Source organism: Diplocloster hominis (assembly GCF_032380655.1).
Lineage (GTDB): Bacteria > Bacillota > Clostridia > Lachnospirales > Lachnospiraceae > Diplocloster > Diplocloster hominis.
In genome coordinates, this window is the sequence record NZ_JAWDIY010000020.1 from 1 (window position 1) to 57671 (window position 57671).

The 57671-nt window shown below is 48.3% G+C and carries 52 protein-coding genes and 1 riboswitch (1 of these 53 running past the window's edge); of the genes, 12 read left to right on the top strand and 40 right to left on the bottom strand.

The annotated features are described in order from the left end of the window. The 5 genes from asrA to ABC831_RS17390 all read right to left on the bottom strand — a co-directional run. Positions 1–830, bottom strand: an 830-nt coding sequence (asrA, locus tag ABC831_RS17370; protein WP_343249355.1) for an anaerobic sulfite reductase subunit AsrA, incomplete at its 3' end; no start/stop codon positions are given. A 62-nt stretch (positions 831–892) separates the two neighbouring features. Next, positions 893–2758, bottom strand: coding sequence for an aryl-sulfate sulfotransferase (locus ABC831_RS17375; RefSeq protein WP_343249356.1), 1866 nt, complete (start codon positions 2756–2758; stop codon positions 893–895). A 51-nt stretch (positions 2759–2809) separates the two neighbouring features. Further along, complete coding sequence (locus ABC831_RS17380; protein WP_343249357.1) at positions 2810–3121, bottom strand: thioredoxin domain-containing protein; 312 nt, start codon at positions 3119–3121, stop codon at positions 2810–2812. Positions 3122–3214: 93 nt separating this feature from the next. Continuing rightward, positions 3215–4138 carry an NAD(P)/FAD-dependent oxidoreductase gene (locus ABC831_RS17385; protein WP_343249358.1) on the bottom strand — a complete coding sequence of 308 codons (924 nt, stop codon included), beginning with the start codon at positions 4136–4138 and terminating at the stop codon, positions 3215–3217. 124 nt (positions 4139–4262) lie between these two features. Beyond that, the gene (locus ABC831_RS17390; RefSeq protein ID WP_343249359.1) at positions 4263–5756 is read right to left on the bottom strand and encodes an SLC13 family permease; all 1494 of its coding nucleotides are present in this window, start codon (positions 5754–5756) and stop codon (positions 4263–4265) included. Positions 5757–6031: 275 nt separating this feature from the next. Here ABC831_RS17390 and ABC831_RS17395 point away from each other — a divergent pair, with 275 nt between their 5' ends. Then, positions 6032–6712, top strand: coding sequence for a Crp/Fnr family transcriptional regulator (locus ABC831_RS17395; protein WP_343249360.1), 681 nt, complete (start codon positions 6032–6034; stop codon positions 6710–6712). Positions 6713–6873: 161 nt separating this feature from the next. Here the strand turns inward: ABC831_RS17395 and ABC831_RS17400 are convergent, their stop codons facing one another. From ABC831_RS17400 to ABC831_RS17440, 9 genes are all read right to left on the bottom strand, one after another. Further along, on the bottom strand, positions 6874–8238 hold the full coding sequence (locus tag ABC831_RS17400) for an FGGY family carbohydrate kinase (RefSeq protein ID WP_343249361.1): 1365 nt from the start codon (positions 8236–8238) through the stop codon (positions 6874–6876). Continuing rightward, positions 8235–9173, bottom strand: coding sequence for a transketolase family protein (locus ABC831_RS17405; protein ID WP_343249362.1), 939 nt, complete (start codon positions 9171–9173; stop codon positions 8235–8237). The genes ABC831_RS17400 and ABC831_RS17405 overlap by 4 nt, the downstream gene beginning before the upstream one ends. Continuing rightward, positions 9170–10000, bottom strand: coding sequence for a transketolase (locus tag ABC831_RS17410; RefSeq protein ID WP_343249363.1), 831 nt, complete (start codon positions 9998–10000; stop codon positions 9170–9172). Before ABC831_RS17410 ends, ABC831_RS17405 begins: the two co-directional genes overlap by 4 nt. Positions 10001–10025: 25 nt before the next feature. Then, positions 10026–10856, bottom strand: a complete 831-nt coding sequence (locus ABC831_RS17415) for a carbohydrate ABC transporter permease (RefSeq protein WP_343249364.1) — start codon at positions 10854–10856, stop codon at positions 10026–10028. 1 nt (position 10857) lies between these two features. Beyond that, positions 10858–11715 (bottom strand): carbohydrate ABC transporter permease, encoded by an 858-nt coding sequence (locus ABC831_RS17420; protein WP_343249365.1) that lies wholly within the window; start codon positions 11713–11715, stop codon positions 10858–10860. Positions 11716–11833: 118 nt separating this feature from the next. Then, positions 11834–13201 carry an ABC transporter substrate-binding protein gene (locus tag ABC831_RS17425; RefSeq protein WP_343249366.1) on the bottom strand — a complete coding sequence of 456 codons (1368 nt, stop codon included), beginning with the start codon at positions 13199–13201 and terminating at the stop codon, positions 11834–11836. Positions 13202–13231: 30 nt separating this feature from the next. Further along, complete coding sequence (locus tag ABC831_RS17430) at positions 13232–15940, bottom strand: family 78 glycoside hydrolase catalytic domain (protein WP_343249367.1); 2709 nt, start codon at positions 15938–15940, stop codon at positions 13232–13234. A gap of 12 nt (positions 15941–15952) precedes the next feature. After that, on the bottom strand, positions 15953–16294 hold the full coding sequence (locus ABC831_RS17435; protein ID WP_343249368.1) for a phenylpyruvate tautomerase MIF-related protein: 342 nt from the start codon (positions 16292–16294) through the stop codon (positions 15953–15955). 103 nt (positions 16295–16397) lie between these two features. Then, complete coding sequence (locus ABC831_RS17440) at positions 16398–17072, bottom strand: hypothetical protein (RefSeq protein WP_343249369.1); 675 nt, start codon at positions 17070–17072, stop codon at positions 16398–16400. Positions 17073–17313: 241 nt separating this feature from the next. Here ABC831_RS17440 and ABC831_RS17445 point away from each other — a divergent pair, with 241 nt between their 5' ends. Then, a complete protein-coding gene (locus ABC831_RS17445) occupies positions 17314–18087 on the top strand; it encodes a DeoR/GlpR family DNA-binding transcription regulator (RefSeq protein WP_343249370.1) in 774 nt (257 codons plus the stop codon). A 277-nt stretch (positions 18088–18364) separates the two neighbouring features. Then, positions 18365–19027, top strand: a complete 663-nt coding sequence (locus ABC831_RS17450; RefSeq protein ID WP_343249371.1) for a cyclase family protein — start codon at positions 18365–18367, stop codon at positions 19025–19027. Positions 19028–19145: 118 nt separating this feature from the next. Here ABC831_RS17450 and ABC831_RS17455 read toward each other — a convergent pair whose 3' ends face one another. After that, entirely contained in the window at positions 19146–20015 is an 870-nt protein-coding gene (locus tag ABC831_RS17455) for a YitT family protein (protein ID WP_343249372.1), read from the bottom strand. 368 nt (positions 20016–20383) lie between these two features. Between ABC831_RS17455 and ABC831_RS17460 the strand changes: the two genes are divergently transcribed. From ABC831_RS17460 to ABC831_RS17470, 3 genes are all read left to right on the top strand, one after another. Further along, positions 20384–20551, top strand: a complete 168-nt coding sequence (locus ABC831_RS17460; protein WP_343249373.1) for a hypothetical protein — start codon at positions 20384–20386, stop codon at positions 20549–20551. Further along, positions 20548–21339, top strand: coding sequence for a protein-ADP-ribose hydrolase (locus ABC831_RS17465; protein WP_343249374.1), 792 nt, complete (start codon positions 20548–20550; stop codon positions 21337–21339). The genes ABC831_RS17460 and ABC831_RS17465 overlap by 4 nt, the downstream gene beginning before the upstream one ends. 153 nt (positions 21340–21492) lie before the next feature. After that, on the top strand, positions 21493–22377 hold the full coding sequence (locus tag ABC831_RS17470; protein WP_343249375.1) for an SIR2 family NAD-dependent protein deacylase: 885 nt from the start codon (positions 21493–21495) through the stop codon (positions 22375–22377). A 104-nt stretch (positions 22378–22481) separates the two neighbouring features. Here the strand turns inward: ABC831_RS17470 and ABC831_RS17475 are convergent, their stop codons facing one another. From ABC831_RS17475 to ABC831_RS17505, 7 genes are all read right to left on the bottom strand, one after another. After that, positions 22482–23198, bottom strand: a complete 717-nt coding sequence (locus ABC831_RS17475) for a type I phosphoribosyltransferase (RefSeq protein ID WP_343249376.1) — start codon at positions 23196–23198, stop codon at positions 22482–22484. A gap of 157 nt (positions 23199–23355) precedes the next feature. Then, entirely contained in the window at positions 23356–24525 is a 1170-nt protein-coding gene (locus tag ABC831_RS17480) for a hypothetical protein (protein ID WP_343249377.1), read from the bottom strand. After that, the gene (locus ABC831_RS17485; RefSeq protein WP_343249378.1) at positions 24522–24995 is read right to left on the bottom strand and encodes an RNA polymerase sigma factor; all 474 of its coding nucleotides are present in this window, start codon (positions 24993–24995) and stop codon (positions 24522–24524) included. Before ABC831_RS17485 ends, ABC831_RS17480 begins: the two co-directional genes overlap by 4 nt. A gap of 281 nt (positions 24996–25276) precedes the next feature. Then, positions 25277–26464 (bottom strand): methionine adenosyltransferase, encoded by a 1188-nt coding sequence (gene metK, locus ABC831_RS17490; RefSeq protein WP_343249379.1) that lies wholly within the window; start codon positions 26462–26464, stop codon positions 25277–25279. A gap of 104 nt (positions 26465–26568) precedes the next feature. Further along, positions 26569–26667, bottom strand: a riboswitch (SAM riboswitch). Positions 26668–26845: 178 nt separating this feature from the next. Then, a complete protein-coding gene (locus ABC831_RS17495; protein WP_343249380.1) occupies positions 26846–27721 on the bottom strand; it encodes a DUF2238 domain-containing protein in 876 nt (291 codons plus the stop codon). Between the two features lie 71 nt (positions 27722–27792). Continuing rightward, positions 27793–28809, bottom strand: coding sequence for a UDP-glucose 4-epimerase GalE (gene galE / locus ABC831_RS17500; protein ID WP_343249381.1), 1017 nt, complete (start codon positions 28807–28809; stop codon positions 27793–27795). A gap of 9 nt (positions 28810–28818) precedes the next feature. Continuing rightward, on the bottom strand, positions 28819–29811 hold the full coding sequence (locus tag ABC831_RS17505; RefSeq protein WP_343249382.1) for a nucleotidyltransferase family protein: 993 nt from the start codon (positions 29809–29811) through the stop codon (positions 28819–28821). 313 nt (positions 29812–30124) lie between these two features. Here ABC831_RS17505 and nagB point away from each other — a divergent pair, with 313 nt between their 5' ends. The 3 genes from nagB to ABC831_RS17520 all read left to right on the top strand — a co-directional run bounded on the left by nagB (position 30125) and on the right by ABC831_RS17520 (position 33385). Then, a complete protein-coding gene (nagB, locus tag ABC831_RS17510) occupies positions 30125–30856 on the top strand; it encodes a glucosamine-6-phosphate deaminase (RefSeq protein WP_343249383.1) in 732 nt (243 codons plus the stop codon). A gap of 130 nt (positions 30857–30986) precedes the next feature. After that, the gene (gene nagA, locus ABC831_RS17515; RefSeq protein ID WP_343249384.1) at positions 30987–32108 is read left to right on the top strand and encodes an N-acetylglucosamine-6-phosphate deacetylase; all 1122 of its coding nucleotides are present in this window, start codon (positions 30987–30989) and stop codon (positions 32106–32108) included. Positions 32109–32236: 128 nt separating this feature from the next. Continuing rightward, on the top strand, positions 32237–33385 hold the full coding sequence (locus tag ABC831_RS17520; RefSeq protein ID WP_343249385.1) for a M20 family metallopeptidase: 1149 nt from the start codon (positions 32237–32239) through the stop codon (positions 33383–33385). Here ABC831_RS17520 and ABC831_RS17525 read toward each other — a convergent pair. Further along, positions 33370–34668 carry a Na+/H+ antiporter NhaC family protein gene (locus tag ABC831_RS17525; RefSeq protein ID WP_343249386.1) on the bottom strand — a complete coding sequence of 433 codons (1299 nt, stop codon included), beginning with the start codon at positions 34666–34668 and terminating at the stop codon, positions 33370–33372. The two genes, ABC831_RS17520 and ABC831_RS17525, sit on opposite strands and share 16 nt — an antisense overlap. Positions 34669–35016: 348 nt before the next feature. On the opposite strand from ABC831_RS17525, the gene ABC831_RS17530 reads away from it, so the two are divergent. Then, positions 35017–35670 (top strand): trimeric intracellular cation channel family protein, encoded by a 654-nt coding sequence (locus ABC831_RS17530; protein WP_343249443.1) that lies wholly within the window; start codon positions 35017–35019, stop codon positions 35668–35670. A gap of 39 nt (positions 35671–35709) precedes the next feature. On the opposite strand, the gene ABC831_RS17535 is transcribed toward ABC831_RS17530, so the two are convergent. Beyond that, the gene (locus ABC831_RS17535; protein ID WP_343249387.1) at positions 35710–36558 is read right to left on the bottom strand and encodes an XAC2610-related protein; all 849 of its coding nucleotides are present in this window, start codon (positions 36556–36558) and stop codon (positions 35710–35712) included. Positions 36559–37149: 591 nt separating this feature from the next. On the opposite strand from ABC831_RS17535, the gene ABC831_RS17540 reads away from it, so the two are divergent. Further along, positions 37150–40554: an EAL domain-containing protein gene (locus tag ABC831_RS17540; RefSeq protein WP_343249388.1), complete on the top strand. Its 3405-nt coding sequence runs from the start codon at positions 37150–37152 to the stop codon at positions 40552–40554. A gap of 78 nt (positions 40555–40632) precedes the next feature. Here the strand turns inward: ABC831_RS17540 and ABC831_RS17545 are convergent, their stop codons facing one another. From ABC831_RS17545 to ABC831_RS17615, 15 genes are all read right to left on the bottom strand, one after another. Further along, positions 40633–41511 carry an effector binding domain-containing protein gene (locus ABC831_RS17545; protein ID WP_343249389.1) on the bottom strand — a complete coding sequence of 293 codons (879 nt, stop codon included), beginning with the start codon at positions 41509–41511 and terminating at the stop codon, positions 40633–40635. A gap of 76 nt (positions 41512–41587) precedes the next feature. Next, on the bottom strand, positions 41588–42946 hold the full coding sequence (locus ABC831_RS17550; RefSeq protein ID WP_343249390.1) for a sensor histidine kinase: 1359 nt from the start codon (positions 42944–42946) through the stop codon (positions 41588–41590). Next, positions 42922–43596, bottom strand: coding sequence for a response regulator transcription factor (locus ABC831_RS17555; protein WP_343249391.1), 675 nt, complete (start codon positions 43594–43596; stop codon positions 42922–42924). The genes ABC831_RS17550 and ABC831_RS17555 overlap by 25 nt, the downstream gene beginning before the upstream one ends. 70 nt (positions 43597–43666) lie before the next feature. Next, a complete protein-coding gene (locus tag ABC831_RS17560) occupies positions 43667–44440 on the bottom strand; it encodes a lantibiotic immunity ABC transporter MutG family permease subunit (protein WP_343249392.1) in 774 nt (257 codons plus the stop codon). After that, a complete protein-coding gene (locus ABC831_RS17565; protein ID WP_343249393.1) occupies positions 44437–45198 on the bottom strand; it encodes a lantibiotic immunity ABC transporter MutE/EpiE family permease subunit in 762 nt (253 codons plus the stop codon). The genes ABC831_RS17560 and ABC831_RS17565 overlap by 4 nt, the downstream gene beginning before the upstream one ends. Beyond that, positions 45198–45899: a lantibiotic protection ABC transporter ATP-binding protein gene (locus tag ABC831_RS17570; RefSeq protein WP_343249444.1), complete on the bottom strand. Its 702-nt coding sequence runs from the start codon at positions 45897–45899 to the stop codon at positions 45198–45200. The genes ABC831_RS17565 and ABC831_RS17570 overlap by 1 nt, the downstream gene beginning before the upstream one ends. 191 nt (positions 45900–46090) lie before the next feature. Further along, a complete protein-coding gene (locus ABC831_RS17575) occupies positions 46091–46549 on the bottom strand; it encodes a hypothetical protein (RefSeq protein WP_343249394.1) in 459 nt (152 codons plus the stop codon). 118 nt (positions 46550–46667) lie between these two features. Further along, complete coding sequence (locus tag ABC831_RS17580) at positions 46668–47390, bottom strand: DUF5131 family protein (protein ID WP_343249395.1); 723 nt, start codon at positions 47388–47390, stop codon at positions 46668–46670. Positions 47391–47464: 74 nt separating this feature from the next. Continuing rightward, entirely contained in the window at positions 47465–47923 is a 459-nt protein-coding gene (locus ABC831_RS17585; protein WP_343249396.1) for a VOC family protein, read from the bottom strand. 4 nt (positions 47924–47927) lie between these two features. Beyond that, the gene (locus ABC831_RS17590) at positions 47928–48749 is read right to left on the bottom strand and encodes a helix-turn-helix transcriptional regulator (protein WP_343249397.1); all 822 of its coding nucleotides are present in this window, start codon (positions 48747–48749) and stop codon (positions 47928–47930) included. A 301-nt stretch (positions 48750–49050) separates the two neighbouring features. Then, positions 49051–49560: a helix-turn-helix domain-containing protein gene (locus ABC831_RS17595; RefSeq protein ID WP_343249398.1), complete on the bottom strand. Its 510-nt coding sequence runs from the start codon at positions 49558–49560 to the stop codon at positions 49051–49053. 405 nt (positions 49561–49965) lie between these two features. Continuing rightward, a complete protein-coding gene (locus tag ABC831_RS17600; RefSeq protein ID WP_343249399.1) occupies positions 49966–50958 on the bottom strand; it encodes a virulence RhuM family protein in 993 nt (330 codons plus the stop codon). Positions 50959–51112: 154 nt separating this feature from the next. Continuing rightward, positions 51113–52405: a glutamine-hydrolyzing GMP synthase gene (guaA, locus tag ABC831_RS17605; protein ID WP_343249400.1), complete on the bottom strand. Its 1293-nt coding sequence runs from the start codon at positions 52403–52405 to the stop codon at positions 51113–51115. Between the two features lie 112 nt (positions 52406–52517). Further along, on the bottom strand, positions 52518–53708 hold the full coding sequence (locus ABC831_RS17610; RefSeq protein WP_343249401.1) for a coenzyme F420-0:L-glutamate ligase: 1191 nt from the start codon (positions 53706–53708) through the stop codon (positions 52518–52520). Between the two features lie 326 nt (positions 53709–54034). Then, complete coding sequence (locus ABC831_RS17615; RefSeq protein WP_343249402.1) at positions 54035–54925, bottom strand: AraC family transcriptional regulator; 891 nt, start codon at positions 54923–54925, stop codon at positions 54035–54037. A 390-nt stretch (positions 54926–55315) separates the two neighbouring features. Here ABC831_RS17615 and ABC831_RS17620 point away from each other — a divergent pair, with 390 nt between their 5' ends. Further along, positions 55316–56734 carry an MATE family efflux transporter gene (locus ABC831_RS17620; RefSeq protein WP_343249403.1) on the top strand — a complete coding sequence of 473 codons (1419 nt, stop codon included), beginning with the start codon at positions 55316–55318 and terminating at the stop codon, positions 56732–56734. A 201-nt stretch (positions 56735–56935) separates the two neighbouring features. Here ABC831_RS17620 and ABC831_RS17625 read toward each other — a convergent pair whose 3' ends face one another. After that, positions 56936–57671, bottom strand: the end of a protein-coding gene (locus ABC831_RS17625) for a hypothetical protein (RefSeq protein ID WP_343249404.1). 815 nt of this gene lie beyond the right edge of the window; only the last 736 of its 1551 coding nucleotides appear in the window; its start codon lies off the right edge, out of view; its stop codon occupies positions 56936–56938.

A 57671-nucleotide genomic window follows, 5' to 3' on the forward strand; every position in this document is an offset into this window, starting at 1 on the left:
TGGCCTCCGGCCATGTCCGCAAAGCCCTTGATCTGACAGGATGCGGTCGTTCTCTTGCGCTCTCCGGCCTCACCGTTCTCATGATATATAAGATCCGTAGTGGTAAAGCAGGTGCAGGTACTGCAGGCCACGGTACAGGAACCGCAGGAAATACAGCGTTTGTTGTACTCTTCCCACATAGGATGATTTTTTAATTTTGCAAGAACTTCTCTGTTCGGAATCTCCGGAATCTGAAGTTCGATTTCATTCTTCTCAATATAATCCGGCTTAAAGTCCGCCGCCGGCGCTTCCGCAAAGTAAGCATCCAGATCTGCATCCTTGATGTCTACCAGCAGGTTCCCATTTTCACAGCGGACAGCCACGGCGTAATCTTCCGCTTTGTTCGCTCCCATGCTGACACAGAAACAGGTATCCCAGCCCTCGGTACACTCCATCATGACGATCTTCACTCTCTCGTTCATTCTCTCATAGTACAGATCGGTATAACCGCCGTTGCCCAGGTAGATCTTCTCCTGATGATGCATAGCGTTGATGTCACAGGGACGCATAAAGATCAGGATCGGCCGGGTACTGCATTTGCTCTCCCGGTATTCGTCCTCGGTAAAATAAAACAGCGTCTGACTGATCGGCGCCAATACTTCCTTGGCCGGATAATCGGATTTCTCATCAAATACGATCTCCTCCACCGTGTTGACTTTGTCGTACCGGACGATGTCCGTATCGGAATAACGTCCTCTGCCTTCGAATCTCTTTGGCGCATAGATATCATACTTATCCCAGAGTTTGTCGAAGATCTTGTTTGCCTGTTCAAAGCTTACTTTGTAGCCCATTCTTACATCCTCCTAATTTCTTCGGTTTCGCAATCATACGATCGCCTCCGGGTACCGGATCACTAGGCAGTGATCCGAATACCGGTTTCGTATTTCTTATCGTCGATGATGACTCTCACATCGTAGGTTCCGGACAAGCCGGCCTTGTTTATCATAGTTCTGGTATTTCTCTCATCGGAGTCCAGGAAGGTTCCGCAGCACATAGCCAGATGGGGAACTGCTGTGGTGGAGATGAAGTATCTTCTGGTCTCATTTTCCCCTTCCAGCAGAAGCATAACCAACTGGCCCTTTTCAAAACGGGATTTGAAGGTGAAGCGGTCAAATTCCTCATTCACACTGGCATTGCAGGATTCGGGAAGCAGCTCTCCTGTCTCATTTGCCGGTACTTCCGTGTCAAATGTAGGGGTGACGCCCATTTCGCCCAGAATCCGGCCTTTGCCCAGCTCCAGATTAATTCCGTCCGAATACAGCTTTAACTTCTCCGCCCGGTAATAGTTGCCGGGTACCTGTAATTCCAGTTCCTTCTTACCATTGCACATTTCTACGGTGATGGTCCGAAGGTCTCCTCCCTGCTGTTTCGCGAATGCGCCCAATGCCTCGGAAGGCTCCCCGTTCATGTACGCAATTCCACCGGAATGAATCATATAGTGGCCTTCGTTGTAGTATTCCACATTACAAATATAAGGGGAAAAGAATTCCGCACCTCTTTCCTTCCCATACTGCCATACCTGCTCAATTGTTCTTTCTTTTACATTGATTTTATATCTGACCCCTCTGGAATAACTGTCCTTGGCGGCCAGATATTCGTCCTTGTTCTTTGAACCGTAATGATGGTTGTCAAAACACATCACATCGCCGTCCGGAGTGATCACACAGGCATGCTGCTCATACTGCCATTCAAAGTCATCGCCAACCGGCTTGAAGAAATATTTGTCCACCCATTCCTTAGGCCAGCCGGTGGGATCACTGATGATCCAGTTTAGCTCTCCGCTGTCATAATCAATATTCACCATAGAATCCATATGTCTTCCTGAGAAGGTCAGGGAGTTGGTATTTTTGTCATACCATACGGCGTTGTTGTGGAACCAGTCCTCATCGGACCAGCTGCCTGATTTTCCGAGTCCCGGCTGTAAAAACTTCTTATAATCCCAGGTCTTCAGGATCTCACCGGTATTGCGGTCAACCAGCACACACATGTCTTCCACGGTATCACGCTGGAAGTCATCGGTCAGCACCAGAAGGTTGCCGTCTTCCATCTCGAATTCATCGTGGTGATAGCCGCCGGGGAGACGGAATTCTTTGTAAATTTTTCCGCAGGGACTGATTTCATAGAGTCCGGACATGTAGTAAGGCATTTTGATCAGCCGATGGGAACCCATAATCAGATTGCCGTTTTTTAATCTCTTAACGTCAAATACGCAGGCGACGTTCATATGCCAGCGGGCATCCCCGGCATAGTCAAAACCGGATGCCAGATCTTCACCGGCCGGAGACACGAGAATAATGTTGTCCTGAAGATATTCGGGTGTGGTCTCCATGGAAAAAACCGGGTTAACTCCATTATATACATCGGGCGTCTGAATTTCAACCACTGTAGTTTTGCCCTGGTAAGCACTGATTTCCACTTTATTCGTGTAATCCGAGTACAGGCCTACGATTGGCAGCACGTGGGTCTTTGCTCTGGGGAAAGTATGGTAAATATTGGCCTGCGGTGTTTTACCCAGGACTGTGACTTTAATCGCTGTTTCTTCGTCGGTTTTGAACAGAACAACCGCGGAAAGCGGGTTCACAAGGTATGCATTATACTTGACCAGCGGATTGTCCAAGGTATAATGGCCCGCTTCCAGCTCAGCCAGCATTGCCTGCTCGGCTGCATATTGCTGTTCAATAAGGTGTTCTGTAAACTTATAGGTAATCTGTTCAGACATAGGTAATATCCTCCTTAAAATGGTTACACCCGGCTGCTCGCCGCATTTGTTTTATTTATGTTCCTGAATCATCTTGATAATGGCGGGTTTCTGCTGAAGGCCCTGCATTCTGGCAACCTCCGCTCCATCCTTTAACAAAATCAGGGTCGGGTATCCGGTCACTTCGTATTCCGCGGTCAGATCCTTGTTCTGATCAAAATCCACCTTCAGAATTTTCAGATCTTCTCCGAATTCCTTTTCCACATCATTTAATACAAAGGATAACATTTTACAGGGACCGCAGGTGGTGGAGAAGAAATCCGCCAATACAAGCCCATCGTTTACGGTTTCTTTGAATTCTGCACTGCTTACTTCTTTTAACATAATTATTCATCCTTTCCTTATTATTGTCTTGTTCCGTGTTTTCTTGCAGAAGGCAGTACATACCGTCTCCGGCTGTGCTGCCTTATGAAAATCTTATCTGCTTAATCTTTCCACATAATGAGAAGCTTCCTGTGCCGCGATCGCTCCGTCGGAGCAAGCGGTGATCACCTGTCTTAAGTTCTTCGTGATACAGTCTCCTGCGCCGTAGATACCGGGAACGTTCGACTCCATCTTTTCATTTACCGTTACATAACCAAAATCATTCAACAGCCCGGTATCTTTTAAGAACTCCGTCGTAGGCGTCAGGCCTATGTATTCGAATACGCCGTCACAGGCTACCGTATTTTCTTCTCCGGTCTTAGTGGATTTGAAGTAAACTCCCTCCAGTTTACCCTCACCTTTGAATTCCAGAATGTCCTGATACGGATAAATCTTTACATTCTCCATTGCCCGGAGTTTATCACAGGCCATGGGATCAGCGGTCAGATCAAACATAGTAACGATGGTCAGCGATTTTACGATGCCCGCCAGGAAGATGGACTCTTCCACCGCTGAATTTCCTCCCCCGATCACTACCACATCTTTATCCCGATACTGGGCGCCGTCGCAGATCGCACACCAGCTGATGCCGTTTCCGCGGAATTTATCTTCTCCCGGTATGTTCAGGCATCTGGGCCTGGTTCCCGTAGCGATTATCACTGAGCTGGCCGTGTAGACCGTATCATCCTCCACGCAGCAGATCCTCTTTTCATCGCCGTCGTTTTGGATCTCCTTAACCGTCTTATAGTCGAACTCCACCTGGAAATCCTGCGTATGCTGGAACATCTTATAAGCCAGCTCCGCACCGTTGACAGAACCTACACCCGTATAATTCTGGATCTCATTAGTGTTAATAATCTGTCCGCCCGGCGCAAGTTTATCCAGCATTAACACCTTCATGTCCGCTCTGGCCGCATAGATCGCTGCCGTCATCCCCGCCGGACCTGCCCCTACTATTACCACATCATACTGTGCCATTTGAATAACCCCTTTCTTTCACGCTTTGTCCTTCTTTATTGCTTTTACCATATTCTATTATATTATAGTCGGGGGTAATTACTATAACCTGTGTTAAATGTCGAAAAATATTTTTCAAGCGCGGCTATTTCATCACAGCCGCCAGAAAATTAGTGACAGGAATCCCAATAACCAGTACCAGAAACAGTTCCAGCCCCACATAGGTCAGTGTATATTTATATACATCTCCGGATGGAACCCACTCCTTATTCCCGTGCAGTATCGCTGCGAACGGTGATGCCGCAGGGGTGATGGCCGCCGATAACAGTACAAAGAATATCATGATCATGACGATCGGCACCGCATTGGCTCCCGTAGCCATACAGTATGTGAGGATTACCGGCTGCAGGATCATACCGATCACCAGGCTGTTGCAGAGATTCGTCAGCAGCACCGCCACGATCAGGATAACGACCGTAAATACCATGGGACTCATACCGTTAAAGAGCGGGGATAATGTCAGGTTTAAAAACGCCGTAATACCGGTAGACTCATTGGTCATAACACTTCCAATCAGGATGGCGGCTGAACATAGGAAAAAGGTCGACCAGCTGAAATCTTTGGCAAATACGCCGGTGATATTCAAAGCCGGTTTGCCGTCAATCTGGATTGCCGCCAGCGCTGCTGCCACCAGCACCCCCAGTCCCGGTGTATTTTCCGCCAGAAACGCCATTCCGGGAATCGTCTTGGGTAAAACGCTGGGCAGGAGCATCGCTATAATCAGGATAATGAAGCCCCATGATACAACCTTCTGCTGGGCATTCAGCGGCGGAAGCGGATTCTTCTTCAGCATCTCCACATTCAGAGACTTAAGCTTTCCCACATCCGGCCGGAATACAAACTTGGACAGAAGGATCACCGCTATAATCAGCAGGATACCCATGAACAATGTGGTAAACAGATACGCACCGTCATTGATTACAATCGCAGTGCCGGTAGCAGCTTCCGAGATCGTCTTAAAGTTTCCGATCAGAGCCAGTCCGTTGTTCATATACGGAGCCACGGGGAAGCCGATCAGCGTGGCTATCACCACCAGGATCAGCGCGATTTTCGGGTATTTCTCCCCCTTCTTATATCCAACTTCCTCGAAAATATCATACAAAACCGGCCAGAACAGGAAGATAGGTGCGAACGGGGATACGAAAGCCGCCATCAGGAAACAACCGATGCAGATCATCATGGTAAACATCCAGGGTCTGCCATTGGTAATTTTTCGTGTCAGGAAAAAGCGCCCTATGTACATCGTAATTTTGTTGGTAACCAGCGCTCCAGCCAGAAGCATCAGAAACAGCATCTGGATAATCGTGACATTCCCCATGAATTCTACCAGCAGCGCCGACATCGGCTTATAACTGGACAGCCCGATCATGGCTACGGACATCAGGCTGCTCCAGAGCGGGTCTACTGTGGTCCACAGATATAACGTACCAATGAATATTCCGATAATTTCCATCCCGACCGGCGTAACTTCTGGAAGGGAAATTGGCAAAAACCGAAACAGAATCATGATTGCGACACCGATCACAGAATGGATTACCGTCATATTGATCGATTTTTTTGGGGGAACTTGATTAGACATACCGTTAATCTCCTTTATCACACATTTTGGATCGTTAATTTTGTAACAAACAGGAGTAAAAAAAATAGGTTGACGGAAACTTGCCGATTTTCCTTCCCCTGATGATACAATTTTAACAAAAATTTACGATAAAACCTCTAAAGATTAAGTCGATATTAACATATTAATTGCATCAAAAAAATAACATAGGTTATAATTCTGTAGTATTTTTTCGGGATTAAATATGGTAAAATAAAAAAAGCAACGTTCGAACGGTTGAACATCTGGAGGAAATTATGTTTGAGAAAACTAATATTGAAAAACTATATAAATATGGTATGAAAGTCCAGGTAAAAAAAGACACTTATCTGTATAATTCAAACAGCGGTACCAATGAGCACAGCGCTTTTCTTCTGGAAGAAGGACTTTGTGCCCTGCAGAGCCTGACCCGGGATGGGGAAGAGAAGATCTATCTCTATTTTGATTCGAAACGAATCATTGGTTTTGCCCAGATTATGAAGCGTGTGCTGTTTCTGCCCGAAGAAGGCGCCCAGTATAAAACTTTTTCCATCGTGGCGAAAACAGACTGTACGCTGTACCGCATCAACGATACCGATTTTTTCCGTCTTGTAAAAGAAGATCAGGAGTTTAACCTGTTTTTACTGCGTATCCTGACCAAAAACTATCTGGACATTCTGGACCGCTACCACCAGATCCAGGAGGAATCCGCCGCCGTCAGACTTTGCCGCCTGATCCTGGAATTTTCCGTGGACAAACAGGGCAGGAAGACCCTGCCGAAATATTTTAATTATATTGAGCTGTCTAAATATCTGGGTATCCACCCGGTGACGGTTTCCCGCATCATGGGCAAGTTAAAACAGTACGGGTTTATCTCTAAAGACGGTCACAGCGTTGTGCTGGAGGACGAAGAAAAGCTCCGGGAATTTATCGAATCGGGGCAGGATGTGGAGTACTGATTTGGGGCCGGGGATTGATATATGGGGGCGCGGAAGGCCTTCTGGGAATCCAGGTCCGGTCTCCGTAGCGGGGTAATAATCTCATGGTTGAAAAAGCAACCTCAAGAACAGATCCGAGAGCCTCTGAAAACAGGAAAAATGTCGGCGTGTGGGCCGACATTTTACTTTGAGTCTACCTCCTCTATTCGATCATGCTTATTAGCTGCACGTTTGGTTATAGTTCTCCATTCCGCCATGTATTTGCCCCGTATATGTTCCGGCATTTGGGGCGTATAGAGTTGTGTATCCTGAGCCGCTGCCAGTATCTGTTCCTGAGTCCACATGCGCGTGTGGACTGCAGCTATGCAGGCGGCTCCGTAGGCCGATATCTCAGGATGGTGGTTGCAGAGGACCTGCTGGCGGAACAGATCAGACTGGAACTGCATCAGAAAATTGTTTCTGCTGACTCCTCCGTCCGTTTGGATGCGGTTTGTCTGAATGCCAAAGGTTATTTCCGCATCTTCCTTCAGATCCATTACCTGATAGGCGATGCTTTCCAGAACGGCCCTGGCCAGCAGAGCTGGAGGGAGTTGAGGGAATGTGTCGTTTGCTGATTCGGGGGAGAGATATAGACCCTCGTTGTCCAAGAGGGATACCGCCAGTTCTGCGGTCTCTTCCGGGGTTTTTACGATGCCTTCCCGGATCAGCTTCTGGATCCAGGCCCCTGCAAATGGTACGGTCCCTTCCCAGATATACATCCGGCCGTTTTTTGTATCCCAGGCCGTGGCAGTGTGGGGATACTTTTGCGGGCCCAGGTTGTATACGACGGACACACCCGTACCGTAGGTGATCTTCAGGTCCCCCTTGTTCCAGCAGCCTTCCCCGAAGAGTGCAGCGCTGCTGTCACCAATCACACCGCATATAGGGATGCCAGCGGCAGGGCCTTCTTCCACAATTCCGTAATCGGCATCGTTTTTCCATACCGGCGGCAGTATCTGCGGAGGAATGTGATAGCGGTCCAATAGGGCCAGATTCCAATTGCCCTGGTCGGCTTCATACATACCTGAGATATCTGCATTTGTTATATCTGTGGCATGGCATTTTTTGTTGGTCAAGTTATAGATGAGCCAGGTTTCCATGGTTCCGAACAGGACTTCATGATTCCGTGCGCGGGCGTCAAGAAATGGGTCGGCTTCCAGGATGACGGAGAGTCTGTCCGGGATTTCTTCGCCCCTTTGGTCCTGCCATCCGATTACAGGGGTGAGTGGGGTCCCGGTCTTTTTTTCCCAGAGCAGGAACGCTCCTGTCTGCACAGATATTCCCATGGCCGAGATGTTTTCCCTGTAACCAGGGCTTTGGTTCAGCACACCGGTTATGGCCTGATACATTGCGCTGACCAACTGCACTGGATCTTGTTCAACGCGTCCGTCCTTCCAGTATCGGATCTCATTGTCCACGGCTGTCCGGCCCAGGATTTTTCCGTTTTCTCCGAACAGGACCGCTTTTGTCGAGGATGTCCCTTGATCTAATGCCAGTACTATTTTCATAAGGCACTCCAGAATTCTTTTGCGTTTTTTGCGATGGATTCTTCATCAAGTCCGTAGTAAGGGAACAGATCGCAGGTCTCTCCGGCTACCACATGGCCCTCCGGGATTCCCATTATTTTCATGGGAACGGGACAGTTCTGAACCGTATACTCAGCTACCGCGCCGCCGAGGCCGCCGTGGATACTGTGCTCTTCCAGGGTTATGATCGCTTTCGTCTCCAGGGCCGCTGATTGGACGGCTTCTTCGTCCAGCGGCTTTATGGTGTGCATGTCCAGAACACGGACCGATATGCCCCAGGTTTCCAGCTTATTGGCCGCTTTCAGCGCAGGCCATACCAGCTCTCCTGCCGCGATCATGGTCAGATCCCGTCCTTCTCTCAGACAGATCGCTTTTCCCAGCTGGAATTTTTCCCGGTCCTCTTCCCTATAGATGTCTTCCACTTCGTTTCTGCCCATCCTCATGTAGACCGGACCTTCTGACTGTGCGATGGCCTGGGTCATCCATCTGGTTTCTCTGGCATCGGCCGGGACTAATACCGTGATGTTTTCCATGGGGCGTATGGCTGCCAGATCATGGATCGCGTGGTGGGACCCCCCTAATGCTCCGTAGCTTAAGCCGCCGCTAACCCCACAGATTTTGACGTTGGTGTTGGAGTATGCCGCGTCTACTTTGATCTGTTCCAGACTTCTTGCGCTTAAGAACGGAGCAGGTGCGCACACGAAGGGGATCAGTCCGCAGGTGGAAGCCCCCGCAGCTACACCTACTTCATTTTGCTCCGCGATCCCAACCTCAATGAACTGTTCCGGCAGCTCATCTACGAACTTATTTAAAGCAGCCGATCCCCGCGCGTCCGAAGTCAGAGCCACGATCCTGGAATCCTTTTTCGCAAGCTCCAGCAGTGTGTCCGTAAATGCTTTTCTGCAGGTATGTTTCATGCCTCTCCCCCCTTGTCCGGTTGTCCCAGTTCCCTTATCGCCTGTTCGTATTCCGCCTGATTTAATGTTCCATGATGCCATGCTGCATTATTTTCCATAAAGGAGATTCCCTTCCCCTTTACTGTGTCCGCCAGCAGAAGTTTGGGCTTTCCGCTTACTTTCTGAAGCCTGCCGAAGGCTTTTAACACCTGGTCTATGTCGTTTCCATCTACCTGCTCCACCTCGAAGCCGAATGCCTGCCACTTATCCTGCAGAGGTTCCAGCTTCATAACCTGCTCCGTAGGGCCGCTGATCTGAAGCGTGTTCCGGTCCAGGATGGCGTACAGGTTGTCCAACCCGTAGTTGGATGCGAACATCGCGGCTTCCCAGATAGAGCCCTCCGCCTGCTCACCGTCGCCCATCAGGCAGAATACCCGATATTCTTTCTTCCGCATTTTGGCGGCCTTGGCCATTCCGCAGGCCGAACTTAATCCATGGCCCAGCGCCCCTGTGTTCATCTCCACTCCGGGGATCTCCCGGTTGGGATGCCCGATCAGCCGTGTCTGAAACTGGGAAAATGTCTTTAACTCTTCTTTCCTGATATATCCTTTGTCCGCCAGAATATTATAATACCCTTCCACACAGTGTCCTTTGCTTAACACGAACCGGTCTCTGTCCGGGTCTTCCGGCTTAGCGGGATCTGTGTTCATGATCTGATAAAAAAGGGCTGTCAGTATGTCGCAGCAGGATAACGCGCCGCCCACGTGGCCCGCTTCACTTTCATAGATCATAGTGAGAATCCCTCTGCGTATCTCATTTGCCTTTTTTTCTAATTCCTTCACCGTCATCTGTCTTCCCTCCTATTCAAATGTCCTAGCCTTTCACCGCTCCCGCCACCATTCCATTGACGATCCGCTTGTTAAATATGATAAATAAAATCAGCATTGGAATGATAATAATAATCACATCCGCGAACAGCAGGTTATAAGAACTCTGAAACTGGCCGATAAAATTATATAATGTCAATACAATCGTCACATTATCTGTCCCGGGATAGAAATATAACGGAGTTGTAAAATCGTTAAAAATATAAATCGCATTTAAAATAATAACCGTGGCATTGATTGGTTTCAGCAGCGGAAACACAATCCTTGAAAATATTTCAAACCGGTTGCAGCCGTCTATGTAACCGGCCTCCTCAAGCTCCTGGGGAATTGTACTTATATATCCCCGATAGAGCATAATCGTGAAGGGCAGATTAATCACCGCTTCCAGCATAACGATGGAGAAAAAGGATTTATATATGTGCAGATTCTGTAACAGCCAGATCGTCGGCAGCACCGCCGGAGGCAGCATCAGGCCAACCATGAACAGGTTGTTCACAAATTTGACCTTCCTGTCCCTTCTTCTCTGGATCACATAACCGGCCATAGCACCTGTGAATACCAGCAGCGCCACTGAGAAGAAGGTAATCAGCGCGCTGTTCCGGAATGCGGTCAGCACCTGGAAATCCCGCACCTTAATAACCTCCAGAAAATTTTCCCAGTGAAAGGTATCCGGCAGGGACAGGCTCAGTTTGTTAGCCCCCTTCCGATCCTTTAACGCGTTGAATAAGATGAAGAGGAACGGTATGATATAAACGATAAACATCCCGGTACATCCCAGAATATCCCCGATCAGGAGTTTCGTCTTTTTCTTTTTCATCCTAATTCTCCTCCCTCTTAAGCAGCCAGGTCTGCAGCGGATAGGCCAGACACGAGATCAGGATCAGCATGATCACATTGCCTGCCGTGGACAATCCGTAATAGCCCGCCGCGTACTGCTTGTACACGATGGACGACAGCACGTCCGTGGCGAATCCGGGCCCGCCGCCGGTCATGGACCAGATCAGTTCAAAGCTTCGGATACCGTCGATAAATGCCAGTATGATGATGGAGTTTCTGGCGGATATGGTCTGCGGCATGGTTACATACCGCAGCTTCTGCCACCAGTTGGCGCCATCAATTTCAGCCGCTTCATAATAGTTCTGATCGATAGCCTGAATACTGGCGATGAACATCATGGTCGCAATACATAAGCCCTCCCAGATCGCAACCCCGATTACCGAGAACATGGCGATCTTCGTATTGCCCAGCCAGTCGATCCCTGTGATCCCGAACACGGCCAGCACTTTATTGATTACTCCTTTCGACGGATGCATCATCGCCTTGAACATAATACCGATGGCTATCAGGCTTAGCAGGCTCGGAAAAAATAACACCGAACGCAATATATTTTTAGTCCTGATCCTGCTGGTCAGGAATACTGCCAGGAAAAAGGCGGGCACCAGTTTCAAAACACTGGTCAGCACTGCATAAAGAAGTGTGTTCCGGATTCCTACGTTCAACGAATCCTCCTGAAAAAACATCTTAAAGTTGTCCAGTCCGCAGAACTTTGCTCCGTCTATATTCCAGACCGTCATACTGAAGTACAGCGAAGTCACGGTAGGAATCAGAAAAAATATGGTGAACATCAACAGCGCAGGGATCAAAAACCAGAAAGAATATAATTTCTTTTTGTCCATCGTTTCCTCCAGTGTCGCAGCACTGCGACTTAGTTCAGGTATGGATGTAATCCATTTCCTCCAGAGCCGCAGTTACTGCGGCATTTATTCACTCTTGTCTCTCAGGCTCTCTTGCCGGTTACTCTTTCCAGTCCAGATTCAGCTGTACGGCAGCCTTGTAGCAGTCTGCGTCATATTTCTTTGCCGCGGCCTCACCGTCGATCTGGCCGGTCGCCACCTCCACGCAGATGGCCGGAAGGTCACTGCCCACGACCTGAACCTGGGACTGCATATCCACTTCGGTCCTTCCCGCATCAAAATATGCCTGCATATCTTCTTCCACCGCCCGGTAGCCGTCGCCTGCCGATTCATATCCTTTTACCAGGAAGGGTCCGTCTGCCATCTGCACGGAACAATAGGCATCCAACCCTTGTTCGGAAATATAAAATTCCATGAAACGCAGGATATCGTCTTTCTTGTCTGAGTTCTTATTTCCAAAGATGGTGGAAGGAGTCCAGACGGTGATTCCCTGATCGTTAGGATCATCATCGGGAATACCGAACACCCCTATTTTATCCACGGTTTCTTTGTCATACAGAGAATAAATATTGGAAAGAGCCTGAGTCAGCATGATCCAGTGTGCCGCATTTCCTTCTGCCAGGATCTCACATCCGTCGTCATAGATGGTGGCCATATAATCACTGTTGTAGTAATCTTTCAGGTCCTCAAACTTCTGGAAACTCCTCATGGCAGCCGGGGTGTTGGCATATTTGGCAGTGCCGGCTTCAAAGTTTTTGTAGAATTCCGGATCTTTTGCGCTGACATTATAGTAATCCCCCAGGAACAGGACCTGTGCTGTCCAGCTGTCTGCGAAAGTGCCCAGTACCGCTGTGTCCCCGCCATCTTTTATCACTTGGCAGTTTTTCAGGAACTCGTCCCAGGTTTTGGGAACTTCCAGATTGTATTTCTCATACACATCCCGGTTGTACAGGATAGCGCCGCACATGGAAGTGCCGATCGGAATACCGTATACACCGTCATTATAAGTAACCGCTTCGCGGTACGTGTCATCCAGTTTATCCGGAATATCCGTTCCGCTTAAATCCATAAAGTATTTTTCCGGACCGACAGATTTGAATTTGCTGTCGGACCATACACACATATCTGCCATATCTCCGCTGGCCAGTCTGGTTTTCATGATATTATCCCCGTCCGTACCAGCCGTGTAGATGTCCAGCTCCACTGTAATTCCCAGAACTTCCTTAGCTTTGTCGCAGACTGCCTGCAGTCCGTCCAGTGTCTCATCGGAGTCTACGGATAAGGTCAGTGTCACTTCCCCGTTACTCTCCTTCGTCTCATCAGTTTGTGCCGTATCTGCCGCCGGCTGCGATTCCTGCTGCCTGGTTTCTTGTGCGTCACCGGCTCCCTGTAATCCGCTGCTGCATCCATTTAACCCCATGACCATTGTCACTGCCAGTAAAGCCGCCAATACTTTTTTTGCCTTCATAAAATGACCCTCCTGTTTTTGTTTTCTTTGTTATCGTTGTTGCAGCCTATATATCATCCGATGGACTCCGGACCCTACTTCAAAAACTCTGCATTCTTCCTTCTCCTCGCTGCCGCCAGGCTCAGGTTTTGCGCGATTCGCCGGTTTTAAATAGGTACCCAGCTCGTTACAGACTTTTGCTTCCACCAGTTGTTTCACTCTGCCCAGCCGGATCTGCGCTGTCGTATTGTGCGGAATCTGAACTTCCAGTGTCACCTGATCCCCTTTACACTCCCACTTTACTCCTATGTCTCCGTAAGGAGAGGAGCAGGAAGCTTCCACATTTCCCAGTTCTTCACAGATATCCGGGCAGATCAGGACCCGTCGAAAGCCCGGATTCTCCTCACAGATCCGGATACCGGCAGCCGTATCGAACAGCCACTCCCCGACCGCTCCGTATGCGTAGTGGTTAAAGGAATTCATATCTGCGCTCCACATGCTCCCGTCAGGCTTCTTCCCGTCCAGATGTTCCCATATGGTAGTCGCTCCCTGGTCTACCTGATAGAGCCAGGATGGATAATCCGTACGAAGCAGCAGCCTGTAAGCTTCCTTTGTCCGCGCGTTAGTACCGAGAGCCGGACACAGGCATGGCGTGCCCATGAACCCGGTCGTCATATGTCCGCCGTTTTGTTTCAATAACTCTGTCAAGCGGTCTGCCGCACAGGTTTTCCAATGGTCCGGCACCAGGTCAAAGCAGAGGGCGAGTGCGTATGCTGTCTGGGTATCGGCAGTCATCTTCCCATCTGTACCAAAGAACTTCATCTTAAAAACGCTGCTGATTTCCTCGTAGAGCGTTTGATATTTTACCGCGTCATCCCTATGCTCCAGGACATCCGCCGCCCTTGCAAATATCCCTGTGGAATACGCATAGTAAGCAGTACATGTCAGTTCATTTGGCGTGGCCCCGAAATAACTGCCTTCTTCAGCGTCCAGCGCCAGCCAGTCTCCAAACTGAAGCTGATAATTCCATATACCGTGCTCCGCATGGGCTGTCATAAAATCAATCCAGGCCTTCATACTGGGATACTGTCTGTCCAGTATCCGCCGGTCCCCGTAATGCAGATACAGCCTCCAGGGTATGAGCACCGCCGCATCCGCCCAGGCCGCCGCTGAGTGAATCCCCTTACTCAGCAGCCAGTCATCGGACTGATCCCTGCCGCATAAAATATCGGGGATCAGATGCGGTACCCCGCCTTCTGCGTTCTGCTCCAGAGTCAGATCCCTGAGCCACTTTTCGAAGAAATTATATACATTTCCAAGGTAAGCGGACGTTCCGCAGAAAATCTGTGCGTCCCCCGTCCACCCAAGCCTCTCATCCCTCTGCGGACAGTCTGTGGGGATATCCACAAAATTACTTTTCATGCTCCATCTGATATTCCGGACCAGACGGTTCAGCAATGGAATTCCGCACCGGAAGGTTCCGGTATATTCGACCGAGGAGTACATGGCGATAGCCCAAAACTGCTCCGGAACGATCTCCCCCGGCCAGCGCAGTACAGCCATATACCGGAATCCCTGGTAGGTAAACCGCGGTTCATGTTCTTCCATCCCCCCGCCTCTGCAGAAGTAACGGATCGTCTGCTTCGCGCTTCTCAGATTATCAGTATAAATATTGCCCTCCCTGTCCAGCTCTTCAAAACACTGCAGTTCCACCAATTCCCCTGGTTCACCCTGAACTCGGAAAGCGGGAATTCCCGCCATGTTCTGGCCAAAGTCCAGACAGGTGATCCCATTCGGTGTCCTGAATATTTTTTTTACCGGGAAGACCTCCTGTTTCCTGACGAGTGCGGCTTTCTGCGGGTAAAGATTCGAAACCGGATAAGCCACTTCCTGAACCGGGTACCACCCTTCTTCCGATAATCCCGGCCGGTGAAAGCCTGATACTTCCATCCGGGCGTCATAGGTTTCTCCATCGTACAGTTCCGCCATCTGTACGGGAGAAAGGCGTCCCTTCCAGGATGCATCCGTGCACCATATGTCTTCGGCCCCATTTTCATAATGAATATAAAGCTCCATGAAAAATGCGGTCTGTTCTCCGTACAGGCACCGCCCGCTCTCCCCGATCCGCCCTTTATACCAGCCCGGTCCGACTATGGCTGCGGCCGCATTCTTCCCTGGCTTTAGCAGCTTTGTGACATCCCAGGTCTGATAGAGAAGCTGTTTTTCATAAGCGGTCCAGCCCGGTGTCAATTCAGCGTCTCCCACCTTACGGCCGTTCAGGTAGAACTCATAGAGCCCCAGTGCGGTCACCATGACGCAGGCACGGTGCACCTTGTCTTTTAAGGTAAATTCTTTCCTTATATATGTACCCGCGGAGCTATCCGCCTGTGTACCCGATTCAGCCGACACAAACTTAGCTTTCCATGCGTACCCCGCCGGTAAAGCAAAAAGAAAATCCGCCGGTTCGCTCCATTCACTTATTCGTCCATAATTATCCCATATACGGACCCGGACATAATACCGGATCAAAGGCTGATACCCTCTGACCGCGGGGATTACATGAGCGGAATCCCCGGCAGTTTTCTGCCCGCTGTCATATACCATCTCCTGGAAATCCACTGTCCTGGCTATCTGAAGCTGATACGCCTTCTGGAGAGTAGTCGGCCGGTCACTTTCGATCACCCAGCTAAACTGAGGTATCTGTGTCACGGCCATCAGCTTTTTCTCATAATCCATTCGGACTTCTTTTATTCTCAGCAATGGCCTCTCCTTTTAAAAGTTCTCTTTGTCCCAGCCCCAGTATTGTGTTTCCGCATATTTGACATAGATCCGGCTGGCAGGAATCCCCAGAACCCTTTCGATATCCCCGCTTAAGGCCCGGGTCAGATTCCCATATGCCCCGCTGCCCGCACTGCCATAAACCGCTATATCCAGCAGTACACAGGGTTGGTCACTTCCTTGGAAAAACAGCCCGCATTCTCCTTCGAACTGGATCATGAGCCACTGTTCCGTCTTGCCGGGCAGAAGTTCGATCTTCCTCCCGAAATCCGTTTTTAATTCCTGTTTCTGCTTTTCCGAAATTTTCCCGGAAGTCCTGACATGTATGAACGGCATTTTCATCGCTCCTCTTATTTTTGCAACCTATTTATGTAACTTCTTCTTCGGTAAGTTCCTTTTTATTTCAGATACGGTTCCTCTTCGCAGGTCCTTTTAAATACTACCTGTATTTCATATATTTCTGCACGGTTTCGATCTGCTCGCTGAAGGTCTCCCCGAATTTCTTTTCAAAAAATGCTCCGCCTATCGTATAGGTCCGGGGATTGAATTTTTTGATCATATCAAGCCTTTCATAACTGTTGATGCTGCCCACGATACTCAATGGTTTCTTTACTTTATCTACGGTGTCCGCTATCGCTGTCAGCAATTCTTCCACATTTCCGTCATATCGGTAAGCCGCCACATTGATTCCGGTTACTCCGTCTTTTTCCGCCAGGAACAACGCCTCCTCTTTCAATTCATCGATCGTCCCCCGGATACTCTCGGTATAGCGCTCCCCGATAAATGGGAAATAGGTGATATGATGTTCTTTCACCATTTCCAAAATGCTGTCATAATAAACAGTTCCCAAAATGGCGTCAAATCCGCTTTCGATCCCCAGCTTCACCGCCTTCGAACAGTCCTCCTCGGTTTTCGCCACAATCTCCATGAATGTGGTTTTACCGGCATCTTTCATACATCGGACCAGATCCTTCATCTCTTCCGGTGGCAGGCCCACCTCCTTAAATCCCCAATAGCCGCACGGCGCGTCTTTTGCCTCCAAAAAAATTTCTTTCGAATTTTTCACTGTAACGTCATTATGCGTCAGCATAACAACCAGTTCAGGACAACTCATTTCACTATCTCCTTTCGTTTTGAAAGATATTTTTTTCTTTTTCTTTCTATTTTTTCTCATTATAACAAACGTTTTTTCTTTTTTCAACATATTTTTTAACTTTTTTACTATTATTTTGCGTTTTTATGTAAAATAGAAAAATAAAAAAAGTTATCTGTCATCTTCAACTTGCTTTTTAATAAAATTTGGATTATACTATACTGGAAAATAATACATAAGAAAGAGAAAGTGAAACCCAAATATGTTTAAAGCAGAGCGGCTTCAAAAAATACAAGAGCTCATAACCAAACAAAATCATATGGATATTAATACGTTAAGTAAGCTGCTGAATGTCTCCAACGTGACCGTTAGAAACGACCTGAAAGAGCTGGAGGAAAAGGGCATTCTTTACCGCACCCATGGCGGAGCCACACTCAGATCCCAAAGTCCGCTGCAGAGCATCCCTTTGCTGCAGGATCTGAATCCTTCCGCCGAAGCTTTCGCCGCAATCGAACGTATTGCTGAGAAAGCAGCCAACTATGTAGAAGATAAAGAATGGATCTTCCTGGGGAGCGGTACGACTACCTGCGCCATTGCCAAGGCATTGGCCGGCCGCGACGTACAGGTTGTGACCAATAATGTCCTGGCCTCCTATATCCTATCCCAGCAGCCCAGCGCCAACGTGATCCTGTGCGGGGGGAAGGTATATACCGAACGGATCCCGTTTCTCTCCGGTGATCTGACGCTTAATAATCTATCCTCCATGTTTTTTAACAAAGCATTTATAGGAGTCTCCGCTGTCGACTTTAAATGCGGATATTCGGTTTCCAATGATGTGGAATGCAATATCTTCAAATTTTTGCAGGATTACTCCAAAGAAATCATCGTGGTGACAGACTCGTCAAAATTCGAAAAAGCAGCCTTCATGAGTATCGGAAACCTGGATATTGCCAACACCATAATTTCTGATACAGGAATGCCGGAGTGCTACCAGGAATACTACAAAGAAAATAATATTAATATGTTCCTGGTTTAATTTTTTTACTGATTTGAATCTTTATCTGATTGGTTTAACTCTTTTTGCGAAACAAATTTTCCTACAAATATCCCAATAACTCAGGAGATGTTCCTTTCATTTGGAAAGAACATCTCTATTTTCTTACCTTTATCTTTCCTCAATTATCTTTTACTCTTTCCTTTTTCTTCTAGTCTCCAATATTTACTTTCTATTTTTTTCTTTTTTTAATTTTTCACTGGACTTTTATTTCATTTTCGATATAATAAGAGATAATACAACATAGGAGGTATTTCCAATGAAATTTCAAAAAGAACAATTAATTGAACTCAGCCATCCCCTGCTGGCAGATCAGGAATGTTTTCCTTACCATCCTTATCCCACCGGCTATACCTCAGCCAGCCATTGGTACATAGAAACACTCCTCATGATGGACTCCCACATCGGGACCCACATCGAGATTCCCTATCACAGAAACGAACACGGACTGGACTGCAAAGACTGGCCCCTTGAAAAACTGATCGGCGAGGCCACGGTCATCAATGTCCTGGGGAAAAAACCCAACGAGCCTGTCACTTTAGCCGATGTCCAAAAATATGAAGGAATCATCCAGGAAGAGGATATGATTTTCCTCTACACTGGATACGATCAATATTTCCACACTCCAGACTGGCAGCCCTACCCTTATATCGCGGAAGACGCGCTGGCCTGGCTGCTCTCTTTCCATCCCAAGGCACTGGGAACGGACGCCTCCGGGATCGAGCTGCCCGGCATCGATACCCAGGAACTCCCAGGGGAGCCCAACCACGTAAACTGCTTTAAAAACGGAACCGCTATCATCGAATCCCTGACGAATCTGGGGGCCATCGAGAACTGCCGGCCTACGGTCTTTGTACTGATTCCGATGGCTGAAGGGATGGATGCTTTTCCGGCTCGGATTGTGGCTATTAAAGGTGTGTGATGGCGGGTATGACTTAGGGATCGGAGGGCCGGGTTTGCAGGGAAGCCGGCTATTTGGGAGGGGCCGGGAACGGATTCCACAGTCGCCGCTCCCCTCTTCCTTCCAGCATATTTCCCAACTAAATCTTCTCACTGTAAATATTCTTATACCCTTCCCCATAGATCTCGTTGGCGCTGCTTATGATTAAGAAGGCACAGGGGTCGGTCTGTTTGACGATCTCCTCCAGTCTGGGATAGTAGTGCTTTTTCAGGACACAGAGGATTACCTGCTTTTCTGTGTTGGTGTAGGCTCCCTGGCCCTGCAGATAGGTTACGCCTACTTCCAGTTCCTGGAGGACTCTGTCTGCGATATGCCGGGCGCTGTCACTTATGATGTAGACTAGTTTGGCTTCGTCTTTTCCGTATAATACCATGTCGAGAATGATGGAGTTTATCAGAACCGCGATTCCGGCATATAGGGCTTTGTCCAGATCCTGGAATATGATACCGGATAGGGCGACAATGAATGCGTCGGTTATCAGGAATATTTTTCCTGTTTTCATGTAGGGGAAATGGATACGGAGCAGTTTTACTATGATGTCTGTTCCTCCGGTGGTGGCCCCTGCTTTGAATATAATTCCCATTCCGATTGCAACCAGGATGGCGCCGGTTATGGAAGCCAGCAGGGGATTGACAGTTACCGCGCCGATCTGGCTGAATAAGTTGGTACACACGGAGATGGCCGCTACGGCATAGAACGTGGACAAGATGAATTTTATACCGAATTTCCAGATTCCCAGGGCGACTACTGGTATATTAAACAGGAAAAACCAGGTTCCTGTCCTCCATCCTGTGATGTGGCTTAGTATGATGGCTAGTCCCGACATGCCTCCCGGCGCCAGTCCGTTGGGATCCAGGAAAAGGCTGATACCCGCAGAATAGATGAGTGCGGCTGCTGTTATGTATAGATAGCTTTGTATTGATTTGTTTATGTACTTTCTGTGGCCCATGAATCTTTCGCTCCTTTTTCTTTATTTTTCTCTTTTTTATGATTATAGCATTATTTCTTTCTATTTTACAATATATATTTTCTATTATTTTCTTTTTACTTTCTTTTATTTTCGTTTTTAGTTTATGATTTTAAAATGTTCCATAGTTTTGAATGTTCCATAGTTTTGAATGTTCTATAGTTTTGAATGTTCTATAGTATGGTTTTTGTCTTTGTATTTGGTCTGGTACTTAATTGACTCTGATGGTAACCGGTTGGAAACTATGGTACCGGAAGGTGCGTACTTCACATTGGAACTGTATATGTTTATAATAAGTTGTAAGAAGATTATCTGAATATTTTGGACAGATTAGTACAGGAAACTGTTATATGATCTATGACGAACAAAGACTTTATTTGATCCAGGAGCTGTTACCGGAGGAGGCCTGCTTTCAAGATATTGTGGTACCGGAAAATGAACAGCGAAGCTACAAACCAGCTCCCCAGGCCTTTAATAAAATAAAGGTGTCTGCCGCAGAGAAAGGAGTAGAATTATGACACACGAGGAACAAAGAATATGGTTGATTCGATATCTGCTGTCGGAAAATGCGGAATACTCAACTGTGCATATACCTGACAATGTTCAAAGTCAAAAAGACCTGCTGCGCAGTCTGATGAATGTTCGGACACCTGCGCCTGTCAGCCCGGAGTTTATCACTGTTCAGGATGATTATTTAACTGCGGAGAATATAGCAGCGGGTATTACAGATGTGGATGACTTGTTACCGCTGAAAATGGATGACAGGCTTTATCTCTGGCAGGGGGATATGACGAGTCTGCGGATTGACGCCATAGTGAATCCGGCAAACACTGCGCTTTTGGGCTGCTTCTGCCCCCTTCACAGCTGTGCGGATAATATGATACATTCAAAGAGTGGTATAGAATTGCGCTTAGAGTGTGATAAAATGATGAAAGCTCAGGGTCATGACGAACCTGCCGGGCAGGCCAAAATCACACCGGCTTACAATCTGCCCGGCCGGTATATTCTGCACACGGTAGGCCCCATCATTTACGGCAGGGTTACGCGGGAAGACAAAGAGCTGCTGGCCTCCTGTTATCTCTCCTGTCTGAAGCTGGCTGCTGCAAATGGGCTGAAAAGCATCGCCTTCTGCTGTATTTCTACCGGTGAATTCCATTTTCCTAACGAGGAAGCCGCCAAAATCGCTGTCGAAACAGTAATAGATTTTTTAAAGACCAACCATCAGATCCAGCAGGTTGTTTTCAATGTGTATAAGGATATCGATCTGCAGATCTACCGGAGGCTGTTGGGAGAAGATCGATGCTGACCAGGAAAACCACCGCAGGACAAAAAGCCTTCAGAAGAATATGTTCTGTCCTTAGCGCACCAGTAAGCAATTGACGAAAACATTGAGAAAACAGCGTATTTCAGAACATTTGCAACTCTTGACAACAAACTAGAAGGAAAGGCGGGGTGCGTGATGTTTGGGTTTCACAGCCTTGGAAGAACCAATACATTAAACGGTGTGGAGAAATTACGCAGTGCTTTGGAACAGGCAGAAACCGTTATCATCGGTGCAGGAGCCGGACTTTCCACATCAGCCGGTTTTGTTTATACCGGAGAACGCTTTCAAGAAAACTTCGATGACTTTGCAAAAAAATATCACTTTAACGATATGTATTCGGGCGGCTTTTATCCTTACGATACTTTGGAGGAATACTGGGCATATTGGAGCCGCTATATTTGGCTTAATAGATACACGGCAGCACGAAAGCCTGTGTATAATGAACTGTTTAATCTGATAAAGGACAAAGATTATTTTGTTTTGACTACCAATGTTGACCATCAGTTTCAGAAAGCAGGTTTTGATAAAATGCGGCTGTTTTACACACAGGGCGATTATGGCCTATGGCAGTGCAGTGAGCCGTGCCACCAGAATACATATGACAATGAGGAGCTTGTTCGCCAGATGGTAGCCCGACAGAAGGATATGCGTGTGCCGAGTGAGCTGGTGCCGCACTGCCCGGTCTGCGGAAAGCCAATGAGCATGAATCTGCGGGCAGACAATACCTTTGTCGAGGACGAAGGCTGGCATATGGCGGCCGAACGATATGCTGAATTTCTGCGGCGGCACGAAAATACAAAGGTGCTGTTTCTGGAATTAGGTACAGGAATGAACACGCCTTCGATCGTAAAATTTTCTTTCTGGCGCATGGTATATCAGTGGTCGTTTACCACCTATGCCTGCATCAACATGGGCGAAGCCTATGCGCCAAAGGAAATAGAAGCAAAGTCAATCTGCATCAATGAGGACATCGGAAGTGTCTTAAATCAAATGAATACTCCCCTTTCAGGCGGTTTCTGAAAGGGGAGTATTATAAAATTAGGAAAAAGGATGTAATCAATGATCCGATAAAGTCTATTCATTTGGGTTTATCTTTTATATCAATAATTTAATCATTGATATGGTTATAGTTCGCTGTACCCATAACTGTTCACGATGGCATCCATCGGCAGGCCTGCCTTGCACATCTCGCATTCATCCGGCTCGGACAGCTTAAAGTCCGGCAGATCTGATACATTGAATACTGAATTTACCGGATATCCCTCTATATTATCAATCACGCTGAATATAACGGAAATCCCCTCCACGATGCCGCCGTAGGATGTAATACACCGGATACTCTTATAAATCGTCCGGCCCGACATGGCGGTAGCCAGTACGACCAGCACATGCTTGTTCCGGATCATCCTTCGTATATTATCTCTCACAACCATCTGGCCGCTGGAATCAAATTCAGGGCTTACCACATAAAAGGATTTGTGTTCGTTCTGGGAGCTTACCCCCAGCTTACTCAGCTCCTGCGCGACATAAGCCCCTATTACTTCACAGCCATCCATGCAGATAATGGTGTCGATCGGAGTCTTAGACGCAAACGACCTGGCCATCTCCGAGAAAAAAGCACAGTCGCTTCCTCCCATATTGGTCTGAGTCAAATTCACGCGGCTGACATATCGCTGAGACATGGTCTTGGCCACCATCTCAGACTCTTTCTGACGCATTTTCAGATTGGACATATCTATATAATAGTTGACATGAAAGCGGTCGGATGAAAAATGACCGGGAGTTACGGTAAGGTGAAGCTCCGGGTTCTCCTTCGATGGAATCTTGATCCTTTCCTGCATAATTACCTCCTCCTGACACTCAAAATACTTATTTATATAAATAGTATCATTTTTCCCCGGCTGCTGTAAATAACTTAGGCTATGTTCTTACCCGCCATTTCCGATTTTTATGGTGTTGGATTCTGTTATATGTCCTGCGAAAAGAGTCCGTGAATGCTCAGTCACCAATAGGTACTGAAAATACGTATTCATCCAGGATCTCTCTTGGGGAGTCCGGATTTTCCCGGAAACGGATCGGTACGATCTCGAGGGATGTGAGCTGCTCTGCTCCGTCGGATATATCATAGCAGATATCTACTCTCCAGTCCTTGTTTTCGGCCTGCTCTACATTGACCAGTGTGGAGTTACCGCCCTCTCCATTTTTAAATTCGTATTCGTTTCCATGGTCGTCCCGGAAGAAGAATTCCGTGCCGGAAGCAAAATCTCTTGCTTTTTGTTCCGCTCCTTCACCGGAGAACTGATAGGAAAAATCGATTTTCATGGAAAGGGGAGTGATGACGCAGCTGTTCAAAGAAGCACTGCAGTCTTTTAACTGTATCAGCTGACCCTGCTGCCGTTTTGCGGGCTGGTCAGAAGCCACCCGGAAGATTAGGTCCTGGTTCTGGTACCTTACCATCCCCTCCGGATTCCGGGTATCTGAGGCTGTATCTGAGTCTGTATCCGATGCCGATTTACCATATACAGATACCGGGATCCGTACCTCGAAATCATCTGGAAGCTCCTGCCCGGACAAGTCTACCCGGAATGTATATTCACCGTTTTCTTCCACCGTATCCACCGGTCCGCATTCTTTTCCGTCCGCGAACAGGCGGTCCGCGTTCAGATCATATTTTCTTCCGTTTTCGGTGACGTTGGCATAGACATATAGTTTCATTCCGTCGTATATGGTTTCCCTGATCTGCAATAGGGGAGACTGGTCATCCAAAGGCAGCCAATTTTCAGCCCCCTCCACTGCCGCTCCTGAAGCCGTCGGGTTCTCATTTTTTTCTGTTTGCTGGGTAATGTCCGTTTGAAGCAGCTCTTCCGCTTTTTCCCTGCGTTCCTCCCGTTCCATATCGAACCGTTCCAGCAAAAGATGTCTCGCCGCCGCCAACGCGGTGGTTCCCAGAATCAAAGTGGCCGCTAACACCAGCAGAGCCTTTCTGCCGATCTGTTTTTTCCTACGGCGGTTCTTGCCCCGTACCTGCCGGTCTATTTCCTGTACCACTGTCCTGTGAAAACATTCCGGGACTTCCGGGAATGTCTGATCCCATAATTGTTCTTTTCCTTCTGAGTTGTATTTACTGCGACCCACTTCAGGTATGGGGGAACCGTTTCCTTGTCTCATATTTGTACCTCCTGTTCTTCCAACAACTGTTTTAACTTTTCCCGTCCACGGGAGAGACGGCTTTTCACCGTTCCTTCCGAAATCTTCTGTATCAATGCGGTCTCTTTCACAGAAAATCCTTCGATATAGTATAGGACCACGGTTATGCGCAGATCGGGATTGAGCTGTCCTAACGCCAGATACAGATCACTGTATTCTTTCGTCTCGGCCGGACTGTCCGCCTCCTGCTCCATCGGCAGGTACCGTTTCCGGTCTTTGAGCAGATGATAGCATTCATTGATCAGAATCCGCGTAAACCATGTCTTTGCATAACAGTCCTGCTTAAGCCCCGCTAACTTGGAAAAAGCGATCGCTATTGCTTCCTGTACCGCATCCGCACAGTCTTCATCATTTTTCAGGATGGATTTGGAAATGTGGTAAAAGCTTCTCTCATTATCCATAATCACATTTGCAAAAGCTTCTTTTGTCATACTGCGAAGTTCCTTTCTTTCATCGGCCGTTGAAATCTTATTTACACTAATTAGAGGAAGAGGAAGGTGATTTGGTTCCATGCCGCGAAAATAATATAGCCGCCGGAAGCAAGAAAAAACTGCCCGGCAGTTTTTAACAGCTGCCGGACAGATTCCCAGACCCAGACGGATATTCCATCCTATCCGCATAATCTTATGTTTTCTCATTATCATCTTATGTTTTCACATCTTATATTTTTTCATACATGCATTCCAGCTTAACAGGAAACAGCCGGAACTTTTTACAGATATTTCTTCAGCAGGTCTGTTTTATCCAGTTTCTCCCACGGCAGATCCAGATCATTTCTTCCAAAATGTCCGTAGGCAGCTGTCTGCTTGTAAATCGGACGTCTCAGATCCAGCATCTTGATAATCCCGGCGGGACGAAGGTCAAAGTTCTCACGGATGATATCCACCAGCTTCTCATCGGATAATTTTCCTGTTCCGAAGGTATCCACCATAATGGATGTGGGCTGTGCCACCCCGATGGCGTAAGACAGCTGAATCTCGCACTTCCTCGCCAGACCTGCGGCCACGATATTCTTAGCCACATAGCGGGCTGCGTAAGCCGCGGAACGGTCAACCTTCGTGCAGTCTTTTCCGGAGAATGCGCCGCCGCCGTGACGGGCATATCCGCCGTAGGTGTCTACTATAATTTTCCGTCCGGTCAGTCCGCTGTCCCCGTGAGGCCCGCCGATCACAAAGCGTCCGGTGGGATTGATATAGAACTTCGTATTCTCATCCACCATCTCCTGGGGCAGAATCACGTCAAAGACGTATTTTTTAATATCCTCGTGTATCTGTTCCTGGGATACCTTCTCATCATGCTGGGTGGACAGAACCACAGCATCCAGACGAATCGGTTTTCCAGCCTCGTCATATTCCACCGTAACCTGAGTCTTACCATCGGGTCTTAGGTACGTAAGGGTTCCGTCTTTTCTGACCTTCGTCAGCTGAAGCGCCAGTTTATGAGCCAGAGCGATGGGATAAGGCATCAGTTCCTCCGTCTCATCGGTAGCATATCCGAACATCATCCCCTGATCCCCGGCACCGATGGCTTCGATCTGCGCGTCGCTCATCTTATGTTCCTTGGCTTCCAATGCCTTGTCCACGCCCAGGGCAATATCGCTGGACTGTTCATCCAGAGCGACCACAACCGCACAGTTGTCCGCGTCAAATCCATATTTCCCACGGGTATATCCGATCTCCCGTACCGTATCTCTCACGATTTTCTGAATATCCACATAAGCCTCAGTCGTGATTTCACCCATCACCAGTACAAGCCCTGTCGTCGTGGCTGTCTCGCAGGCCACACGGCTCATGGGGTCTTTTGCCATCAGCGCATCCAGGATCGCATCAGAGATCTGGTCGCAGATCTTGTCTGGATGCCCTTCCGTCACAGATTCGGACGTAAATAGTCTTTTTTCCATCTTGTTTCCTCCTTTGGATGGTCCGGCCTCAGCCGGTTTACAAATATAATTTCTGTAAAAAAAAGAATCCGCAAAAGCGGACTCGACAAATTGATAATCAAATCCCCTTATCGTTCGATTACTCGCTCAGGTTGGCACCTTCCTATCGCTAGGGGTTGCCGGGTTTCACAGGCCCTATGTACCTCCACCACTCTGAATAAGAGAAATATACTCTATATGAAATTATTCTGCTTCCAGTTCCTTAAAGTATATCCATATACCTGAAGGGCAAATGTTATCATCGCAAATACAATACAACATTTTGACCGGAACTGTCAAGTGCTAATTTCTGGCTGAAGAACAGGTGGCCCGCCCATTAGAAGGGGACTGGAAACTGAGGGGTTATTCCGATTTTTCCCTTTGCTCCACTTCTTCCGCTGCCAGTTCCTCAGCCTCTGCGATGTGAAGGAAATCCGCTTCCGTCTTTTTGAGACTGGGTACGAAGCGCCCGACAAACTTGCCCTTTCCGCGGTTTTTCACATAGAAAAAGCCGAAAACGGAGAATACAACAGCTCCAATGAAGTTTACGAACAGGTCTTTCATGGTATCCAGAAGGCCGATGTCCAAGTAACCGCCAAGGCCCAGAGGCTGGCCGTTAATCATGACCTCCTGTATGCCGGTTATAGCTGTGGGATGGTTTCCCCCGGCCGGGTCTAACATCACGGAATTAATCGTATGTAAAATCGTATCTTTCTGCATATCCATACCAAAGAACAGATCCATGCCGCACTCGAAGAATTCCCAGATCACCCCGATCGTCATGGAAAAGCTGAAAGCCACGATAGCCATGAAGGCCGGTGACAGCTGAAAAGAAAAGCGTTCATTCCGGTTCAGGATATCCACCATGGAAAACCCTATGGCGGCGGCAAGGAAACCATTTAAGGTGTGGAGGACCGTATCCCAGAAAGGATATTTGATGTAATATGCCCCGATTTCACCCAGTATCTCAGCAGAAAATATAAAGAGCAGGATGATAATCTCGAGAGTGGTCGGCAGCTCTATCTTAAGGTTAATCTGGACAAAGCTGGGCACCATGAGCAAAAGCAGCGTCAGGACACACAAAAACACATTTTCATAATTCCGGTTAAACAATTGCAGGATCATCATGAGAATGACGACTGCTCTTAGTATTACAAACACGATAAATGAGCTTTTATGTTCCCGCAGCTCCATCTTCATCGCTTTCCAAAAAGCTTTACATTTCCTGGATACTTTCATAATTTCCTCCAGAGTTGCATTTACTGCAACTCTATTCAGGTATGGTGTAACCATTTCCTCAAGAGTTGCATTTACTGCTGCGTATATCCATCGGGGTTTTGGGATTGCCATCTCCAGGAATCCCCGCACATTTCTTCCAGCCCGTATTGGGCTTCCCAGTCCAGCTCAGCTTTTGCCTTGGCCGGGTCCGCATAACAGGTGGCGATATCCCCCGCCCGTCTGGGTTTTATCTCGTAAGGGATCTCCCTGCCCGAGGCTTTCTCAAAAGCCTTCACCATATCCAGAACGCTATAGCCGTTACCGGTACCCAGATTATAGATAGACACACCCTCTTTGCTTTTCAGCTTCCCGATCGCTTTCACATGGCCTCTGGCCAGATCAACCACATGGATATAGTCCCGGACCCCCGTACCGTCCGGTGTATCATAATCGTTTCCGAAAACGCCGAGACGGGACAATTTTCCGATTGCCACCTGGGTAATATAAGGCATCAGATTATTGGGAATCCCTTTCGGATTCTCCCCGATCCGGCCGCTCTTATGGGCACCGATCGGATTAAAGTAGCGGAGCAGGATAACGTTCCACTCCGGGTCTGCCACATGAAGATCCTGCAGGATCTCTTCCAGCATAAGTTTCGTCCGTCCATAGGGGTTCGTGACACTCAGCGGGAAATCCTCCCGGATCGGGACCGTGTGCGGATTCCCATAGACCGTAGCCGATGAGCTGAACACGATATCTTTTACGCCGTGATTTCTCATCACATCACATAAAACCAGTGTTCCTGTGACATTGTTATAATAATACTCCAGCGGTTTTTCCACAGATTCTCCCACCGCTTTCAGCCCTGCGAAATGGATGACTGAATCGATCTGTTCCTTTTCAAAAATCTCTTCCATAGCCGCCCGGTCCAATAGATCCGCCCGGTAAAACTTAAGTGACTTACCGGTAATCTCTTCCACCCGCTTCAAAGACTCTTCACTTGAATTGCATAGATTATCCGCGACTACCACTTCATAACCCGCATTTAAAAGTTCCACACATGTGTGGCTGCCAATATATCCGGCGCCGCCTGTAACCAAAATCGACATCCTCTCACCTTATCTTTCCGTCCACAGGTTCCGGGGATATCTCCCCTGATCTTTAAAGGACTGAATCGCCTGTTCCACCATTTCCTTGTCTTCCTTATAAGTCACTCCGTACCATTTGTCATCCGAACGAAGCACCGTAACCAGCGCCTTCTCCTCCTGAAGCAGTCTCGTCACGACTGCCGGAAGAAAATATTCACATTTCAGCGGATTATCCGAAAGCCCTTCCCGCAGAAAATCCTCAAACCCGTTTCGGATCTCATCCAAAAAGCTTTCGGTAAAGCCCCACAGGTTCATGGAAACCGTACTGTCCGCAGGCAGCGGCCTCCAGGTGGCTCCGTTATCCTCCGAATACGCGGTCTGTCCATCTATCTTCTGAATCTTCGTCCGCTCCGTCACGCTCACCAGATGGCCTTCCCCGCTGACTTCACATACCCCCCGGGCCACGGAACCATTCTCCGTGAGAGTATTCTCCAGCACATAGCCCACCATGGCATAATTGTACTTTACAGCATCCCTTAGTGCATGCCCTTCGGGCGGGGTCGCAGCAAAGCTGCTCCTTAAGGTATCCTTCTGACCATCCTGATGGCTGACCAGAAAATCATAGACCATCTGAAACGCCTTGGGTCCATAATAATCATCGGCATTGATCACCGCAAAAGGCCCCTGAATCAGATCCCGGCAGCTAAATACCGCATGAGCGGTTCCCCAGGGCTTCACCCTCCCTTCCGGCACCTGATATCCGGCAGGCAGATCCGCAAGCTCCTGAAACGCATACTCCACTTCCACATATTCTTCCAGCCGGTTACCGATCACTTCCCGGAATACTTCTTCGTTCTCCCGCTTAATAATAAATATAACCTTTTTAAAACCGGCCCGGACCGCATCATAAACGGAAAAATCCATAATAATATGGCCTTCCCGGTCCACCGGATCGATCTGTTTTAAACCGCCATACCGGCTGCCCATACCCGCCGCCATGATCACTAATACAGGTTTATCCATTCACCTATCCTCCGTCATTTCGCGCTTACTCAAATTCATAAGATACATTCCTGAATTCATCATTACCAGTATAGTCAGCTTTCCCTCAAATGGCAATAAAAAATTTAATGAGTCATGGGTCCGCCCTTGAACCGGCCGGCGTCCTCCCTCCAGAATCAAATTCCGCGCATCTCTTAGCCAATCTTCTCTTTTTTTTGCAGGATTCAGTATTTCTCATCCTTTGCGATTGCTTTTTTTCCTGTGGTTTGATACATTTATAAGGAATATAAATAGAGTATATGTACAACAATTATCCTAAAGGGGGATTTCCATTATGCGAATTCTGAAAGCAAAAGATTATCTGGAAATGAGCCGTAAAGCGGCTAATCTCATCGCCGCCCAGGTTATTTTAAAACCGGACTGTGTCCTGGGGCTGGCCACCGGCTCGACACCGATTGGGCTGTACCAGCAGTTGATTCAGGGCTATCAGCAGGGAGATCTGGATTTTTCACAGGTAAAAACTGCCAATCTGGATGAATACAAGGGGCTGACCAGAGAAAATGACCAGAGCTATTACTATTTCATGCACCAGAATTTATTCAAGTCCATTAATGTAAAAGAAGAAAATACCAATATCCCGGACGGGACTGTTGCCGACAGCGCAAATGAATGCGCCCGTTACGATGATGTAATACGGACGCTTGGCGGCGTGGACCTGCAGCTGCTGGGACTGGGACACAACGGACATATCGGTTTCAACGAGCCCGCGGATTCCTTCGCAAAAGGGACTCACTGTGTGGACCTGACCGAGAGTACGATCGAAGCGAACAAACGTTTCTTCGCGTCTGCTGACGACGTTCCCCGCCAGGCTTATACCATGGGGATTCAGACGATCATGAACGCCCGCAAAATTCTGGTGGTCGTAAACGGGGAAGCCAAGGCAGATATCGTGCAGAAGGCATTCTTCGGTCCGGTTACTCCTCAGGTACCCGCTTCCATCCTGCAGTTCCACCCGGATGTCACTCTGGTAGGTGACGAAGCCGCACTGTCGAAAATCAATCTATAGAAGATCGGCCTGAAAAGCGCACGCACGGAGGAACGGTTGAACAAAAAAGCGCACGCACGGAGGAACGGTTGAACAAAAAAATGTTCACCCATACCTATATGTGCTGAAAAGCGCACGTACGGAGGAAACTATGAAAATTATAAATGCGAAAGTATTTACAGAAGACTGCACCTTTGAAGAAAAGGATATTTGTATCAGCAAAGAATACATCTCCCATTCGTCCGGCGATGATGTGTGTATCGATGCCGCAGGCTGCATCGCAATTCCGGGCCTGACCGATATCCATTTTCACGGCTGCATGGGGCAGGATTTCTGCAATGGCACACAGGAAGCCATCCAAACGATCGCGGATTACCAGCTGGCCAACGGTATCACTGCCATCTGCCCTGCCACCATGACTTATGACGAGGAAACCCTGACCGGTATCTGCCGGGCTGCGGCCGCACATGTCAATGGGCAAAAGGGTGCGGATCTGGTGGGGATCAATATGGAGGGGCCGTTCATCTCCCTGGCCAAAAAAGGGGCACAGAATCCGAAATATATTCATAAACCGGATATCGAAATGTTCCGCCGGCTTCAAAAGGAAGCCAACGGCCTGATCAAACTGGTAGACCTGGCTCCCGAGGAAGAGGGCGCCATGGATTTCATCACTGCTCTTAATGGGGAAGTGGTCTTGTCCATCGCCCATACCACAGCTGATTTTGATACGGCCAGTGAAGCGATCCGGCGGGGTGTCAGCCATATCACTCATCTGTATAATGCCATGCCGGCTTTTACCCACCGGGCCCCCGGCGTAATCGGCGCCGCAGTGGATGATCCCCACTGCGAGGCGGAGCTGATCTGTGACGGCATCCATATCCACCCGGCGGTCGTGCGGACTACTTTTAAAATGTTCGGGGACGACCGGGTCATCCTGATCAGCGACAGCATGGAAGCCACCGGATTAAAAGACGGGGAATATTCCCTGGGCGGGCAGGCCGTACATGTGGAGGGAAACCGGGCTACCCTGACCTGCGACGGAACCATCGCCGGTTCTGCCACGAATCTGATGGACTGCATGCGTACCGCGGTACAGAAGATGGGGATTCCTCTTGCTTCTGCAGTAAAATGCGCTGCGGTGAATCCTTCCAAATCCATCGGGATATATGACCAATACGGCAGTATCACAGTTGGAAAGTATGCCAATCTTGTACTGCTGGATGAAAACACTTTAGAAACCAGGAAAATTATTTTCCGCGGGAAAGAGATCTGATCAATCAGATGAGGAAATAAAAATACGCCGCTTACAGATTAAAAGGCCGGTTAAAGTTCCGGCCGGATGTTCTGTGTGCGGCGTTTCCGGTTCAGATGAGGATGAGAAGTTATCCAGGAGGTGGATCTATGAATAACAGGTATCAGGAGGAAGCCCTTCAATTTTTGACAGATGTATTGTCAGTCCCCAGTGTAAACGGCACTGCCGGCGAACACGCTATGGCTAAGTTTCTGTGTGATTATCTCTGCTCCCACGGGATCGCGGCCAGTCTGCAGCCCATCGATGACCTGCATGCAAATGTCATCGGTCGGATTCCCGGCCGCTCGGATCAGATGGTTATCTGGAACGGTCATCTGGATACGGTGCCCTTCGGGAAAATGGATGAGTGGGATACAGACCCGTCACTTCCCGTCCGGACTGAGAACCGAATCTATGCGCGGGGGGCCAGCGATATGAAAAGCGGTCTGACAGCCATGGCCTATGTATGCGCAGAAATGGCGGAAAATCGGGTGATTCCCGACCACACGATTCTCTTTGCCGGAACCTGTGATGAGGAGAAGGGCGGCCTGGGCGCGGACTCCTTTCTTTCCATTGCCGGGGAGGAACATCCCGCTTTTCTGCTGATCGGGGAGCCTACCGGAGGCAGACTCGGTATCGCCCAAAAAGGGTGTCTATGGCTCTCTCTGACCGTAAACGGCAAGACCAGCCACGGGGCTAACCCGGAAGAAGGCGGCAACGCCCTGGAAGGCGGATTCGAGGTGCTGCAGGAATTGAAACGCCATGTCAACTCCTATATCCATGGAATCCTGGGAACATCTACGATGCAGATCACCATGGCCGGGGGTGGAATCGCGCCGAACATGACGCCGGATCACGCGGAATTTCTGGCTGATATCCGAATGGTTCCCGCTCTCACCCGGGATATGGTGCTCCATCACCTGTATCAGCTATGCGCGGAATACACACAGAAGCTGGGCGGTAAGGTTACCTTTGACGTGCAGCTTCGCAATGAACGAATGGGGATCGAGATCCCGAAAGAGGACCGTTGGCTCAGGCAGTTTGAGGACATTCTGCGTGAACAGGAACTGCCGGTTGAATATACAGGCATCAACTACTTTACAGATGCTTCTATTTTGCTGAGACAGTTCACCGACTGCCCTGTACTTCTCTACGGTCCCGGAGAACCGCAGCTTTGCCACAAACCGAATGAATATGTGGATGTACAAAAATACCTGCAGTCACTGGAAACCTACCGAAGATTCTACCATAGGGTCTGACGGCCGGCGCTTTTGAATTGGATAAAGAGCAATGCGCTGATTCCCATCAGCACAGGGTAGACCAGATAAGGCATGATTTCAAATGGGGTGAGCCCGGACAGGCTGGAGGCCGAGAGCAGCTGCGCCCCATAAGGGATCATCCCCTGGCAGACCGAGGTAAAGATATCCAACAGGGATGCCGATCTCCTGGGCGTAATCTCATACACGTCACTGATCTCCTTCGCAATAGGGCCGGCGATCACGATCGCTACCGTATTGTTGGCGGTACACAGATCAACCAGCGCCGCCAGCGCGGCTATTCCCACCTCTGCGCCCTTCTTTCCTCTGATCCTCCTCCTAATGAATTGAATGATACACTGAATCCCGCCGTATTCCCGTACCAGAGACACAATGCAGGCGACGATCAGAGAAATTACCGTAATGTCATACATCCCGGTCACTCCATCCCCGATTACCGTAAAAATCTCCGAGACAGCAAAAGCACCGGTTCCAACCCCAACCACCAGGGAAAAAGCCGTACCGAACAGCAGCACGAGAAACACGTTAAAGCCCAGCAGCGCCCCGGCCAGTACTCCCAGATAAGGAAGGACACGGATCACCTGATAAGGATGTTCTCCCGGCAGCACATAATTCTTCCCCCAGGTAATGGCGACAAAAAAGAGCAGTGTCAGGACCGCCGCAGGCAGCACGATAAAAAAGTTGGCCTTGTATTTATCCTTCATCTCACACCCCTGAGTTTTGACCGCCGCGATGGTCGTATCGGATATCATCGACAGATTGTCCCCAAACATAGCGCCGCAGACCACCGCTCCCACGCAGATCGCCATAGAGAAGCCTGTCTTCTCGCTGATCCCCACTGCGATCGGTGTCAATGCCGCGATGGTCCCCATGGAAGTCCCCATAGACAGGGAAATAAAACATCCGATCAAAAAAAGACCGGCCACAGCGACTCCTGCCGGCAGGATACTAAGGCCCAGATTGACCGTACTTTCCATTCCTCCCGCTCTCGTCACCGCCCCGGAAAACGCTCCGGCTGACAGAAAAATCAGACACATGGTGACGATATTTTCATTTCCCACTCCTTTTGAGATCACTTGTATCTTATCCGCAAAGGACAGTTTCCGGTTCTGACAGAAAGCCACTACCAGCGCGATCAGAAAGCCCACGATCGCCGGCATCCGGTAAAAATCTCCGGTCAGCCAGCCCACTCCCAGAAAAACAAGCAGGAATATTCCTATAGGAAGCAGGGCAATAAGCCTGCCCTTATCTTCATTTTGATTCATAAGTTTCTCCTTTATAATGATTATCCTCTGTCGCTGTGACCGCTTAGTGCCCGTGTGCCCGTATTATGGGCACTTACGTGCGATGCGTAAAAAATAGTCAGCGAGGTTTTTTCGAGCGCTACTATTTTTTATCGCTATGAGCACTTAGTGCCCGTATTATGGGCACTTACGTACGATGCATAAAAAATAGTCAGCGAGGTTTTTTCGAGCGCTACTATTTTTTATTTTATTATAGGTGCCTTTTGTTTACAAGGGGAAATAACTGGGCATGATCCCTTTTCCGCTCTTTTCTTGTCCCGGCATTTGAGCTATAATATTACCATCATTGATATAATCGGGGTACACACTATGGACTATCAGAATCTGATCACATTTATCATGGAAATGCTGGGAACGATAGCCTTCGCATCCTCGGGTGCCATGACGGCTGTGGAAAAGAACATGGACATCTTTGGAGTCAGTGTACTGGGTGTGGTCACCGCCACAGGAGGCGGGCTGATCCGGGATCTGGTACTGGGAATTACTCCGCCCGGCATGTTCCGGGATCCGGTATACGCGCTGGCGGCTATCGTCACATCCTGCTGTCTGTTCTGGATCTTATATGCGAAAAAAGAATGGTTGTCCGGAGCTTTCCGGGCAACCTATGATAAAATAATGCTTGCGTTTGACGCTGTGGGACTTGGGATCTTTACGGCCGTGGGTATATTCACCGCCGTGCAGAACGGGTATCAGGATAATCTGTTCCTGCTGGTATTCGTCGGTACCATAACCGGTGTGGGCGGCGGTATCCTGCGCGATGTGCTGGCAGGCGAAACCCCCTACATATTTGTGAAGCATGTATACGCCTGCGCCTCCATTGCCGGCGCTCTGTTCTATATCCTGTTACAGGACCCGTTTGGCCAGGTCACGGCTATGTTCGGCACTTCCGCCCTGGTGATCCTGCTTCGATTCCTGGCAGCCCATTATAAATGGAACCTGCCGCGCCTAAAGAGGTCTGTCTAAAGGTGGTGTCTAAAGGTGGTATTTAACTGCGCCATTCCCTTATTCTTCATACAGCACTTTTCCCGCTATGTCTCCTGCCCACACTTCCGTGTCCAGCTGCCATTCATTTTGAATCGCTTCTTTCCCGGCATCGGTCCGGACCATTTTCCCATTTTCCAACTGCTCTTCTGTTATATGTTCTTCATTTGTCTCAATGTCATAGTCTACAGATAACTGCGCCGCCATTTCCAGAGAACTATTATCCCACCTGTATTTAGCGTAGCCATAGCTGGATGCGCTGTTTCTCCAGCAGGACAATATTTCCTGATCCGCAGCGTTAAGGATCGGATTCTGTATCTCCTGAAATTCCGGAGCTTCTTCATATTTTTTGGTAACAGGATTTGACAGATAACAGGCATAGTATTTTATGCCCTGGTTTCCGTACCGGCCCAGATCCAGAAGAATATCACGGCTGCCATCAAAATTCACATCCGCCAACAGGACTTTTCCCGTAAATGCGGCTGGTGTATCGCTGAGATCATATTTGTAGACAATGGTCTGAATCGTTTTTTTGCTTTTATCTGCCACGGCTATCTGCATTTCCATTATGGTGGTAATGTCTTTCCAGTCAGCATTTTCATCTCTGACCGGGTGTACCTCATATTTGTAATCACTATTATAATCCGTATCTGCCGCCTGGGTTTTATCCTCCGATACAGTTTTATCCTCTGAGATGGGATCATCCTGTAATGCGGCAGTGTTTTGATTTTTCGACTCCTCCCTCTTATGATCAGGCGCCTCTGTTGACGGACTGCTGTTCTCACGTGCAGAATCCCGATTGGATTGGTTACATGCCGAAAGGAACAGGAATATAAAAACGTACATAATAATTAATAAATTTTTTTTCATCTATACCTCCATGTTTATCTATAGTACTTGTTACCAACTATACCACTATGTTCACGTTTATACCACCATGTCATGTCTGTACCATCATGTTCACGTTTATACCGACATGTTCATGTCTGTACCATCATGTTCACGTCCTTACTGATATGTTCACATGATCTGGCTTGTAACGGGATAGGCTGACATCGGTCCGCCTCATATTATAGTTGTTCCTCTTCTCCACATCTATAAATTTGTAATTTGTGGTTTTTACATTATACTTCGCATTTACCCGTTCGTAAAGTGTATCGCAGAGGCCCTGTTTCTAAAGAAATAGCTAAATCCCTGCCTCTTAAAAAATGCTGAATTCCCGCTTCTTAAGCACCGGTTGAAATCCCCCTTCCCAGGAACCGTCCCTATCTTTTCAGCTTAATGAAAATATAGATTTCAGGACTTTAATTCATTGACGAAGTACACCACAAAGCACTATAATTATAGTTATGAGTTGTATAACCGGTTGCTCCTGGGCATTCCCGGAACGCTTTGTTTTCATGGATGTTTTAAAATACGATCGGATTTTACAGGCCGATGTTGTATCAGGGATGGGATTTTATGAATACGAAAACGAATAACGCGGCTGTTTACATTATCGATTCCAATTTCAGGATTCTTTACTTTAATCACGTATTACAGAGATGTTATCCTGATCTGCACGCCGGTGAATACTGCTATGAATCCATCTGCGAGGAATGCCACCCCTGTGCGGGCTGTCCACTCGTTACCGGAAGAACAGAGGGCACTATTTTTTACAACAAAGTTCTGAAAAAGTGGGTGGAGGTGAATACCGCTCTCTTTGATACTGCCAGGGATCGTGACTACAAAATCATCCTGGCCAGGGAGATCAAAGAAGATAACCGGAATCTTTTTTATAATTTAACGAACCTCTCCACGTATGATGAGCTCTTTGAACTGAATCTCACCAGTGACAGTTATAAAATCCTGTACCATATGGAAGGAAAATATGTGATACCGGCGGCCGAGGGCCGGCTCGGAGACATGATTCAGGAGGTCGTTGCGGGAATGATCCATCCCGATGACCGGGAGGCCTTCCTGTCTTTCTGGAATCTGGAGAATATATTGCCCCGGATGGCCCAGGACAGCCGGGATAATATGCTAAGAGGCCAATTCCGTAAAAAGAGGACGGACGGGACATGGTGCTGGGTTTTACAGACCGTCGTGCCCTTGTGTCAGGGAGAGAAGGATGACCAGATCCTTATGTGCTTTATCCAGGACATCAATGAGGAAAAGCTGCGGGAACTGGAAAATGAGGATACTGCCCAGGCTCAGCCGGTTTTAGATCCGCTGACCGGCCTGTATAACAAGGCCGATTTTTTCCGGGCGGCCGGCGCCGCTTTAAACCGCGGGAATGAGACTTCCTGGTGTCTGATGGCCATTGATATCGAACATTTCAAACTGTTCAACGAATGGTACGGGATGGAGGCCGGTGATTTCTTCTTAAAGGAGATTGCCGGAGAGTTAAAAAAAGCCCAGTCTGACGGCGTAGTCGCCGGTTATCTGGGGGAGGATGATTTCGGCGTCCTTGTACCGAACCGCCCGGGGCTGTTGGAGGAACTTCAGAACCAGATCACACGCTGCGTCCTGCAATATGGAGACAACGCCGGGTTTTTACCCGCCTTTGGCCTGTATGCCGTAGATCAGCCGCCCCTGCCGGTCAGTACCATGTACGACCGCGCGTCTCTTGCCATGTCCAAAATAAAGGGGAATTACGCAAGACGTGTATGCTGGTATGATGAGAGTATGTTCCTGAAGATGGAAAATGACCATAAGCTTCTCACCCAGGTCCAAAAAGGCCTGGAACGCCATGAATTTACCTTCTATGCCCAGCCAAAATGTAATATTGCCACAGGCAAGATCGTAGGGCTGGAATCACTGGTGCGCTGGAATCATCCTCAGAACGGTGTTATCATGCCGGGTGTATTTATTCCCACGCTGGAGGAATATGGATTCATCGCCAAGCTGGACCTCTATATCTGGGAAGAGGTATGCATCAATTTAAGGCGTTGGATGGACAGCGGACACCGCCCCATACCCATCTCAGTGAACGTTTCCCGTGTGGATGTATATACCCTGGATGTCGCCGGGTCTTTTCAGAATCTTGTGGAACGCTACGGTTTGAAGCCTGAACTTTTGGAGATTGAGATTACGGAGAGCGCCTACGCGGAGGAGTTCCAGATTATTACAGGAGTCGTGGACAAGCTGCGCAGCCTGGGCTTTACCGTGCTCATGGACGACTTTGGCAGCGGCTATTCGTCCCTTAACATGCTCAAAGACATCAATGTGGATGTACTAAAAATCGATATGAAATTCCTTGCGATGGACGAGCAGAGCGCCGGGAAGGGGATCAGTATTCTGGAATCGATCATCAGTATGGCGCGGCTGATCGGGCTGCGGATCATCGCTGAGGGGATCGAGACGGCGGATCAGCTGGAATTTTTGTTAAATATGGGATGCGGCTACGGCCAGGGCTATTATTTCTATAAACCCATGCCGATTGAAGTATTTGAACCTCTGCTGGCCAATGAAGAAAACCTGGATTTCCGGGGAGTCATGCCGCAGAGTTTGCAGCGGCTCAGCCTAAAAGAGCTGCTGAACGAGGACATGATTACCGAATCCATTATCGATCATATTTTAGGCGGCATCGCTTTCTATGACGTCTCCGGGGATCAGGTGAAGCTGCTGCGCGCCAACGAGCAGTACTGCCGGATCACAGGCGCCGACCTGTCGGAACTGACCCCGGGACACAAAACCGAGCTGGATAACGTCTATCCTGAGGATCAGGCCAAAACCATGGAATTATTCCAGCAGGCCCGCAGAAACATCCCGGTCGGCGCTGTAGGGGAGATCCGGTATCTCCGGGAAGACGGGAATACCATATGGCTGCAGCTTCGGGTCTTTTACCTGAGAGAGCAGGACGGTCACAGCCTGTACTACGGAGCAGCCAGCGATATTACCGTTCAAAAGCAGCGGGAACAGCAGCTGATCAACTCTCAGAGAGCGCTTTCCGCTGTGGTCCATATCTCAGAAAATGATTCTTCCTTTATGAAACTGACGGAGGAAAACCGGCGGGCGGCGGCTTCGATCTTTGCGCAGATGAGTCCCGGCGGTATGATCGGCGGTTACTGCGAGGAAGGCTTCCCCCTCTATTTCGCCAACAATGCCATCGTAAGCCTGATGGGCTTCGATTCTTACGAGGAGCTGGAGCAGGCGATCCGGGGAAAGGTAATCAACACCATTCATCCTGACGACCGGGAAGCAGTGGCCCGGGATATCGGTCCGGAGTATTATCCGGGCCTGGAATATACCACCACCTACCGTATGCCGAAAAAGGACGGTACCTGGTTCTGGACCCTGGACAAGGGACAGGTGATCCGGGCGGAGGACGGCAGGCTCGCCATTGTCAGCGCCTGTACCGACATCTCCGAAACGATGGCCGCCCAGCGCCAGCTGGCCGAGCGCAACGCCCTGCTCGTGCGCCAGAATCAGGAGCTGAATTTTCTATATAACGATATGCCCGGCGGTTATCACCGCTGCGCCAATACGAAGGAGTATGATTTTATTTACATAAGCAACCGTTTTTTGGAGATATTCGGCTATACCCGAGAGGAGATCAAGGAGCTGTTCGATGATAAATTTCTCTATATGATCCATCCAGACGACCGTCCCCTGGTAAATGCCGGCGTCAGCAGCCTTAAGGAAGACCGCGGAAATAGGAATCTGGAATATCGTATGCTCAGTAAGCAGGGTTACATCTGGGTAGTCGACCAGAGCCGTTATATGGAATACAGAGGAAAGCCATTTCTTCAGGGAGTGGTTATGGATATCTCCGAAACGGTAATGCTTCGGGAGAAAATGAAACAGCTAGAAGAGGCTATACCCCATCCCGGGGAAGAACCGCGCACCGCGAACCATCCAGTTGACAGGACGTGCAGCAAGTAAAAGAAAGGTGCCGCAGACGTACGGCTAAGCCGCTGTACCTCTGTGGCACCCTTACTTTTAACCTTTGCTGTTACCGGATTATTTCTTTTCAACCGCCACCCAGATCTCACAGCTATAATCGGGGGCCTCCACATCCGCTGAGGGATAGGCTTCAAAATCCGTTCCGCCGCAGGGCTGATACTCGCTGGCCGGGAAGAACTCGCTGTATATCTGCTGGTAAAGCTTCTGGAACGCCTCCGGCATCCTGCCGACACAGGGAAATACCACATAGGTGTGGGCCGGGATCTCCACCACCGTCAGGTCCTCATCGCTCACAGGCGCGCCGTTGTAATGGGCACCGATGGCATATGGGAACTCTGTATCGGCAGCATCCTTGCCAAAACTGGCGCCAACGATGCAGTTTTGGAAAATGTTATTCTCCGGAATATACTTACAAATTTCCGAGATCGTACCGTCTGTGCCGCAGGTCTGCCAAAAGCGGGAGATCTCCTGCGAGGTCAGTTCCTTCTTGCTGGATACCTGTTTCTTTTTGCAGATAATCGGGAATGCTCCCAGGGTCTCAATTCTGTAATTCATCGTGTTTCCTCCATCTAAACTTAGTTTTACGGAAAGAGGAGAAAAAGATTTGAGGGCAGCGCCGCCATGCTTTGCCTGCGAGGGTGTTACCCCGTGAAATCTGGTGAACGCGCGGCTGAAGCTCTCGGGCGTGTCATATCCGTACTTAAGCGCGGCGTCGATCACCTTGATATCCGACGACGCCAGCTCATTTCCCGCCAGGGAGAGCCGCCGCATCCGGATGTAATCGCCTAGTGTGAAGCCGCAGAGGATACTGAAAATCCTCTGGAAATGAAAGCTGGACGAATAGGCCTGCTTCGCCGCTTCTTCATAATCAATGGTTTCCGTGATATGGGCTTCCACATAATCTACCGCCCGCTGTATCCCTTTGATCCACTCCATTTGTATGCTCCTTTCCGTATAAGTACATGATAGAGGAAATCGGGTCCGGCTTCCTGACATTGTGTGCGCTCTGTTGTTACGCGCCCTCCTGGCAGAGAGCGATTTTACAGAACCTGATTGTAACCACCCCGCCTGTATCGCTGTTGCTCATCTCTAGTCGTCCTGCGTGGTTTTTGGTTACCTGTGCAGCAAACCAAAGGCCCAGTCCATGGTGTCCGTCAGCGCCGCGGGCTGCATCATCACGCCACAGGCGCTCTGCCGCGTGATGTAACGCCGCCTTACTGAATCCGGGACCCTCATCACCTACCGTGACTTGCCAGCCGTCGTCTGTCATACTGCCTTCCAGATACACGTTTCCGCCCGCCGGTGTATACTCGATGGCATTCTGTACCACATTGCCGAGCGCGCGGAGCAGACGCTCTTTTTGAATATCCGCCTCACCCTCCAGACCGTTATGCATATGCAGGCAGATCCTCCTGGCATCCGCAACGGCTGTGGCCCTCCGGCAAAGCTCGTCAAACAGGACGGACAGGGCGGTATGTTCAAATGCCTCATCCGCGCCGGCGGAGGTTACCAGAAGGCTGGCAACATACTGTTTGGCCCTGTTATTGCTGGCAGCGATTGTTTCCACCATTTTGCGGCTTCCCTCCGGAAGTCCTTCATCCAGCAGAAGTTCCGCATTGCCCCCCACCAGGGTGAGCGGGGTTTTTAAATCATGGGCGAGAGCTGCTATCTCAGCCTCCCGTTCCTGCTGTGCCGCCCACTGGGAGGACAGGGAGCTGTACAGTGCCTCCCTCATTTGCTCCATCGCGCCAAGTGCCTGATCATACTCCCGTATGCCCGCATGGGGCATTACAAAATTAAGCTCCTGCGCCCCCACCTTCCTGCTCACCTCGCTGAACAGCTTCAGCTTGGCCGCGAGATGCCTGCGCAGCCACAGGGTGTTAAACAGCAGGCAGAGTACCCATACCACTCCCAGCGCGGCCAGCCACAGGTATTCAAAGGGCGGCAGAATGCTCCTCAGCACAGGATTCGCGAACTCTGCCCGGTAATACCAGCGGATGATTACCGTGCTTCCATCCGCGTAGGTGTGCCGTATCACATGTACGTCATTGGTTTCCTCCTGAATACATCCGGCAAGGGCTTCCAGCTCTTTGCCCTCCGCATTGCTTTCCAGCACTTCGCCGTCTTTGTTAAACAAAACGTACCGGGCGAGGAAATCGTCATCAGGAGAAACAAAAGCTTGAGGGTCTTTGGCCAGCATTTGCTCCACCTGCCGGTTGGAAACCGATCCATGGTAAACTACACCGGTGTTCTGAAGAAGCACCAGGGCGATATACCATGCCAGGAAACATAACAGCATACAGCCCAGCATAACGACGGCAAACCGCAAAAGCACAAAGGAAAGGCTTACAGAGCGCTGTCTTTTCGCCATTTATAGCCCACCCCCCACACGGTTTCTATAGGACTTGAGCCCCCGGCCTTTAACTTGGCGCGGATATTTTTGATGTGCTCCGCGATGGCCGACGGATCTCCCTCAGCGTCAAAGCCGAAAACCGCTTCGTATAATTGTTCTTTGGTAAATACCTGACCGGCGTGCAGAGCCAGGTGCTCACAGATGGCGTATTCTCCCCTGGTCAGGGGAAGTGTCTGTCCGCCTGCGGCAGCTGCTTTTGCCTGCAGATCGAAACGCACACCGCCCCGGCTTAAAGTACGGGTCGGCTGGCGCACCTCCCGCCGCAGATGAGCGTTCACCCGTGCCCGCAGCTCCGCGATACTGAATGGCTTTTTCATATAATCATCAGCGCCCAGGCCAAAGCCCTGCACGAGAGCCGCGTCTTCCGTCCTGGCCGTCAGGAACAGGATGGGGCAATCCACCTCGGCCCGGATGCGGCTGCAAAGGGAAAAGCCGTCCTCGCCGGGCATCATCACATCCAGAAGCAGAAGATCATACCTCCGGCACCGGGCAGGCTGCAGAGCAGCGGCATCCGCTTCTGTGTCTACCTGGTGGCCGTCCTTTTCCAGAGCGGCGCGCACCAGGGCCAGCATATCAGGATCATCATCGACCACCAGCAGTTTCGCCATATCTATCCCTCCCTGTTCGTTCTTGCATTCGGATTCTTTCTTGTATTCTGATTCTTTCTTGTTTTCTTATTCATTCTTGTATCATTTTCCCTTCCCATCTGCCAAACCACAGGATCGACAAAACCAGCACCAGCGATGTCATCACGATCAGAGCAGCGATTCCGGGAGCAACAGACGTACTCGCAAAGCCAAAATAGTGTTCCAAAAACCGGACACCCCATTCCCAGGGAATGGCAGGCCAGATTTTATCACCTATGGCAGTTTCGAAGAAACCGGCTAATATTGTGCCGGATATCCCTGCCAAGACCGATATGCTTGAACCAAACCGGAACGCAATGGCTGCCTGTAATAAATATAAAAACAAGCTGCTAAATAAAAATATAGAAAATACCGCAAAACAGGAGCCAAAATTCGTGATGCGGATATCCAGAAACAAATTGGCTCCGGCATAGAAACACAATTCATATATTATCATATGGATAGCCGAAAAGAACAGCAGAAACAGTAATTTCCCCAGATAAACGCCTCTTCGGGATTCCACCAGACCCAGAGCATTTTGAAGATTGCTTGTCTTCCTGTCTAAATGAATGAAAACAGGTACAACTATTCCCGCAAAAATCGGATAACTGATTTGTAATAGAATAAAAAACATCCTCACATCTGAAAGAATACGGTATCCGGCAGAAGTGTAATAAATGAAAAATAATATCGTAACCACTGCAGGCAGTACCATATGCAAGAAAACAAACGGCGTTCTCCTGATTTTAGTAAAATCAGAGAAAAATTCCCGAATCATCGTCCGAAAGAGTACCTTAAATGCATGCGTGAACCTTAAGGAATTCATTTGCGATACACCTGCCTTTGGTACCAACGGGATAACAGGATTAAAAGAGCAAACACAGCCAGCAGGGATACCAATACCAGCACCGAACTCTCCGACAGATTTAATATCAAGCCCGCATCTGCATCAACCATTAACCCGTTAGGCAGAACTCCGAAAAAGGTAACCATAAACCTGGCAGGCCAGCTGTATGGGAAGAACCAAAACAAAGGCGTCAGCGAAAAAAACAAACCGCCCAACGCGCTGGCCGCCAGATGGATGATCACAGAACCGGCAAATCCGGTTTTTTGATCCAAATACAAACAGAAGGGGATCAGCCATAATAAAGAAAGCCACAATATGAAGTAGCCCAGAAAATAATACCATGCATGGCTGATTGCGGCAGGGGCGCCCGCCTTTATCCCTTCACAGATAACTGTGAGAAACGCCAGAATGAATGATACGAGCAAAAGATGAAGCGCGATCAATATAGATTTAGAAATAAATGTTTTCTTTAAGTCAATCGGCAGACTGGAAAGAGTCCGGTAATTTTGTTTTTGTTCCTTATTATTCACTAAATGACATAAAATTACAATGGACAAGGACGCAACGGGCATGCACCAGTTGCAGACGATCGAGCTTGAAAAACCTCCTAAACCTATACCGATAAATAGGAACATCATGGATAATACTATCAAAGCTGCCGGAATAATGAGTATGAGTTTTCGGAACAGGGAACGCTTAAATTTCAGGTTTTCCGCCTTTAAATAGATCTGTAACATCAGGAGGCACGCTCCTTTCTGATGATATCCATAAACAACTGTTCCAGATCTGCGTTTGCATCAATTTTATCCTGATACAGGAGCGACCCATTGTACAGAATTCCGATGTCGTCGGCCACTTGTTGCACCTCGCTCAAAATATGGCTCGATATAATTACCGAAATCCCAGACTCCGCGAATGTCCGGATCATTTTCCTCAATTCCTCCATCCCAAACGGGTCTAACCCGTTTGCAGGTTCATCCAGGACTAATAATTGAGGACTGTTCAGCAGCGCTAATGCGATACCCAGCCTCTGCTTCATTCCCAACGAAAAATCGCATGTTTTTTTATTTTTAGACGACGTTAAGTCCATGATTTGCAGAACTTTATTACAATCTTTTGTTGGAATTCCCAAAAGAGCCGCCCGCACTTTTAAATTTTCAAATGCCGTTAAATTCTCATATAGAGGCGGGGATTCGATCAGGGAACCAATATTCCATAAATCTTTCCGGGCCCAAGGGTGGCTGTCGAAGAATATTTCTCCAGAAGTCGGCCTGGTTATTCCGGTAATCATTTTTAACAAAGTAGATTTACCGGCACCGTTTGGCCCCAGCAGGCCGTAGACAGAATTTTTTCTTACCGCCATAGATACCTCTTTTACTGCATATGCCTTTTTAAATTTTTTCGATACATGATCGGTTTTTATCATGTACTCATCCATCATAACTTCCTCCATTTCACTGTTCGCAGCCTGTAAGTATAGCTGAGGGCTGCTGATTTGATACAACTATCGTAACAGCTATGTTTAAGGATTTTATAAGGAAGTTCGATTAAATTTTCTTCCGGTCATAGGTATCTGTATCACGTGGTACAAGTCAAAAAACAGGGCCGCGGTTAGGATACTAATTAAAATCAGGCACGCTCAGCATATAAATCAAAATTGACCTGCCATTCTCCGTCATCTTTTACCATAATATCCTGCCAATGGAATTTATTATCCTCGATTTTAGCAAAGACCCATTTTCTCCTTTCGTCCTCCATACTCGTAAGGACAATTCTATCATCGTGTTTTCTCGCTTCAAACCGCATGATTTTGCCTGTGTAGCAATATGCGACATCCCAAGCGTATGTGTCTGGGTTATAGACACGAAGGGTTGTCCCGTATTCAAAGCCGGGTAAGATAATAACATCCTGTACCGCCATTCCTTCAAGAACCCATGAAAAATGCCATTCGCCTTTGAGCACGCGGGAAGTGCTGTTGTCAACATAGTCTATATTCCAACTACCGATCAGCTTCCCGAAATAATTAAACTCCTCGGGCAGCGATTTATTTTTTACTTCACTTGTCAGTGCTTGATAGAACTGGTCCATGTGTTATCCTCCCACTTTTGCCATCTGATTTATGATACAAAACCAAGCTTCTACCAGCGATATATCCTCATCGTTTAGCGCTCTAAATCTTAACATTAGCTTCTCCTCTCAAAGGCATTCAAAACAGCCTTTTCCCGTCTGAAATATCGATTCCAAGCTCTTTCGCCCTGCCGGTCTGCTGATACGGATTGATTTTTTCCACAATGCCATCATGCCTGAAAAGAGAGCCTGTATTCTTAAACCAAAAGGTTACGCCCGCACCCACGCACTGCTCCCGGATGTTCAGCACCCACTCATAATCGCACTCACGTGCTGCCCGCCCCGTTTCGCCGCCTACGGTAACATGATTCACCCCATGAAGGTAAGGGGTGACATCGATCGCTTCCAGAAGCGGAGCGCAGGCGATGAACCGCCGCTTCATCGGGTAGGATAAAAACAGGGGGAGCCGGTAATCGGCCAGCGACTGGTTTTCTACCGTACAGCCGATGTTCACATTGTCATACCCCTCACCCCAATCGTCAGGAAGGGATACGGGAAAACGGTCGATCCGCTTGGTCAGAATCAAGAAATCAATGTCCGTCCTCTCCCGGATCATGGCCCAGACCTCCCCCCGCCACTCATCCGCTTCCGGGAGAAAAAAGTCGGTGGCAAAACAGGTGGCGAGGATCTTATCCCCTTTGATGTTGTATTCACCCTTTTTATTTTTCCTGACGGGCCAGTCAAATTTATCTGTTTTCAGTATCGTATTCTGACCGCAGCGTTTTGCATACGGCCCGTAAAAATAGCAGTTTGTGCAGCCGTCACTTATTTTGTAACAGCCTGTCCACGGCTCCCAGTTCATAGGCGGCCTCCTTGTCTTTTATTTAAATAGCGGCGGCTTTCATTTATCAAAGCCGCCTTATGCCATACATCCTATTACAACGCATACTGCTTTACAGCTTCGAGAGGGTACATGGTGCGTTTGGCAACTTCCTCAGCAGGCATGCCCTGAGCGAAAAAGCGTTTGATCACCGTAGTCATATCCTCTGCGATCTCCACAATATGCTTGTCCGGGTCATACAACCGGACGTCCCGCTGTCCCCATGGATATTCCCTGATTTCATGTACCCACTGCAGGCCGGGTATACGTCTCAGTTCAGCGTACACCTGATCTAAATCTTCCACTTCAAAATATACCTGGAAGTTATGCGGCTGCTCTTTCACGCTATCGTCGGCGAGGCCGACAATAGCAGCGTACCCCTGCTGCAGCGAAAAGCCCTCAAATGATACATGTTCACCAATATCCATGACGGCGTTTTGATGAAGCACGTTTTGATAAAAATCCTTAGAGGCGGATATATCCTTAACCGCCAATAGGCAACCTTGATATTTCATGTGTTCATTCCTCCTTCGAGGAAATTATATGATATATTTCAGACCCGTCATAGTAAAAATCCGACATGGTTTTCATATATTTTTGAGGGCTGACACCGGTGATAGCCTTAAAATCTTTATCGAAATGGGCCTGGTCAAAATAACCTGCCTGCTGGGAAACATTCGCAAAGAAGCAGGGGGATGTTTGAATGTGTTCTAGTACATAATTAAAGCGAACCAGTCGGGCATAACTTTTCATGCTCATTCCGACCTGGGTAAGAAACAGGCGTCCCAGCTGCCGCTCACTATAACAGGACTGATGGACTACCTCCTTCATTTTTATCTGCCCATGGCTGTTAGAAATCAAAGCGGCGGCCGATTGCAGGGCGTCTGAAACGATAATATGTTCCATGCGTCTGTATAACACTTTATCACAGGCAGCCACCAGCTCCCTTACGGTTTTAGACGACAGAAAGGCCTGGCGCAGCGCCGCTGAAAGCCCGATATCAAGCTCCGTAAGCGAAAGGCGTTTATCGGCAAACTCCGATTGGTTTTGACCTGTGATTTGATACAACCCATAGGCCGAAAGCTGGATCAGCAGCAGCATACGATAACCGTTTGGCTCCGCGCCCAGCGGAATGGGCATGGTAGTTGCACCCCACAGTTCAGCCTTGATGGTAAAACCGTCGAAGGCAAGTGACAGGGTTCCGCATGCATTTGGCATGAGCGTGTATTGCGGTGAGAACGTATCCTTCTCCGGAAACACGAGATTATAATACTGAATATATTTTCTGAGTCCTATATGCGAAGGTAAAACATTGAATTGCTTATCCTTTTGAAAAATCATGAGTTTTCCTCCCGGTACATTTTCGAAGCCAGCGCCGGTCTAGGCCTGCCCATATCCAATGATTGAAGAAAATAGTCCTACCGCTCTGATTATACCAGGAAACTACAATCTATGAAAGCCGCCGTTGTATTTCATTCAACACTTATTTTTTCTTATTTTTGCTCCCAAAATAGGGCAGGGCGGGCAAGCACTTTAGGGCTTGTCCGCCGTAGCGACCGCAAAGCAAAACCGGGAGGTGTTTGCTATCCCCCATAAACGGGAATTTTGAAGTCTGAACTGTACCTAAAAAAGCAGAACAGTTTTATACTTTCTTCCGTGTCAAGAAAATTCCAACGATTGCCCCTATAAGGATAATCGGCGCTAACCTTACAAACAGCCATTCAAGTGCGTGAAAAGCAACTCCGGCAACGGCGGTTTCAGGGTCACTATAATTCCAACCCAAATAAGGACTATTTACTGTTATTAGAACCGCAGAAATGATTACTATGACCGCACACAATGAAATAAGCAGCCAATGAAATGTTTTTCGTCTCGTGATCTTCCTTTGTGCGAGTTGTAAGTTTATAATCTCCAGTTTTTCGGAAATCACTTTTAAGTCATCAATCTTCGACTCCACAACAGTTTCTCCAAGCAAAGTGCTCACAGATGTTTCAAGCACCTCTGATATGGTAATCAACAGATCAGAATCAGGGACTGACAATCCTTGCTCCCATTTAGAAATTGTTTGCCGCACCACGTTCAGCTTGACAGCAAGCTCTTCTTGCGAAAGTCCTTTTGACTTTCTGATTGCTTTTATGTTTTCGTTTAACATCAGGGAAGCCTCCTTTCTTTCAGTGTTGACACTATTGTATGAGGAACTGCCCGTTGCTGCAAGCAACGCATATTAACATTCAAGTTTATATGACTATCACAAAACCGCCCCGCTGAATTTGTCGTTCAGCAGGGCGGTTTTGCTTGTCCCTTGCAATCATTCCCTTGAGTATGGGGCCGTTACGAACAATATCAATCCAGTATCAAGCGGCAAAGTGAAAGATCAAAAAGCCTGTATTCTGATATGCGGGTTTACATACTTTCGGACTTCATTCCCATTCGGCAAGTTCGTAGGTATATCGAAACACTTTTGTTTAGTTTTTTTGCTTTTTATACCCTACTTTTACTTCAATTATTTACATTATTTTGACTTGCTGATTTTTTGTTACCAAAATGTTGCCACAAATCACCTATTTTTTTTAGGTAAATCGGGAAGAGCCTCTATATTATCATCGTCTGAAATTTTTCTTCTATGTGCTTCAAATAAGTCATATTGCTTCCTTGCTAAAGTATCTGCTATCTCTTTTGAAATTGAACCAGGATTATCCAGAACTTCTCTTCCTGTAAATTTTAGAAATGCGTTTAACTTTTCTTCCCAATCATTCATATACATAGGGATATGCTGTTTTGCCTGATCCTCTGCATAATCCAAGTACATTGTTACAACTCTGTTCAGATTCTCTATCTCATCTTTATTTAGATAATTCTTTGCAATAGTAACATCCGATTTACGAACTTTTGCACCTTTAAACGTAGTTAGACCCATATTGTCTTTTGCCGCATCTGCTCTCTCCAGAATCAGTTCAGCCGCAGTATGGCCATGAACGGAGTAATGTAATTTATTCTGAACAGTTTTAAAAAATATTTCAGCTGCTTCGGATTTTGGATCGTAATCTATGGATGTCGCAAATATATCACGTACTTTTAAATATACTCGTTTTTCCGATGCACGTATATCCCGGATACGTTCTAATAGCTCATCAAAATAATCCGCACCAAACGCTTTTGGGTTTTTCAATCTTTCATCATTCATTGCAAACCCTTTTTGCATATATTCTGCCAGAATTGAAGAAGCCCAATTTCTAAAGTGTATTCCTATATTATTTCTAACACGATATCCGATGGCTAAAATAATCTGGAGATTATAGACTTTTATCTCTCTTTGAACTTGCCTATTTCCCTCTTGTTGAACTTGTAAGTAATACTTACAAGTTGAATTTTCCTCCAGTTCTCCATCTCCATATATATTTTTAATATGTAATGTAATATTTTGAGCAGACGTTTGATATAATTCTGCAATACTTCTTTGTGACATCCATATTGTAGAGTCATTGAAAAATGCATCAATTTTAGTGTCACCTTTTTCATTTTGATAAATTAATATATTGCCATTATCCATATATCTACTTGTTTCCTTTCAATTAATCGACGATTTTTATTTCATAATATTGGCAACAATATTTATAATAATTAAGGTATCTCTAAATTATATAAATACGACAGGCAATCATATAGATTACCTGTCATTTATAATAACTCAGTATACGTTCGTACTACTCCCATTCAATCGTAGCCGTAGGCTTAGGAGACAAATCATAGCACACCCGGTTCACATTTGCCACCTCATTCATGATCCGGTCCGTGATCTTTAACAAAACCGGCCAGTCCAGCTGCTCAATCGTAGCAGTCATGGCGTCTACCGTGTTCACCGCCCGGATGATCACCGGATATTCAAAACATCTGGCGTTATTCTTCACGCCTACAGACTTAAAGTCCGGTACCACTGTGAAATACTGCCACACCTTCTTATCCAGTCCCGCTTTTTCAAACTCTTCCCGCAGGATCGCATCCGCTTCCCTCACGGCTTCCAGGCGGTCTCTGGTGATCGCTCCCAGGCAGCGCACACCCAGACCCGGCCCCGGGAACGGCTGTCTGTAAACCATGCTGCCGGGCAGGCCCAGCTCGATACCGCAGGCACGGACTTCATCCTTGAACAGCTGTTTCAGGGGTTCTACCAGAGCAAACTGCAGATCTTCCGGCAGACCGCCTACGTTGTGATGGGACTTCACCATCTTGGCAGTTTTCGTTCCGCTCTCGATGATATCCGGATAGATCGTGCCCTGTCCCAGGAATTCGATGCCGTCCAGTTTTCTGGCCTCTTCCTCGAATACGCGGATGAATTCCGCGCCGATAATTTTCCGTTTCTGCTCCGGATCAGCCACACCGTCCAGTTTGCCCAGGAAACGTTCGGTGGCATCCACATAGACCAGGTTGGCATTCAGCTGGTTCTTGAAAACCTCGATGACACTTTCTGACTCCCCTTTTCTCATCAGTCCGTGGTTCACATGGACACATACCAGCTGGGAACCGATGGCTTTTAACAGCAGAGCCGCCACCACGGAGGAGTCCACACCGCCGGACAGCGCCAGCAGGACCTTCTTCTCTCCCACCTGACGGCGGATCAGCTCTACCTGGTCCTCGATAAAGTTCTTCATGTTCCAGTTGGCCTCTGCCTTGCAGGTGTCAAATACAAAGCGCTTCAATGCTTCCTTTTCCGGAAGGGCATCATAAACCAGCTCACACTTAGCTCCCGGATGATCCACCGCCATCATGGGAAAGCCGCATCCGTAGAGATCCGCGTCTATATCCACCGGGGTACCGTCTACGACTCTGTTTTCCCCGCCGTTTAAGATCACGCCTTTTACATTTTCCAGCGCTTTCAGTTCATCCGCCGTGATGTCATGGGGATAAATCTCACTATATACTCCCAGATCCCGGATCTCACGGGCCAGCTCCGGATTCCTGGTGCTGCCAAGGTCTAGTATAACAATCATATCTTGTTTCATCTTATCCTGCTCCTTATTTATAACATTCCGTTTTCTTAGCTTCCTTACCTGCTGACTCCGACTGCATTCCATGAGCCGTATCCATCCGCTCTGCCATACAGCCGGTATCGGGTTAGTTGGTAAAATTATCGAAATATCCCTGAACCAGTATCACCGGGGTTCCCTTGTCTCCCGAACCGCTGGTCAGGTCACATAAAGAACCGATCAGATCCGTCAGCCTTCTGGGTGTCGTTCCCTGGGAAGCCATATTCCCCACCAGATTATCATCTTTCTCCTTGATCCGCTGGGAAATAGCGTTCGTCAGCGCTTCGCCGCTTAGATCCTTAAAATCATTGTCCGCCAGATATTTTAATTTCACTTCGTTGGGAGTCCCTTCGAGTCCCGGGGTATTCGCGACAGATACGCAGGGGTCTGCCAGCTCCCAGATCTTTCCGACCGGATCTTTGAATGCTCCGTCACCATAAACCATGACTTCCACATGCTTTCCTGTCTTATCCAGCATCTGTTTCTGGATCTGCATCACCAGATCCGTACAGTCTCTGGGGAACAGCTTAATGGTGTTCTCCGTAGATTTATTGGAGCCCAGCAGGCCGTATTTTTCGTTGCAGCCGCTGCCGTCCACCGGCGCGTTCAGTATATCGTCCATACCGCATACGACCTCCGCGCCGTTTGCCATCAGGATTCTCTTGGTTCTGGCCCTGGTATGTATATCGCAGTTCAGCACTCTCTTCGTATAATCCAGGATCACCCGGGGATTATTGGCGAAGATCACTTCCACATCGGCACCCATCTCTTTGATCAGGCCGCTGTAATAATCCACATAGTCCACTCCCGTAAACTGATGCTTGTTCTCGCCGAACAGTTCTCTGTATTTTTCCAGCGTCAGAACGTCGCTGTAAGGATTCACACCGGCCTCATCCAGCTGATCCTGGGTCACCAGTTCATTCCCCACCTCATCGCTGGGATAGCTCAGCATCAGAACCACTTTCTCCGCTCCCATGGCGATTCCTCTCAGACAGATCGCGAAACGGTTTCTGGACAGGATCGGAAAGATTACGCCGATTGTTTTGCCTCCCAGCTTGGCTTTCACATCTTTTGCGATGGCCTCGATGGGCGCGTAGTTTCCCTGGGCTCTCGCCACTACGGATTCCGTAACAGAGATGACATCCCTGTCGCGGATCTCAAATCCTTCTGATTTTGCCGCGTCCAATACGCTTTCCACTACAATATCAGCCAGTTGATCCCCTTCACGGATAATCGGACAACGAATTCCTCTGGACACAGTCCCTACTTTTCTTTCCATTTGTATTCCCTCGCTTATTTTAAGATTTTGAGTATTCAAATTTAGGCTCACAAAGACATTATAATATAAATCAACCCATAAGTAAAAAACTTTCTCGATTCTTTACAACATTTTTCGCGCTGGGAGGGGACTGTCCCCTTTCGGTAGATTACAAAACCTGCAAGCAAACAAGAGAGAAAGGGGACTGTCCCCGGATGCCAGCTAAAGCCCGATCCCTGTCCTTCAGACAGGTACCTTCTGCTCAAGCCAGCTTCCGGGGACAGGCCCCTTCCACTCTTACTTTAGTATCAAATCCGTTCCCGGCCGGAATGTGCCAGTTCCCTCTCTTATTTCCTTTTAACAGGAATCCAGATCGCGGCTTCATAATCCTGAGCGGTAATATTCCCTTTCGAATACCACTCGATGTTTGCCCCCATCGCAATCTCATACTCCGGATTGTTCGGAAGCCATTCTTTAAAGATCTTCGTATTTACAGTCTGAAGAGCGGCAGGCATCGGTCCGTCACAGCTGAACTTCGCCCACTCCATATCCGGAAAGCTATATACTGTCAGGCCTTCCGGCACATCACCGCCTGTGTACACCCCGGCCAGCAGATACCGGAACTTCCCTTCGACCCCCAGGTCGTCGATGCAGATTCCGTATTCGCCGATCTTATTATCCCATACCGCTTTCTGCAGCTCATCCGCAGGTTTTACCTGCCCTGTGAGGTACTTCATATATTGACTGCAAAACTCATCCCAGAACTTCGGTATTTCCTGATAAGACGTCTCAAAGGAAAATACCCGTTCAAAACCGATTACCTGTAATCCCTGCATCTTTTCTACTGTGTAATTCATCTCATTTCCTCCTTGTATGGATATTCTGATTTTCAGAGGCAAGAAAGTTTTGATTTTTCCGAATTGATTCCGGATCTGCATCGGGGACAGTCCATGAAACCGCGTGAACGCTTTGGTAAAACTCTCAGGAGTATCATAGCCGTACTTATATGCCAGCTCTATCACCTTCTCATTTCCGGATATCGCATCCAGCGCCGCCAGATAAAGTCTCCTGTATCTGATATACTCCGCAGGGGTATACCCCGTCATAATCTTGAACCCCTTCTGAAAATATAAGGGGGACATATAGATCTTTTTCGCAATATCGTCCGCCCGGATATCATCGAGAAGATGGTCCTCCATATACCGGATCGCGATCTGAAAGCTTTCTGTCCATCCCATTTCTCTCACCTCCTGACATTATGATAGTATTTTAAAGGAATTTATTCCTGTCATTTCAAGAACAATATTGTCCGAATCCGCATTCGTGCGCAGATCATAATACTCCTACGATTCTAACCGCTCACTCCGGTTCTGTCAAATGACAGGTCAATGCTTAAAATTCACATACTTAAAATTCACAGTTGCATACGCAACCAAAAATTGCTATAATAGTGACTAGTTTTTCAAAGGTATCTGGGATCTATCTGGTTTATTTGGAAGTTCACTTCATTAGTCCATACTTCTGGGAACGCACCCGGAATAGCTGCCGTCAGCTATATTATCTGCGCATAAACTCGATTAAAAGATTTTAATACTCCGAAAGATACAAAAGAAAGGAAGGCTTTTATTATGGAAGAACAAGTTCAAATTATGCCGAAAAAGGAAAATCCGTTGGGCTATCAGCCAATCGGACGGCTGCTCATGAGATTCGCGCTGCCCGCGATTATCTCCATGCTGGTAAATGCGCTGTATAACATAGTTGACCAGATCTTTATCGGACAGGGGATCGGGTATCTGGGAAATGCCGCGACTACCATCGCATTTCCGATCGTGACGATTATCCTGGCTGTATCCACCCTTCTGGGCGCCGGTGCCAGCGCGTTCGCGGCCATAAAGCTGGGGGAAAAACAGGAAGAGACCGCCGAAAAGTGTCTGGGAAATGTATTTATTCTGGGAATCGTCATGGGGATCATCGTGCTGGTCCTGGGGTTACTATTCTTAGACCCAATGTTAAAGCTGTTCGGCGCAACGGAAAATACGATGGAATATTCAAGGCAGTATACTTCGATCCTGCTGATCGGCGCGCCCTTTAATATGCTGGGCGTAATCCTGAGCAATATGGCGAGAACAGACGGGAATCCTACCCTGGCCACATACAGTATGGTGATCGGCGCTGTCCTGAATACGATTCTGGACTCGATCTATATCTTCGTGTTCCACTGGGGCGTGGTGGGAGCCGCTATCGCTACGATTACCTCTCAGATTATCTCCGCAGTGGTGCTGACCGTATACTTTATCCGCTTCAGCAATATGCGGCTTAAGACTGCCAACTTCCGGCTGCGGGGACCGATCTGTGCCAGAATGACAGCGCTGGGGGTATCCAGCGGGATCACCCAGAGCGCGGCAACCATCCTTCAGGTGGTCCTTAACAACTCCCTGGTATTTTACGGAAACCGGACTGCGATCGGAGGGGACGTGGCTCTAAGCGCCATGGGAATCGTATCAAAAATAAGTATGATCCTGTTGTCGGTCTGTATCGGGGTCGGAATCGGTTCGCAGCCGATCCTGGGCTTTAACCGGGGAGCTAACCATCCCGGACGTATCCGCAAGACTTACCTGTACGCCATCGCTGCCGCCACGGCGGCCTCTGTGATCGGCTGGGCCGCCTGCCAGCTGATCCCGGACGTGATCCTGAGGCTTTTTGGTACCGGTAATGCCGACTTTACCGCATTTGCCGTCAAGTGTATGCGCATCTATATGCTGGGCATATTTACCGCCGGTTTCCAGGTGGTCTCAACCAGTTATTTCCAGTCCACCGGGCAGCCCATGAAGGCCTCCGTCCTGTCCATGCTGCGGCAGCTTCTGCTGTTAATTCCTCTGATTCTGCTGCTGCCCATGTTCTTCGGACTGGATGGAGTGCTGTACGCGGGGCCGGTAGCAGACTTTACCTCCGCAGTGATCGTCCTGGTCTTTATCATTTATGAGATGAAAAAACTGAATAGGGACTGTCTCGCAGAACAAGGTATTCCGGCAGACAGTTTATCCTGACAGCCGGCAGATAAATGAACGGGAACTGTCTCCGTTACAGAGAAAATTACAGGGACAGTTACAGTGGAGCCGCTGCTCTGCAGATTAACCTGCAGGACAGCGGCTCCGGTTATTATCTCATATCTTTATATACTTCTTGTTTTTGTATTAGTTCCTGTTTTTGTATTAGTTCCTGTTTTAGTATTAGTTCTTGTCTCTGGATTATTTCGCCTTCTCTGGGGATAGAGCCAGCCGCTCACCATTGATAATCACTGCGCTGATCCGTGCGGTATCCACGACGGCCGGGTACATGGTCTGGAATTGGACGGTTCCGTCCTTCTGATCCCACTGCAGTTCATCCAGCGTAATTCTGCTGCCGTCATCCAGTTCCAGCGCCATATCACTGAAGGAATCCACATCCGTCTTCATCGTCAGCTTCATGGAGATCGGCGACAAGGTCAGTCCTTCCACTTCAATTCCATTGGCCAACGTTTGATCTATATTTTCATAGACGACACTGGTATCTTCATAGTCAAGCGGGAACTCGAATTCCCAGCTGCCCTGGTACGCTGTGCGGTAGGAGCCATCCCCGCCCAAGGCCAGGACCGCATCCTTTAACTTTTCCGGGCTTCCCAGGCCTATGAACTGCATACGGACCCCGAACTGTTCCCCATTCTCATAATCAGATCCAACCGAAGGGTCCAGCCCCTCAAAGGTATCCAGATTAATGGCGTTAAAACCGCTGCCATGGACATTCAGGAACTCTCCGTTTTTCCTGTTCACAATATTCATATCCGACACATCGTCCGGATTGACAGCCCCGTTCAGATTCAGGTTCAGATACAGATCACCCTCGATAAACGCCATATTATCAATCTCCATCTCCGGATAGGTCTCACTGAATTTCAACTTCTTTCCAGCCCGTTTCAGCAGATAGATATTGTGTTTTTCCAGGACG

Coding starts and splice junctions, on each gene's coding strand:
- ABC831_RS17375 (WP_343249356.1), bottom strand. CDS start 2,758: ATGTCTGAACAGATTACCTATAAGTTTACAGAACACCTTATTGAACAG.
- ABC831_RS17380 (WP_343249357.1), bottom strand. CDS start 3,121: ATGTTAAAAGAAGTAAGCAGTGCAGAATTCAAAGAAACCGTAAACGAT.
- ABC831_RS17385 (WP_343249358.1), bottom strand. CDS start 4,138: ATGGCACAGTATGATGTGGTAATAGTAGGGGCAGGTCCGGCGGGGATG.
- ABC831_RS17390 (WP_343249359.1), bottom strand. CDS start 5,756: ATGTCTAATCAAGTTCCCCCAAAAAAATCGATCAATATGACGGTAATC.
- ABC831_RS17395 (WP_343249360.1), top strand. CDS start 6,032: ATGTTTGAGAAAACTAATATTGAAAAACTATATAAATATGGTATGAAA.
- ABC831_RS17400 (WP_343249361.1), bottom strand. CDS start 8,238: ATGAAAATAGTACTGGCATTAGATCAAGGGACATCCTCGACAAAAGCG.
- ABC831_RS17405 (WP_343249362.1), bottom strand. CDS start 9,173: ATGAAACATACCTGCAGAAAAGCATTTACGGACACACTGCTGGAGCTT.
- ABC831_RS17410 (WP_343249363.1), bottom strand. CDS start 10,000: ATGACGGTGAAGGAATTAGAAAAAAAGGCAAATGAGATACGCAGAGGG.
- ABC831_RS17415 (WP_343249364.1), bottom strand. CDS start 10,856: ATGAAAAAGAAAAAGACGAAACTCCTGATCGGGGATATTCTGGGATGT.
- ABC831_RS17420 (WP_343249365.1), bottom strand. CDS start 11,715: ATGGACAAAAAGAAATTATATTCTTTCTGGTTTTTGATCCCTGCGCTG.
- ABC831_RS17425 (WP_343249366.1), bottom strand. CDS start 13,201: ATGAAGGCAAAAAAAGTATTGGCGGCTTTACTGGCAGTGACAATGGTC.
- ABC831_RS17435 (WP_343249368.1), bottom strand. CDS start 16,294: ATGCCGTTCATACATGTCAGGACTTCCGGGAAAATTTCGGAAAAGCAG.
- ABC831_RS17440 (WP_343249369.1), bottom strand. CDS start 17,072: ATGAGTTGTCCTGAACTGGTTGTTATGCTGACGCATAATGACGTTACA.
- ABC831_RS17445 (WP_343249370.1), top strand. CDS start 17,314: ATGTTTAAAGCAGAGCGGCTTCAAAAAATACAAGAGCTCATAACCAAA.
- ABC831_RS17450 (WP_343249371.1), top strand. CDS start 18,365: ATGAAATTTCAAAAAGAACAATTAATTGAACTCAGCCATCCCCTGCTG.
- ABC831_RS17455 (WP_343249372.1), bottom strand. CDS start 20,015: ATGGGCCACAGAAAGTACATAAACAAATCAATACAAAGCTATCTATAC.
- ABC831_RS17460 (WP_343249373.1), top strand. CDS start 20,384: ATGATCTATGACGAACAAAGACTTTATTTGATCCAGGAGCTGTTACCG.
- ABC831_RS17465 (WP_343249374.1), top strand. CDS start 20,548: ATGACACACGAGGAACAAAGAATATGGTTGATTCGATATCTGCTGTCG.
- ABC831_RS17470 (WP_343249375.1), top strand. CDS start 21,493: ATGTTTGGGTTTCACAGCCTTGGAAGAACCAATACATTAAACGGTGTG.
- ABC831_RS17475 (WP_343249376.1), bottom strand. CDS start 23,198: ATGCAGGAAAGGATCAAGATTCCATCGAAGGAGAACCCGGAGCTTCAC.
- ABC831_RS17480 (WP_343249377.1), bottom strand. CDS start 24,525: ATGAGACAAGGAAACGGTTCCCCCATACCTGAAGTGGGTCGCAGTAAA.
- ABC831_RS17485 (WP_343249378.1), bottom strand. CDS start 24,995: ATGACAAAAGAAGCTTTTGCAAATGTGATTATGGATAATGAGAGAAGC.
- metK (WP_343249379.1), bottom strand. CDS start 26,464: ATGGAAAAAAGACTATTTACGTCCGAATCTGTGACGGAAGGGCATCCA.
- ABC831_RS17495 (WP_343249380.1), bottom strand. CDS start 27,721: ATGAAAGTATCCAGGAAATGTAAAGCTTTTTGGAAAGCGATGAAGATG.
- galE (WP_343249381.1), bottom strand. CDS start 28,809: ATGTCGATTTTGGTTACAGGCGGCGCCGGATATATTGGCAGCCACACA.
- ABC831_RS17505 (WP_343249382.1), bottom strand. CDS start 29,811: ATGGATAAACCTGTATTAGTGATCATGGCGGCGGGTATGGGCAGCCGG.
- nagB (WP_343249383.1), top strand. CDS start 30,125: ATGCGAATTCTGAAAGCAAAAGATTATCTGGAAATGAGCCGTAAAGCG.
- nagA (WP_343249384.1), top strand. CDS start 30,987: ATGAAAATTATAAATGCGAAAGTATTTACAGAAGACTGCACCTTTGAA.
- ABC831_RS17520 (WP_343249385.1), top strand. CDS start 32,237: ATGAATAACAGGTATCAGGAGGAAGCCCTTCAATTTTTGACAGATGTA.
- ABC831_RS17525 (WP_343249386.1), bottom strand. CDS start 34,668: ATGAATCAAAATGAAGATAAGGGCAGGCTTATTGCCCTGCTTCCTATA.
- ABC831_RS17530 (WP_343249443.1), top strand. CDS start 35,017: ATGGACTATCAGAATCTGATCACATTTATCATGGAAATGCTGGGAACG.
- ABC831_RS17535 (WP_343249387.1), bottom strand. CDS start 36,558: ATGAAAAAAAATTTATTAATTATTATGTACGTTTTTATATTCCTGTTC.
- ABC831_RS17540 (WP_343249388.1), top strand. CDS start 37,150: ATGAATACGAAAACGAATAACGCGGCTGTTTACATTATCGATTCCAAT.
- ABC831_RS17545 (WP_343249389.1), bottom strand. CDS start 41,511: ATGGAGTGGATCAAAGGGATACAGCGGGCGGTAGATTATGTGGAAGCC.
- ABC831_RS17550 (WP_343249390.1), bottom strand. CDS start 42,946: ATGGCGAAAAGACAGCGCTCTGTAAGCCTTTCCTTTGTGCTTTTGCGG.
- ABC831_RS17555 (WP_343249391.1), bottom strand. CDS start 43,596: ATGGCGAAACTGCTGGTGGTCGATGATGATCCTGATATGCTGGCCCTG.
- ABC831_RS17560 (WP_343249392.1), bottom strand. CDS start 44,440: ATGAATTCCTTAAGGTTCACGCATGCATTTAAGGTACTCTTTCGGACG.
- ABC831_RS17565 (WP_343249393.1), bottom strand. CDS start 45,198: ATGTTACAGATCTATTTAAAGGCGGAAAACCTGAAATTTAAGCGTTCC.
- ABC831_RS17570 (WP_343249444.1), bottom strand. CDS start 45,899: ATGGATGAGTACATGATAAAAACCGATCATGTATCGAAAAAATTTAAA.
- ABC831_RS17575 (WP_343249394.1), bottom strand. CDS start 46,549: ATGGACCAGTTCTATCAAGCACTGACAAGTGAAGTAAAAAATAAATCG.
- ABC831_RS17580 (WP_343249395.1), bottom strand. CDS start 47,390: ATGAACTGGGAGCCGTGGACAGGCTGTTACAAAATAAGTGACGGCTGC.
- ABC831_RS17585 (WP_343249396.1), bottom strand. CDS start 47,923: ATGAAATATCAAGGTTGCCTATTGGCGGTTAAGGATATATCCGCCTCT.
- ABC831_RS17590 (WP_343249397.1), bottom strand. CDS start 48,749: ATGATTTTTCAAAAGGATAAGCAATTCAATGTTTTACCTTCGCATATA.
- ABC831_RS17595 (WP_343249398.1), bottom strand. CDS start 49,560: ATGTTAAACGAAAACATAAAAGCAATCAGAAAGTCAAAAGGACTTTCG.
- ABC831_RS17600 (WP_343249399.1), bottom strand. CDS start 50,958: ATGGATAATGGCAATATATTAATTTATCAAAATGAAAAAGGTGACACT.
- guaA (WP_343249400.1), bottom strand. CDS start 52,405: ATGAAACAAGATATGATTGTTATACTAGACCTTGGCAGCACCAGGAAT.
- ABC831_RS17610 (WP_343249401.1), bottom strand. CDS start 53,708: ATGGAAAGAAAAGTAGGGACTGTGTCCAGAGGAATTCGTTGTCCGATT.
- ABC831_RS17615 (WP_343249402.1), bottom strand. CDS start 54,925: ATGGGATGGACAGAAAGCTTTCAGATCGCGATCCGGTATATGGAGGAC.
- ABC831_RS17620 (WP_343249403.1), top strand. CDS start 55,316: ATGGAAGAACAAGTTCAAATTATGCCGAAAAAGGAAAATCCGTTGGGC.